At 73.5% G+C, this 56,043-nt stretch carries 53 protein-coding genes and 2 pseudogenes (1 of these 55 only partly in view); 24 read left to right on the top strand and 31 right to left on the bottom strand.

The window, feature by feature from the left end; all coding sequences use genetic code 11:
- On the bottom strand, positions 1-892 hold the 5' portion of the coding sequence (locus tag ACWEJX_RS13305; RefSeq protein ID WP_451607561.1) for an EamA family transporter. Its footprint begins 65 nt before the window's first position; 892 of the gene's 957 nt are visible here — the first part of the coding sequence; it begins with the start codon at positions 890-892; its stop codon lies beyond the left edge, outside the window.
- 122 nt (positions 893-1,014) lie between these two features.
- Between ACWEJX_RS13305 and ACWEJX_RS13300 the strand changes: the two genes are divergently transcribed.
- Positions 1,015-1,920 (top strand): LysR family transcriptional regulator, encoded by a 906-nt coding sequence (locus ACWEJX_RS13300; protein WP_451607590.1) that lies wholly within the window; start codon positions 1,015-1,017, stop codon positions 1,918-1,920.
- A gap of 255 nt (positions 1,921-2,175) precedes the next feature.
- Complete coding sequence (locus ACWEJX_RS13295; RefSeq protein WP_451607560.1) at positions 2,176-2,853, top strand: DUF4232 domain-containing protein; 678 nt, start codon at positions 2,176-2,178, stop codon at positions 2,851-2,853.
- 8 nt (positions 2,854-2,861) lie between these two features.
- Here the strand turns inward: ACWEJX_RS13295 and ACWEJX_RS13290 are convergent, their stop codons facing one another.
- Positions 2,862-5,780 carry an FAD-binding and (Fe-S)-binding domain-containing protein gene (locus ACWEJX_RS13290; protein ID WP_451607589.1) on the bottom strand — a complete coding sequence of 973 codons (2,919 nt, stop codon included), beginning with the start codon at positions 5,778-5,780 and terminating at the stop codon, positions 2,862-2,864.
- A gap of 170 nt (positions 5,781-5,950) precedes the next feature.
- On the opposite strand from ACWEJX_RS13290, the gene serC reads away from it, so the two are divergent.
- On the top strand, positions 5,951-7,069 hold the full coding sequence (gene serC, locus ACWEJX_RS13285; RefSeq protein ID WP_451607559.1) for a phosphoserine transaminase: 1,119 nt from the start codon (positions 5,951-5,953) through the stop codon (positions 7,067-7,069).
- Between the two features lie 65 nt (positions 7,070-7,134).
- Here the strand turns inward: serC and ACWEJX_RS13280 are convergent, their stop codons facing one another.
- Together ACWEJX_RS13280 and ACWEJX_RS13275 are read right to left on the bottom strand one after the other, a co-directional pair.
- Entirely contained in the window at positions 7,135-8,178 is a 1,044-nt protein-coding gene (locus tag ACWEJX_RS13280) for a WD40 repeat domain-containing protein (RefSeq protein WP_451607558.1), read from the bottom strand.
- Positions 8,163-9,290 carry an AraC-like ligand-binding domain-containing protein gene (locus ACWEJX_RS13275; protein WP_451607557.1) on the bottom strand — a complete coding sequence of 376 codons (1,128 nt, stop codon included), beginning with the start codon at positions 9,288-9,290 and terminating at the stop codon, positions 8,163-8,165. Before ACWEJX_RS13275 ends, ACWEJX_RS13280 begins: the two co-directional genes overlap by 16 nt.
- A gap of 179 nt (positions 9,291-9,469) precedes the next feature.
- On the opposite strand from ACWEJX_RS13275, the gene ACWEJX_RS13270 reads away from it, so the two are divergent.
- Positions 9,470-10,150 (top strand): GDSL-type esterase/lipase family protein, encoded by a 681-nt coding sequence (locus tag ACWEJX_RS13270; protein WP_451607556.1) that lies wholly within the window; start codon positions 9,470-9,472, stop codon positions 10,148-10,150.
- Positions 10,151-10,218: 68 nt separating this feature from the next.
- Here the strand turns inward: ACWEJX_RS13270 and ACWEJX_RS13265 are convergent, their stop codons facing one another.
- Together ACWEJX_RS13265 and ACWEJX_RS13260 are read right to left on the bottom strand one after the other, a co-directional pair.
- Positions 10,219-10,584, bottom strand: a complete 366-nt coding sequence (locus tag ACWEJX_RS13265) for a hypothetical protein (RefSeq protein WP_451607555.1) — start codon at positions 10,582-10,584, stop codon at positions 10,219-10,221.
- A 109-nt stretch (positions 10,585-10,693) separates the two neighbouring features.
- A complete protein-coding gene (locus tag ACWEJX_RS13260; RefSeq protein WP_451607554.1) occupies positions 10,694-11,092 on the bottom strand; it encodes a RidA family protein in 399 nt (132 codons plus the stop codon).
- Positions 11,093-11,154: 62 nt separating this feature from the next.
- Here ACWEJX_RS13260 and ACWEJX_RS13255 point away from each other — a divergent pair, with 62 nt between their 5' ends.
- A complete protein-coding gene (locus tag ACWEJX_RS13255; protein ID WP_451607553.1) occupies positions 11,155-11,361 on the top strand; it encodes a hypothetical protein in 207 nt (68 codons plus the stop codon).
- Between the two features lie 38 nt (positions 11,362-11,399).
- Here the strand turns inward: ACWEJX_RS13255 and ACWEJX_RS13250 are convergent, their stop codons facing one another.
- From ACWEJX_RS13250 to thpR, 3 genes are all read right to left on the bottom strand, one after another.
- Positions 11,400-12,389 carry an aldo/keto reductase gene (locus ACWEJX_RS13250; protein ID WP_451607552.1) on the bottom strand — a complete coding sequence of 330 codons (990 nt, stop codon included), beginning with the start codon at positions 12,387-12,389 and terminating at the stop codon, positions 11,400-11,402.
- A 208-nt stretch (positions 12,390-12,597) separates the two neighbouring features.
- Complete coding sequence (locus tag ACWEJX_RS13245) at positions 12,598-13,314, bottom strand: tRNA-dependent cyclodipeptide synthase (protein ID WP_451607551.1); 717 nt, start codon at positions 13,312-13,314, stop codon at positions 12,598-12,600.
- Positions 13,315-13,569: 255 nt separating this feature from the next.
- The gene (gene thpR, locus ACWEJX_RS13240) at positions 13,570-14,142 is read right to left on the bottom strand and encodes an RNA 2',3'-cyclic phosphodiesterase (protein WP_451607550.1); all 573 of its coding nucleotides are present in this window, start codon (positions 14,140-14,142) and stop codon (positions 13,570-13,572) included.
- Positions 14,143-14,184: 42 nt separating this feature from the next.
- On the opposite strand from thpR, the gene ACWEJX_RS13235 reads away from it, so the two are divergent.
- Entirely contained in the window at positions 14,185-14,697 is a 513-nt protein-coding gene (locus tag ACWEJX_RS13235; RefSeq protein WP_451607549.1) for a GNAT family N-acetyltransferase, read from the top strand.
- Positions 14,698-14,754: 57 nt separating this feature from the next.
- Here the strand turns inward: ACWEJX_RS13235 and ACWEJX_RS13230 are convergent, their stop codons facing one another.
- Both ACWEJX_RS13230 and ACWEJX_RS13225 read right to left on the bottom strand, forming a co-directional pair.
- A complete protein-coding gene (locus ACWEJX_RS13230; RefSeq protein ID WP_451607548.1) occupies positions 14,755-16,113 on the bottom strand; it encodes an MFS transporter in 1,359 nt (452 codons plus the stop codon).
- 27 nt (positions 16,114-16,140) lie between these two features.
- Entirely contained in the window at positions 16,141-16,590 is a 450-nt protein-coding gene (locus ACWEJX_RS13225; RefSeq protein ID WP_403799398.1) for a MarR family winged helix-turn-helix transcriptional regulator, read from the bottom strand.
- A 144-nt stretch (positions 16,591-16,734) separates the two neighbouring features.
- Between ACWEJX_RS13225 and ACWEJX_RS13220 the strand changes: the two genes are divergently transcribed.
- Entirely contained in the window at positions 16,735-16,989 is a 255-nt protein-coding gene (locus tag ACWEJX_RS13220) for a hypothetical protein (protein ID WP_451607547.1), read from the top strand.
- Here the strand turns inward: ACWEJX_RS13220 and ACWEJX_RS13215 are convergent.
- Positions 16,959-18,410: an NCS2 family permease gene (locus tag ACWEJX_RS13215; RefSeq protein ID WP_451607546.1), complete on the bottom strand. Its 1,452-nt coding sequence runs from the start codon at positions 18,408-18,410 to the stop codon at positions 16,959-16,961. The two genes, ACWEJX_RS13220 and ACWEJX_RS13215, sit on opposite strands and share 31 nt — an antisense overlap.
- 155 nt (positions 18,411-18,565) lie before the next feature.
- Between ACWEJX_RS13215 and ACWEJX_RS13210 the strand changes: the two genes are divergently transcribed.
- The 3 genes from ACWEJX_RS13210 to ACWEJX_RS13200 are packed head-to-tail and all read left to right on the top strand — an operon-like array spanning position 18,566 to position 22,220.
- Entirely contained in the window at positions 18,566-18,838 is a 273-nt protein-coding gene (locus ACWEJX_RS13210) for a DUF2530 domain-containing protein (protein ID WP_451607545.1), read from the top strand.
- Positions 18,839-18,883: 45 nt separating this feature from the next.
- The gene (locus ACWEJX_RS13205) at positions 18,884-21,274 is read left to right on the top strand and encodes an HAD-IC family P-type ATPase (protein ID WP_451607544.1); all 2,391 of its coding nucleotides are present in this window, start codon (positions 18,884-18,886) and stop codon (positions 21,272-21,274) included.
- A gap of 40 nt (positions 21,275-21,314) precedes the next feature.
- Positions 21,315-22,220 carry an SCO6745 family protein gene (locus ACWEJX_RS13200; protein WP_451607543.1) on the top strand — a complete coding sequence of 302 codons (906 nt, stop codon included), beginning with the start codon at positions 21,315-21,317 and terminating at the stop codon, positions 22,218-22,220.
- Positions 22,221-22,348: 128 nt separating this feature from the next.
- On the opposite strand, the gene ACWEJX_RS13195 is transcribed toward ACWEJX_RS13200, so the two are convergent.
- On the bottom strand, positions 22,349-25,537 hold the full coding sequence (locus ACWEJX_RS13195) for a sacsin N-terminal ATP-binding-like domain-containing protein (protein ID WP_451607542.1): 3,189 nt from the start codon (positions 25,535-25,537) through the stop codon (positions 22,349-22,351).
- Positions 25,538-25,670: 133 nt separating this feature from the next.
- Positions 25,671-26,609, bottom strand: a complete 939-nt coding sequence (locus ACWEJX_RS13190; protein ID WP_451607541.1) for a DUF3027 domain-containing protein — start codon at positions 26,607-26,609, stop codon at positions 25,671-25,673.
- 367 nt (positions 26,610-26,976) lie between these two features.
- Here ACWEJX_RS13190 and ACWEJX_RS13185 point away from each other — a divergent pair, with 367 nt between their 5' ends.
- The 4 genes from ACWEJX_RS13185 (at position 26,977) to ACWEJX_RS13170 (ending at position 30,535) form a co-directional block, all read left to right on the top strand.
- Positions 26,977-28,377, top strand: coding sequence for an MFS transporter (locus ACWEJX_RS13185; RefSeq protein WP_451607540.1), 1,401 nt, complete (start codon positions 26,977-26,979; stop codon positions 28,375-28,377).
- A 120-nt stretch (positions 28,378-28,497) separates the two neighbouring features.
- Entirely contained in the window at positions 28,498-28,977 is a 480-nt protein-coding gene (locus tag ACWEJX_RS13180; protein WP_451607539.1) for a DUF2771 domain-containing protein, read from the top strand.
- A 23-nt stretch (positions 28,978-29,000) separates the two neighbouring features.
- On the top strand, positions 29,001-29,699 hold the full coding sequence (locus ACWEJX_RS13175; RefSeq protein ID WP_451607538.1) for a futalosine hydrolase: 699 nt from the start codon (positions 29,001-29,003) through the stop codon (positions 29,697-29,699).
- Positions 29,687-30,535, top strand: coding sequence for a 1,4-dihydroxy-6-naphthoate synthase (locus ACWEJX_RS13170; RefSeq protein ID WP_451607537.1), 849 nt, complete (start codon positions 29,687-29,689; stop codon positions 30,533-30,535). Before ACWEJX_RS13175 ends, ACWEJX_RS13170 begins: the two co-directional genes overlap by 13 nt.
- A 15-nt stretch (positions 30,536-30,550) precedes the next feature.
- Here the strand turns inward: ACWEJX_RS13170 and ACWEJX_RS13165 are convergent, their stop codons facing one another.
- Entirely contained in the window at positions 30,551-30,934 is a 384-nt protein-coding gene (locus tag ACWEJX_RS13165; protein ID WP_389205031.1) for a cold-shock protein, read from the bottom strand.
- A 176-nt stretch (positions 30,935-31,110) separates the two neighbouring features.
- On the opposite strand from ACWEJX_RS13165, the gene ACWEJX_RS13160 reads away from it, so the two are divergent.
- Positions 31,111-31,401 (top strand): hypothetical protein, encoded by a 291-nt coding sequence (locus tag ACWEJX_RS13160; protein ID WP_451607536.1) that lies wholly within the window; start codon positions 31,111-31,113, stop codon positions 31,399-31,401.
- Here the strand turns inward: ACWEJX_RS13160 and ACWEJX_RS13155 are convergent.
- Together ACWEJX_RS13155 and ACWEJX_RS13150 are read right to left on the bottom strand one after the other, a co-directional pair.
- Positions 31,389-32,021 (bottom strand): HAD family hydrolase, encoded by a 633-nt coding sequence (locus tag ACWEJX_RS13155; protein WP_451607535.1) that lies wholly within the window; start codon positions 32,019-32,021, stop codon positions 31,389-31,391. The two genes, ACWEJX_RS13160 and ACWEJX_RS13155, sit on opposite strands and share 13 nt — an antisense overlap.
- Positions 32,022-32,153: 132 nt before the next feature.
- Positions 32,154-33,146 carry a quinone oxidoreductase family protein gene (locus ACWEJX_RS13150; RefSeq protein WP_451607534.1) on the bottom strand — a complete coding sequence of 331 codons (993 nt, stop codon included), beginning with the start codon at positions 33,144-33,146 and terminating at the stop codon, positions 32,154-32,156.
- A 116-nt stretch (positions 33,147-33,262) separates the two neighbouring features.
- On the opposite strand from ACWEJX_RS13150, the gene ACWEJX_RS13145 reads away from it, so the two are divergent.
- Positions 33,263-33,595, top strand: coding sequence for an ArsR/SmtB family transcription factor (locus ACWEJX_RS13145; protein ID WP_451607533.1), 333 nt, complete (start codon positions 33,263-33,265; stop codon positions 33,593-33,595).
- A gap of 60 nt (positions 33,596-33,655) precedes the next feature.
- Here ACWEJX_RS13145 and ACWEJX_RS13140 read toward each other — a convergent pair whose 3' ends face one another.
- Complete coding sequence (locus ACWEJX_RS13140) at positions 33,656-34,453, bottom strand: hypothetical protein (RefSeq protein WP_451607532.1); 798 nt, start codon at positions 34,451-34,453, stop codon at positions 33,656-33,658.
- A 41-nt stretch (positions 34,454-34,494) separates the two neighbouring features.
- Between ACWEJX_RS13140 and ACWEJX_RS13135 the strand changes: the two genes are divergently transcribed.
- Positions 34,495-37,050 (top strand): helicase-associated domain-containing protein, encoded by a 2,556-nt coding sequence (locus ACWEJX_RS13135; RefSeq protein ID WP_451607531.1) that lies wholly within the window; start codon positions 34,495-34,497, stop codon positions 37,048-37,050.
- Here the strand turns inward: ACWEJX_RS13135 and ACWEJX_RS13130 are convergent.
- From ACWEJX_RS13130 to ACWEJX_RS13100, 7 genes and pseudogenes are all read right to left on the bottom strand, one after another.
- Positions 37,047-37,220: pseudogene (locus ACWEJX_RS13130) on the bottom strand (endonuclease/exonuclease/phosphatase family protein); the annotation flags it as partial. The gene ACWEJX_RS13135 and the pseudogene ACWEJX_RS13130 overlap by 4 nt on opposite strands.
- Before the next feature lie 6 nt (positions 37,221-37,226).
- Positions 37,227-37,805 carry a Uma2 family endonuclease gene (locus tag ACWEJX_RS13125; RefSeq protein ID WP_451607530.1) on the bottom strand — a complete coding sequence of 193 codons (579 nt, stop codon included), beginning with the start codon at positions 37,803-37,805 and terminating at the stop codon, positions 37,227-37,229.
- A 72-nt stretch (positions 37,806-37,877) separates the two neighbouring features.
- Positions 37,878-38,477, bottom strand: a pseudogene (locus ACWEJX_RS13120) (HAD family hydrolase); the annotation flags it as partial.
- Positions 38,478-38,542: 65 nt separating this feature from the next.
- Entirely contained in the window at positions 38,543-39,625 is a 1,083-nt protein-coding gene (locus ACWEJX_RS13115; protein ID WP_451607529.1) for an ABC transporter ATP-binding protein, read from the bottom strand.
- Between the two features lie 2 nt (positions 39,626-39,627).
- A complete protein-coding gene (locus ACWEJX_RS13110; protein WP_451607528.1) occupies positions 39,628-40,458 on the bottom strand; it encodes an ABC transporter permease in 831 nt (276 codons plus the stop codon).
- Positions 40,446-41,363: an ABC transporter permease gene (locus ACWEJX_RS13105; RefSeq protein WP_451607527.1), complete on the bottom strand. Its 918-nt coding sequence runs from the start codon at positions 41,361-41,363 to the stop codon at positions 40,446-40,448. The genes ACWEJX_RS13110 and ACWEJX_RS13105 overlap by 13 nt, the downstream gene beginning before the upstream one ends.
- Positions 41,360-42,523, bottom strand: coding sequence for an ABC transporter substrate-binding protein (locus ACWEJX_RS13100; protein ID WP_451607526.1), 1,164 nt, complete (start codon positions 42,521-42,523; stop codon positions 41,360-41,362). Before ACWEJX_RS13100 ends, ACWEJX_RS13105 begins: the two co-directional genes overlap by 4 nt.
- Before the next feature lie 222 nt (positions 42,524-42,745).
- Between ACWEJX_RS13100 and ACWEJX_RS13095 the strand changes: the two genes are divergently transcribed.
- Positions 42,746-43,486 (top strand): GntR family transcriptional regulator, encoded by a 741-nt coding sequence (locus tag ACWEJX_RS13095; RefSeq protein WP_451607525.1) that lies wholly within the window; start codon positions 42,746-42,748, stop codon positions 43,484-43,486.
- A 29-nt stretch (positions 43,487-43,515) separates the two neighbouring features.
- Here the strand turns inward: ACWEJX_RS13095 and ACWEJX_RS13090 are convergent, their stop codons facing one another.
- Complete coding sequence (locus ACWEJX_RS13090) at positions 43,516-43,857, bottom strand: type II toxin-antitoxin system PemK/MazF family toxin (RefSeq protein WP_451607524.1); 342 nt, start codon at positions 43,855-43,857, stop codon at positions 43,516-43,518.
- Positions 43,858-43,859: 2 nt separating this feature from the next.
- The gene (locus tag ACWEJX_RS13085) at positions 43,860-44,138 is read right to left on the bottom strand and encodes a hypothetical protein (protein ID WP_403799471.1); all 279 of its coding nucleotides are present in this window, start codon (positions 44,136-44,138) and stop codon (positions 43,860-43,862) included.
- Positions 44,139-44,279: 141 nt separating this feature from the next.
- Here ACWEJX_RS13085 and ACWEJX_RS13080 point away from each other — a divergent pair, with 141 nt between their 5' ends.
- Together ACWEJX_RS13080 and ACWEJX_RS13075 are read left to right on the top strand one after the other, a co-directional pair.
- Positions 44,280-45,923 (top strand): DNA repair helicase XPB, encoded by a 1,644-nt coding sequence (locus ACWEJX_RS13080; RefSeq protein ID WP_451607523.1) that lies wholly within the window; start codon positions 44,280-44,282, stop codon positions 45,921-45,923.
- 297 nt (positions 45,924-46,220) lie between these two features.
- Positions 46,221-48,263, top strand: coding sequence for a HelD family protein (locus ACWEJX_RS13075; RefSeq protein ID WP_451607522.1), 2,043 nt, complete (start codon positions 46,221-46,223; stop codon positions 48,261-48,263).
- Positions 48,264-48,307: 44 nt separating this feature from the next.
- Here ACWEJX_RS13075 and ACWEJX_RS13070 read toward each other — a convergent pair whose 3' ends face one another.
- Positions 48,308-49,198 carry an aminoglycoside phosphotransferase family protein gene (locus ACWEJX_RS13070; RefSeq protein WP_451607521.1) on the bottom strand — a complete coding sequence of 297 codons (891 nt, stop codon included), beginning with the start codon at positions 49,196-49,198 and terminating at the stop codon, positions 48,308-48,310.
- A 68-nt stretch (positions 49,199-49,266) separates the two neighbouring features.
- A complete protein-coding gene (locus tag ACWEJX_RS13065; protein ID WP_451607520.1) occupies positions 49,267-49,983 on the bottom strand; it encodes a flavodoxin family protein in 717 nt (238 codons plus the stop codon).
- 134 nt (positions 49,984-50,117) lie between these two features.
- Between ACWEJX_RS13065 and ACWEJX_RS13060 the strand changes: the two genes are divergently transcribed.
- Positions 50,118-51,020 (top strand): LysR substrate-binding domain-containing protein, encoded by a 903-nt coding sequence (locus ACWEJX_RS13060; protein ID WP_451607519.1) that lies wholly within the window; start codon positions 50,118-50,120, stop codon positions 51,018-51,020.
- A gap of 100 nt (positions 51,021-51,120) precedes the next feature.
- On the opposite strand, the gene ACWEJX_RS13055 is transcribed toward ACWEJX_RS13060, so the two are convergent.
- Complete coding sequence (locus tag ACWEJX_RS13055; protein ID WP_451607518.1) at positions 51,121-51,810, bottom strand: copper homeostasis protein CutC; 690 nt, start codon at positions 51,808-51,810, stop codon at positions 51,121-51,123.
- Between the two features lie 75 nt (positions 51,811-51,885).
- Positions 51,886-52,839, bottom strand: a complete 954-nt coding sequence (locus ACWEJX_RS13050; protein ID WP_451607517.1) for a hypothetical protein — start codon at positions 52,837-52,839, stop codon at positions 51,886-51,888.
- A 180-nt stretch (positions 52,840-53,019) separates the two neighbouring features.
- Between ACWEJX_RS13050 and ACWEJX_RS13045 the strand changes: the two genes are divergently transcribed.
- From ACWEJX_RS13045 to ACWEJX_RS13035, 3 genes are all read left to right on the top strand, one after another.
- Entirely contained in the window at positions 53,020-53,310 is a 291-nt protein-coding gene (locus tag ACWEJX_RS13045) for a cation transporter (RefSeq protein WP_451607516.1), read from the top strand.
- 101 nt (positions 53,311-53,411) lie between these two features.
- Complete coding sequence (locus ACWEJX_RS13040; RefSeq protein ID WP_451607515.1) at positions 53,412-55,688, top strand: heavy metal translocating P-type ATPase; 2,277 nt, start codon at positions 53,412-53,414, stop codon at positions 55,686-55,688.
- Positions 55,689-55,737: 49 nt separating this feature from the next.
- Entirely contained in the window at positions 55,738-56,019 is a 282-nt protein-coding gene (locus ACWEJX_RS13035; RefSeq protein ID WP_128981368.1) for a metal-sensitive transcriptional regulator, read from the top strand.
- Positions 56,020-56,043 lie beyond the last annotated feature (24 nt).

The raw sequence follows: 56,043 nt of genomic DNA, 5'->3' as shown, positions 1-56,043 counted from the left end.
TCGCGAGCGCGTCCGTCAGGTCGAGCGCCTGGTGGAGGACGAGGAAGCCGGCGGTGGCGGCGATGGCCGGTTCCAGGCTCATGAGGATGGCGAAGGTGGGGGCGGGGAGGCGGCGCAGGGCGAGCAGTTCGAGGGTGTACGGCAGGACCGAGGACATCAGCGCGACGGCGAGGCCCAGGCCGATCGTCGACGGGACGAGGAGCCGGTCGCCCGCCTCCGTGATGCCGAACGGCAGGCTGATCAGCGCGCCGACCGCCATCGCCAGGGCGAGGCCGTCCGCCTGCGGGAAGCGGCGGCCGGTCCGGGCGCTGAAGACGATGTACGTGGCCCACATGGCGCCCGCGGCGAGCGCGAAGCAGGCGCCGGCCGGGTTCAGCCGGTCGAGGCCGCCGCTGGTGACGCCGCTGAGGAGGGCGACGCCGACGAGGGCGAGGCCCGCCCAGAGGAGGTTGACCAGGCGGCGGGAGGCGACGACGGAGAGCGCGAGCGGGCCGAGCACCTCCAGGGTGACGGCGGCGCCGAGCGGGATCCGGTCGACGGAGAGGTAGAAGAGGATGTTCATGCCGGACATGGCGGCGCCGAAGGCGAGCACCGTGCCCCAGTCGGCGCGGCCGTAGCCGCGGACCTTGGGCCGGCAGGCGATCAGGAGCACGGCGGCGGCGAGGACGAGCCGCAGGGTGACGACGCCGAGGGCGCCGGCGCGGGGCATGAGGAGGACGGCGACGGCGGAGCCGAACTGCACGGAGAGACCGCCCGCGACGACGAGGGCGACGGGCCCGAGACGGCCGGCGCCGGCACGGGCGGTGTGCGCCGCCGCGTGCGCGGTGGAGGCGGTGGGGGCGGTGGGGGCGGTGACTGAGGCCGCGGGTATGTCCTTGACCGGGCTGTCCACCGGCGTGCTCCTTGCCTTGATCACGATCCAGTCCACTGAAGTGGACCATGAAGTCCAGAGTAATGCACTGCTGGTTTCAGGACTCCACCGTTCACGCTAAGAGCCCCCGCGCGGCATGTGAAATGCCGGTTGCGCTGCGCTTATGCTCCGCACGCATGAGCCGCACGAGCATCGAGCTCCGCCACCTCCGCTGCTTTCTGGCCATCGCCGAGGAGGGCAACCTGACCCGGGCCGCCGGCCGGCTGCACCTCACCCAGCCCGCCGTGTCCCGCACCCTCGCGGCGTTGGAGAAGCACATGGGGGCGCGGCTCGTCGACCGCTCCACCCACCACGTGGCGCTCACGCCCGAGGGACGCGACGTCCGCGACCGGGCCGCGGCGGCCGTCGCCGCGTTCGACGCGGCCGTCGACCCCGCACGGCTCCACCACCGCCCGCTCCGCCTCGGCCACGCCTGGTCGGCCTTCGGCCCGTACACCACTCCGCTGCTGCGCCGCTGGCAGCGGGAACACCCCGGCACCCCGCTCGAACTCCTCCGCATCGACGACCGCACGGCCGGCCTGCTCCGCGGCGAGGTCGACGCGGCGCTGCTCCGCGGCCCCGTGGAGATCCCCGGCCTGGCCACCGAGGAACTCCTCACCGAGCGGCGGGTGGCGGCGGTGCCCGCGGACAGCCCGCTCGCCACCCGCGACACCCTGACCCTGGCGGACCTGGCGGCGCAGACCGCGATCCTCAACCCGGTCTCCGGCACCACCACCCTCGACCTCTGGCCCCCGGCCAGCCGCCCCCGCTCCACCCTCACCGTCGCCAACACCGACGACTGGCTCACCGCGATCGCCGCCGGCCGCGGCATCGGCGTCTCCGCCGCGTCCACCGCCGCCCTCCACCCCCACCCGGGCGTCACCTACCGCCCCCTGCCCGACGCGCCGTCCCTCCCGGTCCTGCTCGCCTGGCGGGACGGCGACCGGCACCCGGCGACGGGGGCGCTGGTGGAGCTGGCGCGGCGGATCGTGCGGGAGGGCGACCGGTAGGGGCGCGGGGCGGGGCGCCGGGGAGCGGGAGCCGGGGAGCGGGAGCCGGGGAGCGGGGGCCGGGGGGCGCGGGGCGGGGGGCGGTGGGTTGGGGGGCGGGGCGCCACCGGACCTGACGGGCCGACACTCCGGCGTGCGACGAACCGTGGTGAATTCGGAAAGGCGCCGTCACCAAGTTGTGAAGCTGCCACGGGATCCTGTCCTCACCACAGCGCGAGCACGCCGCACGCGCCTCGTCATCGGGGGAGAACCGCCATGAGCACCGTCCGCAGAGCCGCCGTCGTCCTCGTCGCCGTGTCCGCGCTCGGCCTGACCGCCTGCGGGCCGTCGGAGGACGGCGCGGCCGGCGCGCCGACCACCCCCGCCGCGCCGTCCGCCACGTCCTCCACCGGGCCGGGCGCGCCGACGACGGACGCGCCGACGACGGTGCCGTCGAAGCCGGCCGCGCCCAAGCCCAAGACGCCGAAGCCGACCAGCGCGCCCACCAAGACCGCGAAGCCGTCGACCGACCCCGACTACGACGTCTTCCCGTGCAGCACCTTCGACGTGACGTTCAAGGCGGAGCTCGCCGAGCCCACCACCAGCAGCTACCTGCTGAAGATCACCAACAAGTCCGCCAAGGCGTGCACGGCGATCGGGCACCCGATCGTCACCTTCGGCGACCTCGACGGGGCGGCGCACCAGGTGGGCACCGCGCCCGGCATCGACAACGCGCTGCGGCTGAAGCCGGGTCAGACGGCGTACGCGGGCCTGATGGGCGGCGCGGCCGGGGCGGGCAGCAAGACCGTGTCGTACGTCAAGCTGACCATGGACACCGACTCGGACCTGACGCAGACGCCGCTCAAGGCCTCCACCCCCGGCTTCAACGTCTCGGACAAGTCCTCCGTCACCCCGTGGGTGGACAACGCCGAGGACGCGCTGAGCATCGGCTAGTCACCCGGTCACTCCTCGTCGAGCGCCTCCGCCAGGACCTCCGCCAAGTGGTGCGGGTGGCGGTCCTGGGTCGCGTGCGTGATCTGCGTACGGCACGAGAAGCCGTCCGCCAGGACCACCGCGTCCGCCGGCGCGGCCCGCAGCGCGGGCAGCAGCCGGTCCTCCGCGCAGGCCATCGACAACTCGTAGTGCCCCGGCTCGAAGCCGAAGTTGCCCGCGAGACCGCAGCAGCCGCCCGTCAACTCCCCCGTCAGCCCCGCCTTTCGGCGGAGGCGGCGCTCCGCCGCGTCACCGAGGACCGCGTGCTGGTGGCAGTGGGTCTGACCGGCGACCGGGCGGTCGAGGCGCGGCGGGGTCCAGTCGGGGGCGAGCTCCTCCAGGGCCTCGGCGAAGGTGCGGACGGAGGCGGCGAGCCGGGCCGCGCGCGGGTCGTCGGGCAGCAGCTCGGGGAGGTCGGTGCGCAGGGCCGCCGCGCAGGACGGCTCCAGGACCACCACCGGCAGGTCCAGAGGCGAGACGGCCCCGGGCGCGGCCCCAGCCCCGGCCCGTGCCTCGGCCCCAGCCCGGGCCTCGGGCTCGGCCCCGGCCTCGGACTCTGCACTGCCACCCGCACCCGCACCCGCACCCGCACCCGCACCCGCACCCGCACCCGCACCCACCATGACGTCCAGCGTCCGCCGCATGACCCGGCGTGCCGCGTCGAGCCGGCCCGTCGACACATACGTCAGTCCGCAGCAGACCCGGCCCGGGGGCAGCGCCACCCCGAGGCCCGCCGCCTCCATGACCCGCACCGCCGCGGCGCCGACGTGCGGGGCGAGGTGGTCGGTGAAGGTGTCCGGCCAGAGCGTGAGCGCGGGCGGACGGTCGGAGGCGCGTTCGCCGAACCAGGACACGAAGGACTGCGCGGCCACCCTCGGCATGGCCCGCTCCGGCGTGACACCCGCGATCCTCGCGGCGAACGGCAGCCCCATGGCCACGTTCAGCCGCCGCCCGAACAGGTCGAGCCAGTGCGGCAGTCCGCCCATCGTCCAGTGCGAGCGCGGCCGTTTCAGGGCGCGCCGCCCGGCATAGTGGCCGTGCAGGAACTCCGCCTTGTACGCCGCCATGTCGACGCCCACGGGGCAGTCGCTGCGGCAGCCCTTGCAGGACAGGCACAGGTCGAGGGCGTCCCGGACCTCCTCCGAGCGCAGCCCGTCGGTGATCGTCCCGCCGAGCGCCATCTCGTGGAGCAGGCGGGCCCTGCCGCGTGTGGAGTGCTTCTCCTCGCCGGTGGCCCGGTACGAGGGACACATCACGCCCGACCCCGAACCCGGGCCGTCCGCCCGGCACTTGGCCACGCCCACACACCGGGCCGCCTCCCGCCCGAGGCGTGCCACCGCCCCCGCGCCCCGCCCGGCACCGTACCCCGCGCCCTGCCCCACGACCGGCAGCCCCGCGCCTTGCCCCACGACCGGCAGCCCGGTGAACCTCAGGCCCGAGTCCAGTGGTTCCGGCCGCACCAGCATCCCCGGGTTCAGCCCGCCGTCCGGGTCCCACAGGTCCTTGACCGCGCCGAACAGGGCGACCAGCTCGTCCCCGTACATCTTCGGCAGCAGCTCCGCCCGCGCCTTCCCGTCCCCGTGCTCGCCGGACAGCGAACCGCCGTGCGCCACCACCAGGTCGGCGACCTCCGCCGAGAACTCCCGGAAGCGCGCCACGCCCTCCCGCGTCCACAGGTCGAAGTCGATGCGGACGTGGACGCAGCCGTCGCCGAAGTGCCCGTACGGCACCCCTTGCAGCCCGGACCTCCGCAGCAGCGCACGGAACTCGCGAAGATACGAGCCGAGGCGGGCCGGCGGCACCGCACAGTCCTCCCAGCCCGGCCACGCCTCTCCGCCGTCCGGCGTCCGCGTCGCCGTACCCGCCGCGTCCTCGCGGATCCGCCACAGCGCCCGCTGCCCCGCCGGGTCCCGCACCACCAGGGCGTCCAGGGCGTCCGCCGCCCGCACCAGGTCGGCAGCCGGGCCCGCGCCGTCCGTCTCGACGAACAGCCAGGCCCCGCCGCGCGGCAGCCCGGCCGCCGCCCCGTCCGGCACGAGGTCGGTGGCCATCCCCTCGACGGTCAGCGGCCGGAACGGCAGCAGCCCGGCCGCCGCATCCGCGGCCGCGCTCTCGTCCGCGTACCCGAGGACCACCAGGACGGGTTCGGCCGGCAGCGGCACGAGCCGCACCGTCGCCTCCGTCACCACCCCGAGCGTGCCCTCGCTGCCGCAGAAGAAGCGCGCCACGTCCGCGCCGCGCTCCGGCAGCAGCGCGTCGAGCGCGTAGCCGGAGATGCGGCGCGGCAGGCCCTCCGGGTAGCCGGTGCGCAGCAGCGCGAGCCGACTCTCCACCAGCTCCCGCAGCCCGGCCGGCGCGCCCTGCCACTTCTGCCCGAGGGAGAGCCGCCGGCCGTCGTACGTCACGACGTCGAGGGCCCGCACGTTGTCGGCGGTCGTCCCCCACGCCACCGAGTGCGCGCCGCACGCGTTGTTGCCGATCATGCCGCCGAGGGTGCAGCGGCTGTGCGTGGACGGGTCGGGGCCGAAGGTCAGGCCGTACGGGCGGGCCGCGTCCCGCAGCCGGTCGAGGACGAGCCCGGGCCGGACGACGGCGGTGCGCGCCTCGGGGTCGAGGGACACGACGCCCCGCATGTGGCGGGTGAGATCGAACACGACACCCGTCCCGGTGGCCTGCCCGGCGATGGAGGTGCCGCCGCCGCGGGCGACGACCGGCACCCCGTACACACGGCACACGGCGAGCGCGGCGGCGACGTCGTCGGCGTCGCGCGGGGCGACGACGCCCAGCGGGACGCGCCGGTAGTTGGAGGCGTCCATCGAGGTCAGGGCGCGGGCGGTGGTGGAGAAGTCGACGTCGCCGGAGAGGGCGGCGCGCAGCGCGTGCGCCAGCTCGCCGCCCGGCTCCCCCGCCCGCTCCGGCGCCCGCCCGCCGACCGGCTCGTGCGCCCTCTCCCCCGCCGAATTCTTGTGTGATCCCACGACTACAGAATGTCTCAGTCGTCGTCCCAACGGGCGGACATCCCGCGATCCCGCTCTCCCGACCCGATACGCTCCGCCTCGTGGCCGATATCCAGATTCCCGCTGACATGAAGCCCGCCGATGGCCGTTTCGGCGCGGGCCCCTCCAAGGTGCGTACGGAGGCGCTGGACGCCCTGGCCGCCACCGGCACCTCCTACCTCGGTACCTCCCACCGCCAGGCCCGGGTGAAGAACCTGGTCGGCGAGGTGCGTGCCGGCATCAGTGACCTGTTCTCGCTGCCCGAGGGCTACGAGGTGATCCTGGGCAACGGCGGCTCGACCGCCTTCTGGGACGTCGCGACGCACGGTCTCATCGAGAACAAGTCGCAGCACCTCACCTTCGGCGAGTTCTCGTCGAAGTTCGCGAAGGCCGCGAAGCTGGCCCCGTGGCTGGCCGAGCCGACCGTCGTCTCCTCCGACCCGGGCACCCACCCGGAGCCGGTCGCCGAGGCGGGCGTCGACGTCTACGCCTTCACCCACAACGAGACCTCCACCGGTGTCGCCGCCCCGCTGAAGCGGGTCGCGGGCGCCGACGAGGGCGCGCTCGTCCTGGTCGACGCGACCTCGGGCGCCGGCGGTCTGCCGGTCGACATCACCGAAACGGACGTCTACTACTTCGCGCCGCAGAAGTCCTTCGCCGCCGACGGCGGTCTGTGGCTGGCCGCGTTCTCGCCGGCCGCGCTCGAGCGCGCGAAGAAGATCCACGAGTCGGGCCGGCACATCCCGGAGTTCTTCAGCCTGCCGACCGCGATCGACAACTCGCTGAAGAACCAGACCTACAACACCCCGGCCCTCGCGACCCTCTTCCTGCTCAACGAGCAGCTGAAGTGGATCAACGGCCAGGGCGGTCTGGACTGGGCCGTGGCCCGTACGAAGGAGTCCTCGGACGCGCTGTACGGCTGGGCCGAGGAGTCCAAGTACGCGACGCCGTTCGTCACCGACCCGGCGAAGCGCTCGCAGGTCATCGGCACGATCGACTTCTCCGACGACATCGACGCGGCCGCCGTCGCCAAGGCGCTGCGCGCCAACGGCATCGTGGACACCGAGCCGTACCGCAAGCTGGGCCGCAACCAGCTGCGCATCGCGATGTTCCCGGCGATCGACCCGGCGGACGTGCGGGCGCTCACGGCCTGCATCGACTACGTCATCGGTCAGCTCTGACATCTGGTCGCCGAGGGGCCCGGTCGCGGACGGCACGTCCGCACCCTTCTCGTGCCCGCCGCCCCTCAGCCTCGGCGGAACATCCGCCTGAGGCCGACGACCACGACGGCCGCCAGGCCCAGGACGACGAAGCCCAGCGTGGCGTTGCCCTGGCCCTGGCCGCCCCCGGCACCGCCACCGCCACCGGTGGCGGCCGGACCGGTGCCGGGGGGCTTCGGGTTCCCCGGGCTTCCCGGGCCGGTGCCCGTGGTGCCGGGCGACGGGGTCCCGCCCGCCCGGTCCACGCGGATCACCCTGCTGTTCTTCCCCTCGGAGCCGAACATGAAGGCCGAGCCGTCCGGTGTGTACGTCACGGACTCGGCCTGGCCCTGGAAGGGCGCGGCGACGGCGGTGCCGGCGTCGGCGAGGCGGCCGTTCCTCCAGGCGTACTCCTCGGCCGCGAAGTAGCCGCGCAGGACGAGCCGGTCGCCGTCCGGGGAGAAGGCTCCGTCGGTCACCCAGGGGACCTCGCCGACGCGGCGGAAGACGTTCGTCCGGGAGGCGGAGAGCCGCTCCGGGCCCTCGTAGAGGCCGCCGCCCTTCTGGTTCTTGCTGGCGATGTAGACCCGGCCGGTCTTCGGATGGACCATCAGGGCCTCGGCGTTGCGGGCGCCGTCGGCGTACTTCACGTCGTACTGGGTGGCCCGGACGGTCTGGTCGCGGAGCTCCTTCGGCTCGGGGAAGCGGTAGATCCAGACGTGGTCCCAGGAGCCGTCGAGGTTGTCGCCGATGTCGCCGACGTAGATGTCGCCGTCCGGCCCGACGGAGATGCCCTCCATGTCGCGCGGGGTGCCGACGCCCGCCATGGTCAGGGTCGCGACGGTGCGTCCCGTACGGGAGTCGACGCCGTAGATCAGGGGCGCGTCCTGGTCGTTGTGCGTCCAGTAGACGCCGGGATGCGCGTGGCTGGCGGCGAGGCCGCTCGACTCGGTGATCCGCGGGTCCTCGATGGTGAAGTCGCGGTCGGGGCCCTGGTCGTCCGACACCGCCGCGGCCGCGGCGCCGGCGGCCGGGCCCGCGACCAGCGCGAGGACGGCCGCCGCACCGGCAATGCTCAGGAGTGATCGCATACGGTCCAGCGTGCCATGGTGACACCGGGCGGGCCCGTGCCGCGCGAGCGGCCTGGCGGGCAGGCCGCCCCGGCCTTCCGCGTGGCCGCCGCCCCTCGTGCCGCCGCCCCTCGTGCCGCCACCCCTCGCGTCTCCTCCTTTCGCGTCTCCTCCTTTCGCGCGTCCGCGTCGCACATCGCCTGCCTGCGGTACGCGGTGGGGGTCATCTCGTACCGCTCGCGGAAGCTGCGGCTGAAGACGGTGCCGCTGGTGAACCCCCAGCGGGCCGCGATGGTCTGCACCGGGTGCCCGCGCAGCTCGGGGCGCGCGAGGTCGGCGTGGCAGCGCTCCAGTCTGCGCGCGCGGATCGTCGCCGCGACGCTCGTCTCCTCCCCCCGGAACAGGGCGTACAGACTGCGCAGGGAGACGTGGTGGCGGTCGGCGATCCACCGGGGTGTCAGCTCCGGGTCCCCCAGGTTGTGGTCGATGAAGGCGTCGATCCGCTCCCGGAGGGCCAAGGGGCGTGCCTCGGGCGGCTCCTCGTCGAGGGTGCCGAGTCGCTCGGCGAGGCAGCAGGCCGCCAGTTCGAGGGCGAGCGGCCCGAGCCGTTCCCGGCCGCCGGGCCGGCACTCCGAACCGTGCGTGTGCAACGCGTCCAGGAAACGCGTCAGGACGGCCGCCATGCCCGAGCCCGCCGGGAAGCCCCGGGCGAGGATCCCGTCCACGCGGTCCGCCCGTAAGGGCAGTATCGCTCTCGGCACCTGGAGGACCAGTGTCTCGGCCCTGCCGCCGTCCGTGGTGGCGACGGCGCGCTGCGGACGCGAGGTGTCCATCACCACCATGTCCCCGGCGGCGAGCCGGGACTCGTGGCCGGCGTGGGCGACCTCCATGCGGCCTGCCGTCATCCATCCCACGTGGTACTGCTCGGGGTCGCCCCGTCTGATGAGCGCCGGGGTGCGGCGCGCCGTCATCGGCGAGTACGCGAACCTCGACAGTTGCACCGGACCGAGATCCAGCAACGCGACTTCGGCCTCGAAGCCGGCCGCGCGCTCGCTGCTGATCGCCGTCGGCGCCAGCGAGGCCGACAGCATGTCGGCGAACCACTCGAACCTGTGCTCCGCCGGCACACTCACGGCGGAAACCTCCTGCCACACCATGACCATTCCCCCGTCCATCTGGTCCGGACGGCATCCTGCACCGCGCCGCGCCGGGGACCGAGACGGCTCGCCCGGAAACCGAACCTGCGCCAGGTGTCGTGGATCACTGCTCCACCCCGCTCCGGTACCGAGCGGCGTCGGTGATGATGTCGACCATGCGTTTTCTGTTCGTCGGCGACAGCATGACCATCGGACGCGCCGGCGACTTCACCTGGCGGTACCGGATGTGGCGGCATCTGGAGTCGGTCCTTCCGGGCGGCTACGAGATCGTCGGCCCGCGCACCATGCTGTACGAGGCCGCCGACGACGCCGCGACCTCGGACGCGTACGCCGACCCCGGCTTCCCGGCCGCCGCCCGCCGCCACCTGGCCGGCTGGGGCGAAGGCTGGCTGCACATGGCGCCGCTCGTCGGTGAGGTGGTGGCGGCGACCCGCGCGGACACGCTGCTGGTCTCGCTGGGCCTGATCGACCTGGGCTTCTACACCAACAGCGGCCAGACCGTGGAGAACGTCCGTGCCTTCCTGGCCGCGGCCCGTGCCGCGAACCCGGCCGTCCGGGCGGTGCTGCTGCCCGTCATCCCGAACGTCCGCGCCGAGTACGACGCCCCGTTCGCGGCCGAGTGCGAGCGCTTCAACGAGCTGCTCGCGAAGACGGTCGCCGACCTGGACACGGCCGCGTCGCCGCTGCTGCTCGCGACGGTCCCGGAGTCGTACGACATCCACGCGGACACGTACGACGGCACGCACCCGGGCCCGTCGGGCGAGCACAAGCTGGCGGCGGCCTTCGCGGACGCCATGCACCAGGCGTGGAGCCTCGGCGGCCCGTACCGGGCGTAGCACCTGTACGGCTGAACGGCGGACGCCCGCCGGCCAGAAGCCGGCGGGCGTCGGTGGTGCGTCGGGGATCAGTTCCAGGCCTCGCCGTAGAAGTAGGAGCCCGTGCCGTGCAGGCGGTAGTGCGACCCGTACAGGCCGCCGACACAGGTCGTGTTCCACCCCCACTGGTTGGTCGGGATGGACCCGACCATCACGCCGGTGTCGGCGTCCCACAGTTCGGCACGCCCCCAGTAGGCGAGCGCGGTGTGATGCCCGCCGAAACAGACCTGGTGGTTGCCGTTGGCGGGAAGGGTGCCGCTCCAGCACTCCGTCGAGCCCGTGCTCGCGCACGACACGCTGTCCGAGGCGCTCGCCGGGACGGCGGTGACACCGATCGCAACGGCCGCCAGGGTCGACGCCATCAAGCCCAGACGGGCGAATCGCTTCTTCTGCACGTTCCGTTCTCCGTTCACGTCCTGTGGGGTTCTTACGGGACGTCACAGTAGGAACAGAGGTGGTCGGCCGGGTGTGCGATGCACGCAGACCAGTTCGACGATGCGCGCATCACTCCGTGACGGCGTCGACCTCGATCTCCACCAGCCAGTCGGGGTCGATGAAGCGGGACACCTCCACGAAGGTGGTCACCGGGCGGATGTCGGCGAACCGCTCGCCGTGGGCCTTGGCCGCCTCCTTCCAGGTGGTGATGTCGGTGAGCATGATCCGGGTGCGTACGACGTCGTCGAGCGAGGCGCCGGCGGCCTTCAGCGCGGTCTCGGCGATGTCGATGCAGCGGACCGTCTGGGCGTGCACGTCGCCGACGCCGGCGGTGGTCCCGTCGTCCGCGATGGGCGCGGTGCCGGCCACGGCGACGTGGGAGCCCTTGCGGACGGCGCGCGAGAAGCCGATCTCCGGCTCCAGCGGCGATCCCGAACCGATGTTCTTCCTGGTGCTGTTGATGTTCACGCGTTCATGATCGCCCGTCACGGCGGATGGCGAGTCGCCGCCGACGGCGTGCCGGCTCGGCCGTGCGTATCGTTGGCGACGCCTATGCCACCGCCGGCGTCCCCGTCTACGTCATCGCGGACCCCTACACGGGCCGGTGCATCGCCTACACGAAGCCCGAGGACGGCGAGTACACGGAGGAGGTCCGGGTTCCCTTCGGCACCGACCTCGACCTGACCAAGACCCCTCTGGATCTCGTCCTCAAGACCGACGGGTTCCCCCGCCACTGAACCGGAGGAACCCGTCGGCCCGGACACTCACTCCGCCGTCACCAGGCGAACGCCTCCGGGGACGGTCCCGGGCCCGGGAAGATCTCGTCGAGGGAGGCGAGCAGCTCCTCGCCCAGTTCGACGTCGAGCGCGCGCAGGGCGCCCTGGAGCTGCTCCGGGGTGCGCGGGCCGACGATCGGGCCCGTGACGCCGGGGCGGGTGAGCAGCCAGGCGAGGGCCGTCTCGGCCGGGTCCAGGCCGTGCTTGTCGAGCAGGTCCTCGTACGCCTGGATACGGGCGCGCTGCGCCGGATCGGCGAGCAGGTCCGCGGCCCGGCCGGACGCGCGGCGGCCGCCCTGGACCTCCTTGCGGATGACGCCGCCGAGGACGCCGCCGTGCAGCGGCGACCAGGGGATGACGCCGAGGCCGTACTCCTGGGCGGCCGGGATGACCTCCATCTCGGCGCGCCGCTCGTAGAGGTTGTAGAGGCACTGCTCGCTGACCAGGCCGACCATCCCGCGGCGGGCTGCGGCCTCGTTGGCCTGGGCGATCTTGTAGCCGGGGAAGTTGGAGGAGCCGGCGTAGAGGATCTTGCCCTGCTGGATCAGGACGTCAATGGCCTGCCAGATCTCCTCGAACGGGGTCGAGCGGTCGACGTGGTGGAACTGGTAGACGTCGATGTAGTCCGTGCCGAGGCGCTTGAGGCTGGCCTCGACGGCCCGGCGGATGTTCACCGCGGAGAGCTTGTCGTGGTTGGGCCACGCGGGCCCGTCCGGGCCCATGTTCCCGTACACCTTGGTGGCCAGGACCACCTTGTCGCGGTGGGCCGGGTCCTTGGCGAACCAAGAGCCGATGATCTCCTCGGTGCGGCCCTTCTCCTCGCCCCAGCCGTAGACGTTGGCCGTGTCGAAGTAGGTGAGGCCCGCGTCGAGGGCGGCGTCCATGATGGCGTGACTGGTCGATTCGTCCGTCTGCGGGCCGAAGTTCATCGTGCCGAGGACGAGTCGGCTGACCTTGAGTCCCGTGCGTCCGAGCTGCGTGTACTCCATGCGCACCAAGCCAACTCCTTCGAGTGGGCTCGAAGCAAGCGCCTGTTCCGGCGAGGCTCGGGCGCGGGCCGGCGGCGCGGCTCCACGCACACCCGCACCAACTCGCCGTACCGGACGAGCACTTCGCCGATCAGGACGTCTCCCGGGCGATCCTCATCACGGCCGCCCCGAAGAGCGAGGTGACGGTGGCCACGCGGGGCGGCGCGGGTCAGGCGCGGCAGGCGACGATCGCGTACCCCTGGTTCTCGGCGGGGCGCAGCCCGGTCCGACGCGTGCCGAACAGCAGCCGGCCCAGGGCCAGGACCGTGTGGTAGCAGTGCACGGAGGAGGCCACGCCGAGGATCCGGGGGCTGTCGACGAAGAACGGCAGCTCGGCGTCGACGTAGTCGAACGCTGCCTGCACCTGCGCGGGGACGGGCAGGACGTCCGCGCCGAGGCGGCTGGTGAGAAACTCGTACGCCATCCGGTCGCGGACGGCGCGCAGCTCGACGTCGGTGCGCAGCGCCCTTCGCACGCGGGCCCGCACCTCCTGGTAGCCGGGCTGGTCCAGGAACACGGACAGCGGTCTCGCCCGCACCCGCCCGGCCGCCGCCGGTCCGATGTCCTCCAGCGCGCCCTCGATGCGGCGGCGCACGCCGCGGAGCTGCTTGGCGGTGCTTCTGCGGGCGTCGGCCGGCTCGTACCCGAGGGACACGAGCATGGCCTCCAGGGCGACATCGGTGTGCACGACGTCGACGAGGTCGAAGCGCTCCGTCGCCCAGCGCAGGGCCTCGGCGAGGCGGTGCCGGCTGAAGTAGCTGTTGCCCGTGCTCACGCCGAAGAGGGCGTGGTCGCCGTGTTCGAGAAGGGGTGCGCTACGGGTGCCGAAGGCTAAGACGTCGAGTCGGCGGTCGGTCAGGGTCTGCTGGTCTTCGTAAGGGGACATGTCGATCTCATGCCCACCCTGGGTGACCGCAATGCCGATAGGCCCTCGAAAGTGTGACGCTGAGTAATCAACGAGAGGGCTTACGCGCCGTCGTGCGCCCCCCGCGCGTCGGAGGCACGCAGCGACGGCCGGGCCTCCCGGCCCGGCCCTCGAGGGCTACTGCCCGACCACCGACGCCACCGCGACGATCGCGAACATCAGCACGAGCACACCGGCCATGATCCGGTTACGGGTTTTCGGGTCCACCCAACGAGGTTAACCCGGCGCGCCGAGCGGCCACGCGGCGACCGTCTCGTAGCGCGGCTGGGCGCCCGGGGTGCCGCCGCCCGGGAGGTTGCTGCGGACCAGGGCCAGCTCGCCGACCTCCCAACGGGTGCCCTCGAAGTCGGCCAGGGCGGCGACGAAGGGGCGCAGGTCGACGTCGGTGGCGCGGCTGCGGGCGACGGTGAGGTGGGCCTGGTAGCGGCGGTGCTCGTCCATCGGGACGCCGGCCCGGCGGGCGGCGGCGTCGGCGCGCTCGGCGAGGAGGCGCATCTCGTCCAGGTCGCCCGCCGCGCCCGTCCACAGCACCGCCCGCCCGAAGTGCCCTCCGCCGTGCAGCCGCAGCGGGAACGGCGCCGTGCGGTGCGCGGCCCGGCCGAGCCGGGCCCGCAGGTCCGGCAGCAGCTCCTCGTCGACCTCGCCCATGAACGCGAGCGTGAAGTGCCAGCCGGGGCGCGAGGTCCAGCGCAGGCGGTCCGCGTGGGGCAGGTGGGCGAGGCGGTCGACCTCGCGGGCCAGCTCGGCGAGCTGCGCGGGCGGCGGGACGACGGCGGCGAAAAGCCTCATGAGGCGAGTGTGGCAGGCGCCGACCGCACTAGCCTCTGCCGAATGGAGAACGGGATCATGATCAGGCGGGGCGCGGCGGACGACGTTCCCGCGATGCTCGGGATATTCGACAGCGCGGTGGTGTGGCTGAACGAGCACGGCATCACGGCGCAGTGGGGAACGGAGCCGTTCAGCGCCCGCCCGAAGACGGTGGAGCTGATCGAGCAGCTGGTCGCCGAGGGCGAGCCGTGGATCGCCGAGATCGACGGCGTCCCGATGGGGACTCTGACGCTCACCCCGCGGCCGGGCGTGTACGTGCCGCCGGCGGAGGAGCCCGAGCGGTACGTGCGCTTCCTCGCGACCGACGGGCGGTGCCACGGCCGGGGCGTGGGCGCGGCGCTGCTCGCGCACGCGGCGGAGGAGACGCGGCGGGCGGGCGTGTCGCTGCTGCGGGTGGACTGCTTCGCGGGGAGCGAGGGACGGCTCGTGGAGTACTACGAGCGGCAGGGGTTCACCCGGACGGAGGCGTTCGCGGTGGGCGAGTGGCCGGGGCAGGTTCTGGAGCGGCGGGTCTGACGAGCCCTGGGGTACGGGTACGGGGGCGGCGCCCCCGTACCCGTACCCGAGCGGGGACTACGCCGCCGACGCCAGGGCGGGCTCGCGCTCCTGCGGGACGAAGCGGACCGTCGGGTGGCCGTGCTGCCAGCCCATCGCCACCTTCAGGCCGCCCACCCGGGCCAGCACCAGGCCGATGGCGGCCGCCGCGAGCAGGGAGACCAGACCGCCCGTCGCGAAGCCGACGCGCGCGCCGTAGGTGTCGGTCACCCAGCCGAGGAGCGGCGCGCCGATCGGGGTGCCGCCGGCGAAGACCATCATGTAGAGGCTCATCACGCGGCCGCGCATGACCGGGTCCGTCGCCATCTGGACGGCGGAGTTGGCGCTGATGTTGACCGTGAGGCCGATCATGCCGATCGGGACGAGCAGCAGCGCGAACAGCCAGAACGCGGGCGACAGGGCCGCCGCGATCTCCAGGGCTCCGAAGACGCCCGCCGCGACCACCAGCATGCGCAGCCGGGTCGAGCCGCGGCGCGCCGCGAGGAGGGCGCCGGCGAGGGAGCCGGCGGCCATGAGCGTGTTGAGGAAGCCGTACGTCCCGGCGCCGACGTGGAAGACCTCGCCGGAGAAGGCGGTCAGCCAGATCGGGAAGTTGAACCCGAAGGTGCCGACGAAGCCGACGAGGACGATCGGCCAGATCAGGTCCGGGCGCCCGGCCACGTACTTCAGTCCCTCGCGCAGCTGGCCCTTGCCGCGCGGGGCGCGCTCCACCTTGTGGAGTTCGCTCGTCCGCATCAGCAGCAGGCCGGCGATCGGCGCGAGGAAGGACAGCGCGTTGATGAGGAACGCCCAGCCGCTGCCCACCGTGGAGATCAGCACACCGGCGACGGCGGGGCCGACGAGCCGGGCGGACTGGAAGTTCGCCGAGTTCAGCGAGACCGCGTTGCGCAGCTGCGCCGGGCCGACCATCTCGGAGACGAAGGACTGCCGGGTCGGGTTGTCGACCACGGTGACCATGCCGAGCAGGAAGGCGATCAGGTACACGTGCCAGACCTGGACCTGGCCGGTCAGGGTCAGCAGGGCCAGGGTCAGTCCGCACAGTCCGAGCGCGGTCTGGCTGGCGAGGAGGATGCGGCGCTTCGGGTAGCGGTCGGCGATGACGCCGCCGTACAGGCCGAACAGCAGCATCGGCAGGAACTGGAGCGCCGTCGTGATGCCGACGGCGGCGGCGGAGCCGGTGAGGCTCAGGACCAGCCAGTCCTGGGTGATCCGGGCCATCCACGTACCGGTGTTGGAGACGATCGCTCCACTGAAGAACAGCCGGTAGTTCCGGATCCCGAGCGAGGAGAAGGTTCCCTTGCGGGCCCCTCCGCTCGCACGCGAATAGTGTGCGGGTTTATGGACGGGTGCGGAGTCTGCTCCGGGTCCCGTACTCAAAGTGCGTCGCCTCCTCGGCCATCGGTGCTAGAGGTGTGCGAGCTTCTCCAGGACCGGGGCAGCCGCGCGAAGCTTGGCCCACTCGTCCTCGTCCAGACCTTCGGCGAGGGTGGCGAGCCAGGCGTTCCGTTTGCGGCGGGACTCTTCCAGCATGGACTCCGCCTGCTCGGTCTGCCTGACCACCTTCTGCCGCCGGTCGTCGGGATGCGGCTCCAGCCTGACCAGGCCCTTGGCTTCGAGCAGCGCGACGATGCGGGTCATCGACGGCGGCTGGACGTGCTCCTTGCGGGCCAGCTCACCGGGGGTGGCCGAGCCGCAGAGCGACAGGGTGCCGAGCACCGACATCTCGGTCGGGCTCAGCGACTCGTCGACGCGCTGGTGCTTCAGGCGCCGGCTCAGCCGCATCACGGCGCTGCGGATCGCGTTCACGGCCGCGGCGTCGTCGGCGGTGACGTCGCCATGGGACAGGTCAGGCATGTCCTTAGCGTAACTCATTACTCTTCCTAAAGACCAATCGGGACCCCGGGCCGAAAACACCGTGTCGCAATCTGTCACCCAAATGAGTGAGAGCGATCCGGAAAGTGACGCAGAGGGCCCTTGCCCGGCGCGAACCTGACGGGCATGGATTCGACCGTGCTCAGCCTGCGCATCGACGGAGAGCTGCTCGAACGGCTCCGCGGACACGCCGCCAGACGCGGAATGAGCGTCCAGGACTATGTCGCCCGGACGCTCATTCGCGAGGATTTCGACGAGCGGTTCAAGACCGCGGTCGAGGAGACGGAGAAGTTCTACGGGGCCTCCGACGCACCCCGGGACCGCACGGACGCGGGCCGGATGGACCCCGATCAGGTCAGGCCGAGCGCCGGCATCGCGTAGTAGAAGACGAAGACCGCCGACACGACGTACATCGCCACCGGGACCTCACGGCCCCGCCCGGCCGCGAGCCGCAGCAGGGTGAAGGCGATGAAGCCGATGCCGATGCCGTTGGTGATCGAGTACGTGAACGGCATCATCACCATGGCCAGGAAGGCCGGCATGGCGATGGTGTGGTCGCTCCAGTCGATCTCCTTGACCGAACCGGCCAGGATCAGGAAGCCCACCGCGAGCAGCGCGGGCGTGGCCGCCTGCGACGGCACCATCGTGGCGAGCGGCGTGAGGAACAGCGCGACCGAGAACAGCGCGCCGGTCACCACCGAGGCGAGGCCCGTGCGGGCGCCCTCGCCGACACCGGCCGTGGACTCCACGAAGCAGGTGGTGGCGGAGGAGGAGGTGGCACCGCCGGTGGCGACGGCGAAGCCGTCGACGAGCAGGACCTTGTTGATGCCCGGGAAGTTGCCGTCCTTGTCCATCAGCTCGGCCTCGTCGCCGACGCCGAGGATCGTGCCCATGGCGTCGAAGAAGCAGGACAGCAGGACGGTGAAGACGAAGAGGACGCCCGTCAGGACGCCGACCTTGTGGAAACCGCCGAACAGGCTGAACGAGCCGAACAGGCCGAAGTCGGGGCTGGCGACCGGGTTGCCGGGCCACTCCGGGGTGGTGAGGCCCCAGGACGGGACGTCGACGACGGCGTTGACCACCATCGCGACGATCGTCATCGCGACGATGGAGATCAGGATCGCGCCCGGCACCTTGCGGACGATCAGCGCGAGCGTGAGCAGCGTGCCCAGGATGAAGATCAGCACGGGCCAGCCGCTGAGGTGGCCGGTGCCGCCGAGCTGGAGCGGGACCGTGGTGTGCGCGGCGTCGGGGATGCGGGAGACGAAGCCCGAGTCGACGAGGCCGATCAGCATGATGAACAGGCCGATGCCGATCGCGATGCCCTTGCGCAGGCCGGCCGGGACCGCGTTCATGACGCGCTCGCGCAGACCGGTCGCGACGAGGAGCATCACGACGAGGCCGGCGAGGACGACCATGCCCATGGCGTCCGGCCAGGACATCTTCGGCGCGAGCTGGAGCGCGACGACCGTGTTGACGCCGAGGCCGGCGGCGAGCGCGATCGGCACGTTGCCGATGACGCCCATGAGCAGCGTGGTGAGGGCCGCGCTCAGGACGGTCGCGGTGACGAGCTGACCACCGTCGAGCTGGTGCCCGTACATGTCCTTGGCGCTGCCGAGGATGATCGGGTTCAGCACGATGATGTAGGCCATCGCGAAGAAGGTGGCGAAGCCGCCCCGGACCTCACGCGCTACAGTGGAGCCGCGCTCCGTGATCTTGAAGAAACGGTCGAGGCCGGAGACGGGACCCGTGGGGAGCTGATCCTCGGGGGCCGTGGCCTTGGCGGTGGCCGTCGTACTCATGGGGGTGGGTTCCTCTTCGAGAGAAAAATGCGTCCCTTTGGCGGTTCATACGAAGGGAACCTGCCGGAGGCAAACCGTTTCAGTATGAACACATGAACGAACGTGAGTCCATCTCCGCGCGTAGACAGCGAAACCGGCGGCCTAGACTGAGCCGCATGGCGAAGTGGACACCGAAGCACGAGGCACCCGAGCCCCTTGAGGGGCCCGTCGTCGCCACCATCACCGGCGGCACGATCCTCTGGTTCGTCCTGTTCCTCGTCCAGGTCCCCTTCTACGGCTGGTTCGCCGACCACAACGCGACGTCGTGGGTGTGGACCTGCCTGGCCGGCGCGGGCCTCGGGCTCATCGGCATCTGGTACGTACGGAAGCGGGACGCGGCGATCAAGCGCCACCGGGCGGCCGAGGGCGCACAGGCCGCGCAGGAGTGACTTCTCGGCAGGTGACCGGACGCATCCGGTCGTACCGTCGAGAACATGACTGAGCGGACGCAGACCGACAGCCGCGCCACGCCCCCCGTGGTGCACCGCCCCGCCGGCCTCACCTCCGCCGAGGTCGCCGAGCGCGTCGCGCGCGGCGAGGTCAACGACGTACCCGTCCGCAGCTCCCGCTCCACCGCCGACATCGTCCGCGCCAACGTCTTCACCCGCTTCAACGCGATCATCGGCGTGCTGTGGCTGGTCATGCTGTTCGTCGCGCCGATCCAGGACAGCCTCTTCGGCTTCGTGATCATCGCCAACACCGGCATCGGCATCGTCCAGGAGCTCCGCGCCAAGAAGACCCTCGACGGGCTCGCCGTCATCGGCGAGGCCAGGCCCACCGTCCGGCGCGACGGCGTCGCCGCCGGGATCTCCACCTCCGAGATCGTCCTCGGCGACCTGATCGAGCTCGGGCCGGGCGACAAGGTCGTCGTCGACGGCGTGGTCGCCGAGGCCGACGGCATGGAGATCGACGAGTCGCTGCTGACCGGCGAGGCCGATCCCGTCCTGAAGCGGCCCGGCGACCCGGTGATGTCCGGGTCGTTCGTCGTCGCGGGCGGCGGCGGCTTCACCGCCACCAAGGTCGGGCGGGAGGCGTACGCGGCGCAGCTCGCCGAGGAGGCGTCCCGCTTCACGCTCGTCCACTCCGAGCTGCGCACCGGCATCTCCACGATCCTCAAGTACGTGACGTGGATGATGGTCCCGACCGCGCTCGGGCTCGTCATCAGCCAGCTCGTCGTCAAGAACAACGACTTCAAGGAGTCCGTCGCCCGGACCGTCGGCGGCATCGTCCCGATGATCCCCGAAGGGCTCGTCCTGCTCACCTCCGTGGCCTTCGCGATCGGCGTGATCCGGCTCGGGCGCAGGCAGTGCCTCGTGCAGGAGCTGCCCGCGATCGAGGGCCTCGCCCGCGTCGACGTCGTCTGCCTCGACAAGACGGGCACGCTGACCGAGGGCGGCATGGACGTCACCGAGCTGCGCATGCTGAACGGCGCCGACGAGTCGTACGTACGGAAGGTGCTCGGCGCCCTCGGCGAGTCCGACCCGCGGCCGAACGCCTCGCTCCAGGCCGTCATCGACGCGTACCCGGACGCGGTGGACTGGCGGTGCACCGAGTCGCTGCCGTTCTCGTCGGCGCGCAAGTACAGCGGCGCCGCGTTCAGCGAGGGCGACGGCGAGGACTCCACCTGGCTGCTCGGCGCGCCCGACGTGCTGCTGCCGGACGGCGACCCGGCGCTCGGCGAGGTCGACCGGCTCAACGAGCAGGGCCTGCGGGTGCTGCTGCTCGCCCGGGCCGCGACCGACCTCGACTCCCCCGACGTGGCCGCCGGCGCCCGGGCCACCGCGCTCGTCGTCCTGGAGCAGCGGCTGCGGCCCGACGCCGCCGACACCCTCGCGTACTTCGCCGACCAGAACGTCACCGCCAAGGTCATCTCCGGCGACAACGCGGTCTCCGTCGGCGCCGTCGCCGGCAAGCTCGGCCTGCCCGGCGCCGCCGACACCGTCGACGCCCGCACCCTGCCCACCGAGCGCGACGCGATGGCGACGGCCCTCGACGCGAACGCGGTCTTCGGCCGGGTCACCCCGCAGCAGAAGCGCGCCATGGTCGCCGCGCTGCAGTCCCGCGGACACACCGTCGCCATGACGGGCGACGGCGTCAACGACGTGCTGGCCCTGAAGGACGCCGACATCGGCGTCTCCATGGGCTCCGGCTCCGAGGCCACCCGGGCCGTCGCCCAGATCGTCCTCCTCGACAACTCCTTCTCGACCCTCCCGTCGGTCGTCGCCGAGGGCCGCCGGGTCATCGGGAACATCACGCGCGTCGCGACCCTCTTCCTGACGAAGACGGTCTACTCCGTGCTGCTCGCGATCCTGGTCGTGGTCAGCCAGGTCGAGTACCCGTTCCTGCCCCGCCACCTCACCCTGCTGTCCACCCTCACCATCGGCGTCCCCGCCTTCTTCCTGGCCCTCGCCCCCAACAAGGAGCGCGCCAGGCCCCACTTCGTCCGACGGGTCATGCGGTACGCGATCCCCGCCGGCGTCATCGCGGGCGCGGCCACCTTCGCCACGTACCTCCTGGCCCGCCACCACTACACCGGCCCCGGCGCTCTCGACGCCGAGACCAGCGCCGCCACCCTCACCCTCTTCCTCGTCTCCATGTGGGTCCTCGCGATCATCGCCCGCCCCTACACCTGGTGGCGGATCACCCTGGTCGCGGCGATGGGCGCGGCCTTCCTCCTCGTCCTCGTCGTGCCGTCGCTCCAGCGCTTCTTCGCACTGAAGCTGGTGGGCGTGACGATGCCGTGGACGGCGGTGGCGATCGCCGTGGTGGCGTCGGCGGTCCTGGAGGTCGCCTGGCGGTGGGTGGGGCGGCGGTTCCCGGCCTGAACCCCCCTCCCGCGCGACGTCCGGTGGCACGATGACGGGCGTGGACAAGGCATACGAGGCAGACACCGCACCCGGCGCCGGATTCGCCCGTACGTTCGCCCGTACGGTCTGGCAGGTCATGGAGCCCGTGCACGCCGTCACCTACTTCGCGCCCGAGAGCCGCGCGGCCCACCGCGCGGTCGGGCTGCGCGGCTTCTGGATGGGGTACTTCGCGGCGCGGGCCGCGCCGCTGGGGGCGGTGGCGGCCGGGGTGGTGGAGGCCGCGTTCTACAACTTCCACCCGGCGATGGTGCGGCGGGCGATCCCCGACGCGTGGGGCTTCGCGGCGCCCGAGGCGGTGCTGAAGGCGCGTACGGAGGCGGCGGCGGCGGCGCTGCGGCGGGTCGCGCCGTCGGTGGCGGAGGCGGCCGCGGAGCTGCTGCCGCTGCTCGGGCGGGTGGTCGGGGCGGCGGACGGTGCCGGGCGGCCGCTGTTCGCGGCGAACCGGGGCGTGACCGCGCCCGAGGACCCGGTGGGCGCGCTCTGGCAGGCCACCACGGCCCTGCGCGAGCACCGCGGCGACGGCCACGTCGCCCTCCTCGCCGCCGAGGGCCTGGACGGCTGCGAGGTCCACGTCCTCTTCGCCGCGTCGGAGGGCGGCGCGCCGACGGCGACGCTCCGCGAGAACCGCGGCTGGACGGAGGACGACTGGCGGGCGGCCACGGACCGGCTCGCCGGGCGCGGGCTGCTCGACGCCGACAGGGCCGTCACGGCGGAGGGCCGCGCCCTTCGCGCCCACATCGAGGACCGGACGGACGCCCTGGCCGTACGGCCGTACCGCGACGCCCTCTCGGCGGCGGAGGCGGACCGGGTGGTGGCCGTCCTCGGGCCGCTGGCCGGCGAGGTCCTGGACTCGGGGACGATCCCGTTCCCGAACCCGATGGGGCTGCCGGCGCGGCGGCCCTGAAGACGCCCCCCTTCTGCCACGGGGCCGGCACCCGTGGCGCGGCGGCCCTGAAGACGACCCCGCTGTTTGCCACGGGGGCCCCGGGTGCCGGCCCCTCGCGCGCGCCTCGCGTCGACGCGCGGGACCGGCTAGTCGAACCAGCGGTCCCGGGCCAGCTCCGCCGTCCGCGACGGGTCCTCCAGGAGCGCCGCCACCTCGAAGCGGCGCGGCCACTGGCCGGCCGCCCACGCCAGGCCCGCCGCCACGCCCTCCAGGGTGGCCGCGTGGATGACGCCGTCCGGGGTGCGGCGCCAGTCCAGCTCGACGCCGGCCGCGCGCAGCTCGTCGTGCTCGATGTACGTGGCCGGGGTGGCCGGCCCGAGCAGGGCGTGGACCGACAGCGGGACCTCGTGCTCCTCGCCGACCGTCGTCACCTCCGCCTCGACCGCCTCGCTCAGCCGCCGCACCTGGAACAGCTCCGCCAGGTCGGCGGCGCGGGCCGGGGCGACCGGGAGGAGCGGCAGGCCGCCGGTGAGCGGCAGCAGGTCGGGCGCGTCGGCGACGAGGGCGTCGGCGGCGTCGACGACGACCAGGGCGCCGTCCACGACGGCGCGCAGCTCGTCGGGGAGGGTGACCTGCTCGGGGTCGAGGTCGGCCAGCGCGGTGTAGAGGGCGTGGAGCTGGGCGCCGGACACCTCGCGGGCCGGGTCGGCGAGCCGGGCCAGGAGTTCGGCGGCGCCGCCCGGCTCGTCCAGCAGGGCCCGCACCGAGGTGCGGACGCCGAGCGCCCGCAGCACCTGCTCGTCCTCGAAGCCGGTCGCGTCGGCGGCGTCGTACAGGCCGATGAGCAGCGGGTCCGTGCCGGCCGCGCGCAGTCCGGCGGGACGCCGGCCGTCGAGGACGGGGTGGTCGCGCAGCCACCAGGCGGTGTACGACCGCACGGTCTCGGTCGTGCCGTCCGGCAGCAGCACCCGCACCGGCTGGGTCAGCGCGTCCCGCAGCGGCGGCTGCGCGAGCAGGGCCAGCGCCTGCGGCCAGGCGTCGTCGTCGACCAGGTCCAGGTCCCGTACGGCGACGATCTCGGTCGCCACCGGCGGCACCGGGGTCTCGGGCAGCCGGTCCAGGACGTCCTCGCACCAGACGTCGACGGCGTCGAGCAGCCCGGCGTCGTCCGGCTCGGCGAAGTCGCCCTCGCGCGGCTCCAGTTCGTCGGGGTCGAGGACCAGGTCGGCGGCGCGGACCAGCTGGAACCCGGCGAGCACGCCGACGGCGGCGAGCGGCTGCTCGCCCCAGCGCGCCGCCAGGTCGGCGTCGACGAGCGCCAGTTCGCCCTCGCGCATCACGGCGGCGAACGGCGAGCCGGGCAGCACGAGTTCGCCCGCCGGGGCCAGTTCGCCGTCCTCGTCGGGCAGCGCGAGCGCGCCGAGCCACGGCTCGTCGCCGGGCGCCAGGTCCGCGTCCCGCACGAGCGCGAGGACGGTCTCGGCGAGCTCCTCGGCGTCCAGGGCGTCGCCGTCCTCGTCCCAGATCTCCCCCGCGTCGAGGGAGCCGGCCACCGCGGCCCGCACCTGGGGCGTGGTCAGCACCGCGCGCGGGGTGGCCGGCACGGCGCCGAGCTTCTCCAGGATGGGGTGGGCGGCGTCCGGGTGGGCCACCTTCAGGCCGAGCCGGCCCAGGTCGGCGGGGGTGTGGTCCTGCGGCAGGAGGACCTGGCGCGGGCCGATGGTGGTGCGGACGCGGGGCCCCGCCGGCGCCTCCTCCTCGCCCTCGTACGGCTCCGCGTCGGACTCCGTGCCCAGCAGGGGGACGGGCAGCCCGGTCAGCCGGTCCGGGTCGACGCCCGCCAGCGAGTCGTACAGGCGCCACCACCACCCCGGCGTCCGGTGCACGCCCGCGAGCCGGTCGATCGCCTCCGTCAGCGGCAGCCGGCCCACGCCGAGCGTGCGCAGCTCCACCCGGCGCTCCAGGCCCGCCGGCAGCAGCGTCGGGAACACCTCCGCGAGCACCGCGACGGTCTCCGCGCCCGCGCCCTCGACGACCTCCGCCTCGATCGGCCGCAGCGCCGGCAGCTCCTCCGAGGCGGCCGCCGGGGCGAGGAACGCCACGCGCGGCAGCCGCTCCAGGATCGCCGCCCGCAGCGCCCCGTCGAGCGCGCCCTTGCCCAGCGGGCCCGGTACGAGGTCGAGCGTGCCGGTCGACACCGGCTGCCAGTCGGCGAGCAGCTCGGCGTACGCCTCCCCCGCCCTGTCGATGAGGAAGTCCGTCAGCGGCCCCGGCGCCGGGTGGCGGCGCGCGGTGTCCAGCGGGAAGGACGCGATGAGCAGGGCCGGGATGCCGAGGGGCTCGTCGGTGGGGGTCGGGGCGTGGACCACGGCGTCGGTACGCGGGTACTGCGGCGCGCCGTCGACGTCCACGGGCACGGCCCAGGTCACCGCCCAGTGCGGGCGCAGGCGCTCCTCGGTCGGGCGGTCCTTGAGCAGGTCGGCGGCGAGCGGGCCGGTGTGGCTGACGGTCCGCCAGCGGCGGGTGCCGGTCGCGGAGTCGGTGACGTGGACGTAGCCGTCGTGCTCCGCGCGGGTGAGGGTGCGGGCCGTGCCGCCGGCCGTCTCGACGACGACCTCCGTCAGGCCCGGGAGGGTCAGCAGCAGGGCGTCGTCGACGGAGTCGAGCAGCCGCTCGGCCAGGTCGACGGCGGCGGCGTCGCGCAGCGGCAGGACCACGACCGTGTCGTAGCCGTCGGGCGCGGTGCCCTCGGCGGGCAGCGGGAGGCGCAGGAGCGGTACGTGGCCGTCGCGGCGGCGCAGCTCGTCCCCCAGGCCCGGGCTGTGCCGGGCCACGTCCGCGGCGAGCTCGCGGGCCTCCGCGAGGGACCAGCGGACGCCGCCGTGACGGCCGAGGACGGCCGGCTCGTCGGAGACGGCGAGCACGGCGGCGAAACCGACGCCGAAGCGGCCGACGGCGCCGGTGTCGCGCTCCGTGCGCTTGGCGGAGGCGCGGAGGGTGGACAGCGACTCGACGCCGGCGGCGTCGAGCGGGGCGCCGGTGTTCGCGGCGGCGAGCACCGCCGGGCCGTCGGCGTCCGCCGGGTGCAGCGTCAGGCGCAGCCGGCCGGTGACGCCGGCGCGGCGGGCGGCGTCGGCGGCGTTCTGCGCGAGCTCCACGACGAGCCGGTCCCGGTAGCCGCCGAGGACCAGGTCCTCCTCGGCGTTCGCGTCCTCCCGGAACCTGGCCGGCCCCGCCGCCCACGCGTCGAGCACGCCCCTCCGGAGCCGTGCGGTACCGAAGGGGTCGGTTCCGTCGGTCGACGTCCTGACGCTGACGCTCACGTCTGACTCCACTCTGAGGTGCGGTACGGGTATCGGGCCGGTGCCCGAAGGTACCGCGCCCGCCCCCACCCCGACGGCGGGGGCACGTCACCCCCGAGGGGGCGCGCGGGGGCGCGAACGCGCCGACGCCCGTACCGGTCGCCTCCTACGAGTGGCCCAGGTCCTCCGACGCGCCGTCCGGTTCCGTCACGGAGCCCGAGTCCGGCGCCGGGCGGAGCGGGAACTCGTCCGCCGAGACCGAGTCGAGGACGGGCGCCGCCGGGCGCGGGGGCTTCGGCATGACGGCCGCTTCGGAGTGCCCGCCGCAGCCGTACGACAGCGACACCACGCGGCCGTCGGCCGGCGAGAACTGGTTGGCGCAGACGCCGAAGCCCTGCTTCAGGGAACCGGCGAGCGGCACCAGGAAGGCGCAGGACACGCAGGTCGCGGGCGCGGCCTGGGCCATCGGCGTGTTGGCGCCGAACGCCTCGTCCCAGCGGTCGGCGGCCTGGTGGAGCCCGTAGCGGGAGAGGACCCGCGCGCGCCGCATGCCGAGTTCCTCGGCGACGGCCGCGATCGCGCCGCGCGAGGTGCCGCGCTGGGTGATCTCCGCGTCCTCGGCGTCGAGGTGGTCGGCCATCTCCTCCGAGACCACGGAGTTCGGCGGCGGCGCGTCCTCGCCCGAGTAGCCCGGCTCCAGGCGCAGGTCGTCCTGCTCGGTGGGCAGCAGGTCGCCGGGGCCCAGGTCGCCGGGGCGCAGCCGCTCGCTCCACGGCACCCACTCGGGGGCGAGGAGGGCGTCGGGGCCCGGCAGCAGGACGGTTTCGTCGAGCGTGACGTTCTTCGCGCGGGAGGCGCGGGTGAGGGTCACGGCCCAGCGCCAGCCGCGGTACCCGGGCTCCTTGCACTCGAAGAAGTGGGTGACCACGCGGTCGCCCTCGGCGACGAGCTCCACGTGCTCGCCGACGACGCCGGGCGCGGCCGCCTCCTCGGCGGCCTCCCTCGCGAGGTCTACCGCCTCGGCGCAGAGACGGTCTGGGGTACGCGTGGCTCGCGGGGTACGCGTGGCTCGCGGGGTACGGCTTCGCGTCGTCGCAGCACTCACAGGTCTCGCTCTTCTCCTACGCCGTCTCACGGGTGCGCCGGCCGAGGAGCGGGAGGTTCCGGGCCGTGAGCGGAGCGGACCAGAGGGCCGCATCGACGTCCACGCCCGACGATGTCTCGCATGTCTCGGGCACACCTATCGTCATCCATTCTGCGGGATGCCGAAGAGGCGCGCGGCCGAGAACATCCGCCGGTGGCGCGCTACGCACGCTACCCCGTTCGCCGCGCTCAGCCCACCTGCGCGCACCAAGTGGCCCGTATCGCGGACGCCGAAAAGGGACGCGGAACGGGTTTCGTCACTCCTCCGAGCGGGTCCGCCGGGCCCCGTCAGCCGTTCCCGCGGCCCGCGTGTGGGGCACTATGACGGAGTGGCAGCCGCACGGTCTCCCGTACGATCCCACGATCATCGTCATCGTGGGGACCGGGCCGGGCCGCTCCGCCGAGCGGGCCGGAAGGTCGGCCGCGCCCTGCACCTTCCCCTCACCGGGACCGCGAAGGGCATCCGCAAGGCCACCCACGCGCACGGCGCAGGAGAGTCCGGGCTCGGCAGGCTGATCGAGCTGCACGCCGTGAACGGCGCCGGCGACGTCATGATCACCGTCGCCCTCGCCTCCACCATCTTCTTCTCCGTCCCGACCGACGAGGCGCGCGGCCGGGTCGCGCTCTACCTGGCCGTCACGATGGCCCCGTTCACCCTTCTGGCGCCCGTCATCGGCCCGCTCCTCGACCGCCTCCCGCACGGCCGCCGCGCGGCCATGGCGGGCGCGATGCTCACGCGCGCCGTGCTCGCCATCCTCATGTCCGGCGCGGTCGCCACCGGCGGCCTCCAGCTCTATCCGGCGGCGCTCGGCGTGCTGGTCGCCTCCAAGGCGTACGGGGTGGTGCGCAGCGCCGTCGTGCCGCGCCTGCTCCCGCCGAACTTCTCGCTCGTCAAGGCGAACTCGCGCGTCACCCTCGCGGGGCTGCTCGCCACGGGCATCGCCGCGCCCGTCGGCGCCGGTCTGCAGCGGATCGACTCGGCCGGGTCGCTGTACGGGGCGTGCGCGCTCTTCCTCCTCGGTACGTACTGGGCGCTGCGGCTGCCGCACAAGGTGGACTCCGCGAAGGGCGAGCGGCGGGCCCATCTGCTCACCCACGGCGAGAAGAAACCGAGCCTGCGGACGGTCGGCCCGGCCGTCCTGCACGGCCTGGAGGCGAACGCGTCGCAGCGCATGCTGTCCGGTTTCCTGATCTTCTTCCTGGCCTTCCTGCTGCGCGTGCACCCGCTGCCCGGCCAGAGCGCGGCCGTCTCGCTCGGCATGGTGGCGGTGGCGGCGGGCGTCGGCAACGCGTGCGGCACGGCGGTCGGCTCGCTCCTGAAGGACCGGGGCCACGGCCCCGAGGTGATCATCGCCACGATGCTGTCCCTCGTCCTCGCGGCCGCGGTGTGCACGGCGGTCTTCTTCGGCGGCCTGATGGTGGCCGTCCTCACCGCCGTCGCGGGCCTGACCCAGGCCCTGTCCAAGCTGTCCCTCGACGCCCTGATCCAGCGCGACGTCCCGGAGCTGGTGCGCACCTCCGCCTTCGCCCGGTCCGAGACGGCCCTGCAGATGGCGTGGGTCGTGGGCGGCGCGATCGGCATCGTCCTGCCCCTGAACGGCACGGTCGGCATGTCGGTGGCGGCGGGCATCCTCGGCGTGGGCTGGCTGCTCTCGGTACGCGGCCTGATCGGCGCCGCGAGAAGACGCGGCCAGCGCAAGGGCCCGTCCACGAAGGCGCGAGCGGCGTAGCCGGGCGGGGCGGGCCGGCGCGGGTCCGCGCCCCGGCCGGAACCGGGCGAATGGCCGCAACGCGGCGGCACGCCGTACCCCCGCGTGGCATGAGCGCGGCGGACCGATAGCCTTCGGGCCATGACCGTTGCGTTCCTCACCTCCAAGCGCCGCCGGGCCGCCGTGGCCCTCGGGGCTGTCTCCGCGGGGCTCCTCGTCCTCTCCGCCTGCGAAAAGCCGACCCCGCTCGCGACCGTGACGGTCGGGTCCTCGTCGGTGAACTCCCAGGCCGCCTGCTACAACGACGGCAAGGCCATCGAGGAGAAGCAGATCCCCGCCTGCCTCAACAAGAAGGCCGAGAAGTCGATCTCCGTCGACCCGTCGGACAAGATCCGCTTCGGCGTCGACCCGGACATCGCCGACAAGGGCTGGACGATCTTCCTGAACGGCCAGAACGCCGAGCCGGAGCCGTTCAAGAAGACCTACCGGACCATCCCGGCCAGCGCGTTCTTCTCCAGCCAGATGGGCGCCGCGCCGGACCAGACCCAGGTCACCATCGTCGAGAGCGGCGGCAAGTCCGTGACCGGCATCTGGCACTTCAACCTCAAGAAGAAGTCCTGACCCCGTCCCCTCGCATCCTGGTCGTGACGGCCGTGGCGGCGGAGGCCGACTCCGTCGCCGCGGGTCTCGGCCGCGCTGAGGCCGGGCAGACCGAGGTCCCCCTGCCCGGCGGCTTCGTGCTGCGCCGGCACGGGGACGTGGACGTCCTCGCCGCCGGGGTGGGACCGGCCGCGGCCGCCGTCGCCGCCGCCACGGCCCTGACGGCCTCCGACTCCGCGTACGGCCTGGTCGTCTCCGCCGGAATCGCCGGCGGGTTCCAGCCCCTCGCGCCGCTCGGGAGCGTCGTGGTCTCCGACGCCGTCGTCGCGGCGGACCTCGGGGCCCAGACGCCCGACGGCTACCTGGCCGTCGAGGAGCTCGGCTTCGGGCGGTCCGTGCACCGCGTGGCCAAGCCCCTCACCGACCGCATCGCCGCCGCGCTGCCGGACGCCGTCGTCGGACCCGTCCTCACCGTCTCCACCGTCACCGGCACCGCCGAACGCGCCGCCGAGCTGGCGGAGCGTCATCCGGGCGCCGTCGCCGAGGCGATGGAGGGCTTCGGGGTGGCGGAGGCCGCCGCCGCGCACGGCGTGCCCGTCGTCGAGATCCGGGCCGTGTCCAACGCCGTCGGCCCGCGCGACCGCGCCGCCTGGCGGATCGGCGAGGCCCTGGCCGCCCTGCAGAGCGCCTTCCAGCAGCTCAGCCGCACCGCATTCGTGGAGCTCCCGTCATGCCCAAGCTGAAGATCGCCTACTCGCCCTGCCCGAACGACACCTTCGTCTTCGACGCCTGGGCCCACGGCCGCGTCCCCGGCGCCCCGCGCCTCGACGTGACCTTCGCCGACATCGACCTGACCAACGGCTGGGCGGCCGACGGCGGCGCCCCGTACGACGTCCTGAAGGTCTCGTACGCCGTGCTGCCGTGGATCCTCGACGAGTACGCCCTGCTGCCCTGCGGCGGCGCCCTGGGGCGCGGCTGCGGGCCGCTCGTGCTGACCCGCGAGGCCGGGCTCGACCTGACGGGCAGGACGGTCGCCGTGCCGAGCGAGCGTTCGACGGCGTACCTGCTGTTCCGGCTGTGGGCGGCGGACACCGTTCCGGGAGGTGTCGGCGAGATCGTCGTCCTGCCGTTCCACGAGATCATGCCGGCCGTGCGGGACGGCAAGGTGGACGCCGGGCTCGTCATCCACGAGGCCCGCTTCACGTACATGAACTACGGCCTGCACGCGCTCGCCGACATGGGCGAGCACTGGGAGCACACCACCGGGCTGCCGATCCCGCTCGGCGCGATCGTCGCGAAGCGCTCGCTCGGCGAGGACATGCTGCGTCTGCTCGCCGAGTCGGCGCGGGCATCGGTCCGGATGGGCTGGGACGACCCGTCCGTCTCGCGCCCGTACGTACTCGAACACGCGCAGGAGATGGACCCGAAGGTCGTCGACCAGCACATCGGTCTCTACGTCAACGAGTTCACCGCCGACCTCGGCGAGACCGGTTACGCGGCCGTGCGCGGGCTCCTCACGCGCGCGGCGGCCGAGGGGCTGGTACCGCCCCTCGGCCCGGACGCGCTGCGGTTCCCCTGACGGGATCCGTACGGCTCATACGTCGAGCTGGTCGGCGACCGCGCGCAGCAGGCCCGCGATCTTCTTGCCGTGGACCTTCTCGGGGTAGCGGCCGCGCTCCAGCATCGGCGTGATGTTCTCCAGGAGCGTGGTCAGGTCCTGGACGATGGACGCCAGTTCGTCGGGCTTGCGGCGCTGCGCCGCGGCGACGGACGGGGTCGGGTCGAGGACGACCACGGAGAGCGCCTGGTCGCCGCGCTGACCGGCGACGACGCCGAACTCCACGCGCTGCCCCGGCTTGAGGGCGTCGACTCCGGCGGGGAGCACCGACGAGTGCACGAAGACGTCGCCGCCGTCGTCACGGGAGAGAAAGCCGAAGCCCTTCTCGCTGTTGAACCATTTGACCTTGCCGGTAGGCACGTCCGTCCTCGTCCTCGTACTCGATGGGTGCGCCGGGGCTGCACCGAAGACAACCCGTGGCTCTGAAAGAGATACAGCGGGTCACCTGCCCGCGGTGCACCAAGGCTAATGGGCCCCGGCCCGGTGACAAGCCGTCTCCTGTCCGTTCCTCCCGGCCAGGGAACTACCCTGGCCGAATGCGTAGCGAAACCACTTCGGCTCCGACTTCGGCCTCGACGGACGAACCCGCTCCGGGTGACGGTCTGGTCCGGGCCGGTGCGGTCCTCTTCATCATCGGCGCGGTCGCGACCCTGGTCACGGTGGCTCCGCTGTTCCTCGGGAGCACGCCGTTCCCGACGGTCGCGTACCTGGTCTCGATGCTGATGGGCGTCGGATTCCTCGTCGCCGCGGCCGGTGTACTGCGGTCGATCGCCGCGCAGCGCCGCCGGGCAAGGGTCGTCCGGGCGGCGGCCGGTCAGCCGCGGTAGCCGGCCAGGTACCCCTGCCACCAGGCCCGGAAGTCCGTCAGGTCGGTGAGGACGACGTCCGCGCCGGCCGCGCGCAGCTCCTCGGGGGCGCACGGGCCGGTGGCGACGGCGACCGAGAACGCGCCGGCGGTACGGGCCCCGCGCACGTCGCCGACGTGGTCCCCCACGTACACCTTCGCGCCGTGGGCGCGCAGCGCCTCCGCCTTGCCCTCGGCCCACAGGTCGCCGGCGAGGGCGTCCGGCTCCATGCCGAGGTGGGTGAGGTGGCGCTTGGCGTGCGGCGCGTTCTTCGCGGTCACGACGATCGTCCGGCCGCCCGCCTCGGAGACGGCCTGAATCGCATCCCGCGCGCCGGGCATCGGGACGGTCGGCTCGATGGCGTACCGCCCGTAGAACTCGCGGTAGCGCACCACCATCTCCGGAACCCGCTCCTGCGGGAACCAGTGCGCGAGCTCCTGCGCCAGCGGCGGCCCGAGCCGGGTGACGACCAGGTCGGCGTCGATCGGTACGCCGACGTCGGCGGAGAAGGCCTCGAAGGCGGCCTTGATGCCGGGGCGGGTGTCGAGGAGTGTCAGGTCGAGGTCGAAGCCGACCGTGGGGGCGCCGCTACGAGAATCCATGCGGCCATTCTGCCCAGGTGTTCGAATCGCGCCTTCGCCGCCCGGAGGAGGGCCGGGCGGCACGGCAGGCGGCGGGCGACAGCAGACAGGCGGCAGGCGGCAGGCGGCAGGCGGCAGGCGGCAGGCGACGGGTCACGCGACCTTGAGCAGGAGCTTTCCGGTGCTCGTACGGGAGCCCATCAGGCGGTGTGCCTCGGCCGCGTCCGCGAGCGCGAACTCGGCCGTGACCGGGAGGGTGACCGCGCCGTCGGCGACCTTGGCGAAGGCCCGGTCGGCGAGGTCGCGCAGGGCGTCGGGGCCGGTCTTCGCGAGCGTGAGGATGGAGAAGCCCGAGACGCTGAGCCCGGTGGGGTAGAGCTCGGGCTGGCCGACCCGCCACGGCTCGGCGGAGCCGGCGTTGCCGAAGGAGACGAGCCGGCCGAAGACGGCGAGGGAGGCGAGCGTGGCCTTGAAGGTCTCGCCGCCGACCGGGTCGAGGGCGAGGTCGACGCCGCGCTCGCCGGTGGCCGCGCGTACCGCCTTCTCCAGCGCGCGCGGATCGCGCTCGAAGTCGCTGACGAACAGCTCGTCGTAGCCGAAGCCGCGGGCGACCTCCGCCTTGGCGGCCGACGACACCGTGCCGTACACCGCGCCCGCGCCGGCCGCCTTCGCGAGCTGGCCGACGGCGGTGCCGATGCCGCCTGCGGCGCCGTGCACGAGGACGGTCTCGCCCGGCTGGAGCCGGCCGACCGCGTGGACCAGGGCCTCCGCGGTGGGCAGCACGGTGGGGAGGGTGGCGGCGGTCCGCAGGTCGACGCCGGCCGGAACCGGGAAGACGGTCGCCGCGTCGGCCACCGCCACCTCGGCGTAGCCGCCGCTCTCGGTCAGGGCGGCCACCTCCTGGCCGACGGCGAGGCCGGTGACGCCCGCGCCGAGCGCCCGGACCCGGCCCGAGACCTCCAGGCCGGGGCGGAAGGGCAGGGCCTCGACGCGGTAGCCCTCGGAGCGCGCCTTGAGGTCGGCGAAGTTCACGCCCGCGTACGCCACGTCGATGCTCACCTGTCCGGGACCGGGCGCGGGGACGTCGGCGTCCACCGTCTTCAAGACCTCGGGACCGCCGTACTCACCAAACTCGATCGCGCGCATGCCGCACCTCCGGCTCGACTGTTCTCGACTGTTCAATGAAAAGCGAACAGTGGCGACTGTATGATCCGGATCGAACACTCCGCAAGGGCGGAGCCCACGATCCGGGAGGACGACACGTGACCACGCCCCGTCACCGGGCCGCGCCTGAGCACACCCACCCCGACGACGTCCCCGTCCTCACCGCCCTCGCCGCCCTCGCCGACCCCGTGCGCCTCGCCCTCGTGCGCGAGCTCGCCGGGTCGGAGGAGTGGAGCCGTGCCTGCGGCGGCTTCGACGTGCCCGTCGGCAAGGCGGCCCTCAGCCACCACTTCGCCGTCCTGCGCGCGGCCGGCCTCGTGGAGCAGCGCGACCAGGGCCCCAAGCGGGTCAACCGGCTGCGCCGCGCCGAGTTCGACGCCCGTTTCCCGGGCCTGCTCGACCTCGTCCTGCGCGACGAACAGCAGGGCTGACGGCCGGCAGGGATCACGGCGAGCAGGGCCGACGGCCGGCAGGGCCGACGAACAGCAGGGCTAGGGAGTCCGGCGCCGCGCTCGCCAGAGCAGGAACAGCGCCGAGGCGACGGCCGCGGCCCGCAGGGTCCAGGGCCAGGTGTCGCCGATCGCCGCGCCCATCCCCGTACTGCCCACCGGGACCGGCGGGCCCCAGCGGCCCTCCACCCGGCCCCACAGCCAGCCGACCCCGCACGCCACCGCGAGGCCGGGGGCGACGAAGACCGCGCCCCGGCGCTCGCGGGAGAAGTACGCGATGAGCCAGCCGACCGCGAGCGGGACGAGCGAGCCGAGGGCGGCGCCCGCGAGCAGCAGCGCCGCGGCGATCAGGAGCAGCGGGCTGCCGAAGCGCGGGAGCGCGCGGAGCCGGGCGGGACGACGCGGCTCCGCTTCCGGGGCCTCGGCCTCCTCGCCCTCCGGCTCCGCTTCCGACTCCTCATCGGCGGGCGGCGGCTTCAGTATCTCGGGGATCTCCACGCCGCCGACGAAACCCGGGACCTGCCCGGTGGCCGTGGCGGCGTCGCCGAAGGCGGGGACCACGGCGTCAACCCCCCACCAGTCCCCCGGACGCGGTTCCGGCACGGCCAGCGGCGTCGCCCGGCTCGCCGCCCCGTCCGACGCCGCCGGGCTCGCCGCCCCGCCCGGCGTCACGCGCCCCGCCGCCCCGTCCGACTCCTCCCCGCCCGTCACCCGCCCCGTCGCCTCGTCCGGCGTACCCGGCTCGCCCGGGATGCCCGGTGGCATCGCCGGACCCGCCTCGCCCCTGACGTCCGGGCGGCGCCCGCTCTCCCGGTCGTTCTCGATCCCCTCGGTCCCCACGGCACGACGTTAGCGCCTGGACAGGGGCTAACGTGGTCCGGATGGGGATCGGTGAGCTCGACCGGGAGGCGCACGTGCCCGAAGGATCAGGCGGCGGGACGGGTGGCGGGACCGGCGTCGGCGCGGCCGCGCCACGCACCCTCGCGGAGGCGCTGCGCTCCGGCGGCGACGAGACACTCACCGCACTGCTGCGGGCCCGCCCGGACCTGCTCTCGCCGGTCCCGAACGACCTGACGCAGCTGGCCACCCGGGCCGGCACGCGCGCCTCGGTCGTCCGGGCGCTCGAACGGCTCGACCGCTTCGCGCTGCAGACCGCCGAGGCCCTCGCCGTGGCGCCGGACCCCGCCCCGTACCCCGTGCTCCTCGGACTGATGGCCGGCGACGGCGGCGACGCGGAGATCGAGGCGGCGCTGCCGCGCGCCGTCGCGCTGCTGCGCGAGCAGGCGCTCGTGTGGGGCGACGACGAGCGGCTGCGGCTGGTGCGGACCGCGCGCGAGCTGCTCGCGCCGTCGGCGCAGCACCCCTCGCCGACCGGGCTCGGGCCGACGGTCGCGGAGGCGACGGCCGGGATGTCGCCGGGCCGGCTCCAGGAGATCATCGCGGCGGCCGGACTGCCGACGACGCACGACCCGGTGTCGGCGGTGGCGGCGCTCACGGAGCTCTTCACGGACCGTACGAGGATGGCGGCGCTGCTCGACACGGCGCCGCCGGACGCGCTGGCGGTCCTCGACCGGCTGGTGTGGGGCCCGCCGTACGGCGAGGTCACGCCCGACCCGGCGGCGCCGGTGCGCTGGCTGCGCGACCGGGGCCTGCTGCTGCCCGTCTCGGCCCGCACCGTCGTCCTGCCGCGCGAGGCGGCGCTGCACCTGCGCGGCGGGCGCGCGCACGAGGCGCCGGAGCCGGTGGCGCCGGAGGTCGCGGTGAGCCGCGAGTACCGTCCACAGGTGGTGGACAACGCGGCCGCCGGGCAGGCGTACGCGGCGCTGGCGACGGTCGAGGAGCTGCTGAAGTCCTGGAACCAGGGCGGCCCGCCGGTGCTGCGCGCCGGCGGCCTCGCCGTACGCGACCTCAAGCGCACCGCCGCCACGCTCGACGTGCCGGAGCAGACCGCCGCCTTCTGGCTGGAGCTGGCGTACGGGGCCGGGCTGCTCGCCTCCGACGGCGAGGCGGACGAGAAGTACGCCCCCACCCCGGCGTACGACGACTGGCTCGACCTCCCGCCCGCCGAGCGCTGGTCCCGGCTCGCCGCCACCTGGCTCGCCGCCACCCGCACCCCCGGCCTCGTCGGCGCCCAGGACGCCAAGGGCCGCACCCTGGCCGCCTTCGGCCCCGGCCTGGACCGCGGCGCGGCGCCGGAGGTGCGCCACCGGGTGCTGGCCCTGCTCGCGACGCTGCCGCCGGGAGCGGCGGCGGACCGGGAGTCGGTGCTCGCGCGGCTGCGCTGGGACCGCCCGCTGCGCGGCGCGGCGGGTACGGGTACGGGCGCGGGCGACCTGCGCGAGCGCCTCGCCGCCTGGACCCTGGAGGAGGCCGAGCAGCTCGGCGTCACCGGGCGCGGCGCGCTCGCCACGCCCGCCCGCGCGCTGCTCAACCTGCCGCTCGCGGAGGCCGCGCCCACGACCGGCCGTCCCGGCGACTGCGAGCCGACCGTCGCCGCCTCGCGCGCCGCGACGCTCCTCGCGCCGCTGCTCCCCGAGGCCGTGGACCACGTGCTGCTCCAGGCGGACCTGACGGCCGTCGCGCCCGGACCGCTGCGGCGGCCGCTCGCCGAGACGCTGTCCGTGCTCGCCGACGTGGAGTCGAAGGGCGGCGCGACCGTGTACCGCTTCACGCCCGGCTCCGTGCGCCGGGCGCTCGACGCCGGGCGCAGCGCGTCCGACCTGCACGACTTCCTGACGGCGCACTCGCGCACGCCCGTCCCGCAGCCGCTCGCCTATCTCATCGACGACGTGGCCCGCAGGCACGGCCATCTGCGGGTCGGTGCGGCGTCCTCGTACGTGCGCTGCGACGACGACGCGATGCTCGGCGAGATCCTCGCGGACAAGCGGTCTGCCGGGCTCGGCCTGCGCCGCCTCGCGCCGACGGTGCTCGCGGCGCAGTCGGATCCGGCGGCGCTCCTGGAGGGGCTGCGGGCGATGGGGTACGCGCCGGCGGCCGAGTCGGCGCAGGGCGACGTGCTGATCACCCGCGCCGACGCCTACCGGACGCCGGACCGGATCCCGCCCGCGCCGGTGCCGGACGGGCCGCCGGTGCCGGACGCGACGATGCTGACGGCCGCGGTGAAGGCGATCCGGGCGGGCGACCGGGCGGCGACGGTGGTGCGCAAGGAGCCGGCCGCCACCCCCGTCGCGGCCGGTTCCCTGCCCCGCACCTCCGCCGCCGAGACCCTCGCCACCGTGCAGGCCGCGGCGCTCACCGGCTCGGCGGTGTGGATCGGCTACGTCAACGCCGACGGCGCGGCGAGCCAGCGGGTCATCGCGCCCGTGCGGGTCGAGGGCGGCTTCGTGACCGGCTACGACCACACGGCCGACGAGGTCCGCACGTATCCGCTGCACCGGATCACGGGCGTGGCGGAGCTCGCCGACGAGGAGATCTAGAGCGCGAAGGTGGTGATCACCGCCGCGTGGTCGGAAGGCCACTCGTTGGCGGCGACGTCCGGCCAGGGGCGGGGCGTGCCGGTGACCAGGGTGCGCGAGTCGAGGACGCGCAGGCCGCGCCCGTTGTGCAGGACGTAGTCGATGCGGTCCTGCGGCTCGGGGCGGCCGGCGTACGGTCAGGCGCGGGGGTTCACGAGCCGCCCCGGGTCGACCTTCAGCGGGAACGGCGCGTCGATCGACGTCTCTTGGCCCGCCTCTGCCACGGTCCGCTCCACGTATCGCCCGTCGACCAGTTCCGAGACGACCAGCGCCGGCACCGGCTCCAGCTCAAGGCGCCACAGGTGCTCGATGTTCGCCTCCGCGTAGTACGGCGGCTTGAGCAGCCGGTCGGTGCGGCGGCCCGACGACGAGGGCGAGACGATCTCGACGACGAGCAGGACCGCCTCGGCGTCGACCGTGACCGGGTCCTCGGCCGCGGCGGCGGCCTCGACCACGACGATGTCGGGAATGAAGAGCCCGTCGGGCAGGACGACGTTCACCGCTTCGAGTACTTCGGCCGGCACACCAGCGGCCTGGACCGCAGCATCCAGCAGGGACCACAGGCGCGACGACGCACGCTGGTGCTTGAATCCCGGAGCCGGAGACATCAAGAGAGCTTCCCCCATCAATTCACGCCGTTCACCGCGGTCCTCCCCCAGAGCCATGACCTGCTCTATCGTCCAGGGCCCGTAGTGCGGATCGTGCGCGACGCTCATCTCGCCACCTCCCTCTCAGCGGTCTGCCGTCTTCAGTCTGGCAGACCCCTCCGACAGCGGGGCTGTGATGAACCGCAGCCACTCCGGCGTGACGCCCGCCAGGCTGTCCCGCACCGTCCGCCCCGGCCCCGCCTCGATCGCCACGAGCGACGGCACAGCGAGCACCGCGCAGCCCGCGGCCTCCGCCGAGGCGACACCGGTCGGGGTGTCCTCGACGGCCACACAGCGCGCGGGCTCGACGCCGAGGGCGCGGCAGGCGGCGAGGTACGGCTCGGGCTCGGGCTTGGTCGTCTCGGTGTCGTCCGCGGTGACCGAGACCGCGAACCCGGGCGCCCCGAGGGCGGTGAGCGCGGCGATGACGGTGTCGGCGACGGCCCGGGGCGAGGCCGTGACGAGGGCGGTGGGGACGCCCGCGTCGGCGAGCGCGGCCAGCAGGTCGAGTGCGCCGGGCCGGGGCACGACGCCGGCGTGGACCCGGTCGGCGAACTCCCGGTGCAGCTCGGCCGCCAGCGCGTGCGCGTCGCGGCCGTTCTCGGCGGCGAGCCAGTCGGCCGTGTGCTCGACGGGCCGGCCGAGGACATCGGGCCGGTCGGCGTCGGTCAGCGGCCGGCCCGCGACCAGTTCCACTGCCTCCCACCACAGGCCCTCGGTGTCGACGAGCGTTCCGTCCATGTCGAACAGGACGGCGTGGAGGGAGAGTTCGGGGTTCACGTGCGTCAGCGTCACTTTCTCTTCTTCTACTTGCGTGCGGCGACGAGGACCGGGCGCTCGCGGAGGGTCACCGTCACAGCATCCCCCGCCGCGTACGCCGCCGCCTCGTGCGTGGGCAGGTCGGCCTTGATCTCGGTGGCGTCGGCGAGCCGCACGGTGAGCCGGGTGGTCGCGCCGAGGAAGGCCGTCGCGACGACCCGGGCCGAGCAGGCACCGTCCGTCGTGACCCGCACGTCCTCCGGCCGCGCGAGGACGTCGACGTCCCGCGTCCCCGCCGGAGCCTCGCCGTCGACGGGCAGCCGCTGCCCGAGCACCTCGACGGTGCTGCCGTCGAGGTGTCCGGGGACGCGGCTCATGGTGCCGACGAACTCGGCGACGAAGGCGGTCGCGGGCCGCCCGTACAGCTCGGCGGGAGGGGCGCACTGCTCCAGGCGGCCGGCCCGCATGACGGCGACCCGGTCGGCCATGGACAGCGCCTCCTCCTGATCGTGCGTCACGAAGAGCGTGGTGATGCCGAGTTCCTGCTGGATGCGGCGGATCTCGTCGCGGAGCGTGAGCCGCACCTTGGCGTCGAGCGCGGAGAGCGGCTCGTCGAGGAGCAGCACGCGCGGCCGCAGCGCGAGGGCGCGGGCGAGCGCGATGCGCTGCTGCTGGCCGCCGGACAGCTGGTGGGGGAAGCGGTCGCCCTTGTCGCCGAGACCGACGAGTTCCAGCAGCTCGGCCGCCGTGGCGCGCCGTTCGGTCTTGCCGATCTTGCGCATCCGCAGCCCGAAGGCGATGTTGTCGAGGACGCTGAGGTGCGGGAAGAGACTGTACGACTGGAAGACCATGCCGGCGTCGCGACGGTGCGCGGGCACCTCGGTGATGTCCTTGCCGTCGACGAGCACGGCGCCGGAGTCGGGGTGCTCGAAGCCGGCCAGCATGCGCAGGGCGGTGGTCTTGCCGCAGCCGGACGGGCCGAGCAGCGCGAGGAGTTCGCCGGGTGCGACGGTCAGGTCGAGCCCGTCGAGGGCGGTGGTGGCGCCGAACCGGCGGCGCAGCCCGCGGAACTCGACGGTGGCGGCCCCGGTGACGGCGCCCGAGGTGGCCTCGGCGGTGAGGACGGTCATGGTTATCCCTTGGTGGTACGGGTCCGCGGGGAGCGTCCGCCGGCCCCGGAGAGGGCCAGGAGCAGCACCCAGGTGACCAGGAGGCTGAGGACGGAGACGGCCACGGACATCTGGGCCTGGGAGCCGCTGATGTTCACGATCCACACGGCGAACGGCCGGAAGCCGAGCAGCTGGGCGACCGTGTACTCGCCGAGGACCAGGGCCAGGGTGAGGAAGCAGGCGTTCATCAGCGCGCCGCGCAGGTTGGGCAGGACGGCCCTGACGAGCGCCTGGGACCGGTTCGCGCCGCAGCTGCGGGCGGCCTCGACGAGGGTGCGGACGTCGACGGCCTGGAGGCCCGCGTCGAGCGAGCGGTAGACGAAGGGCAGCGCCATCACCACGTACGCGAGGACGAGCACGACGGGGAAGTCGGGGTTCTGCAGCGCCACGAAGGTCTGGAAGAGCGGCGTGCGGGAGAGGTGCTCCGGGCCCCACTTCAGGACCGTGCCGATCGCGGCGACGAACGCGATGGGCGGCACCACCAGCGGCAGCGAGCAGACCGCCTCGACGACGGGCTTCAGCCGGGGCGCGCCGAGCCGCAGGGCGACCATGGCGGGGACCATCAGCAGCAGCACCACGACGATGGTCACCGCGGCGAGTCCGAGCGAGAGCAGCAGGCTGGTGGTGAAGCCCTCGGTGGTGACGATCTTCGTGTACGCGTCGAAGGTCACGCCCTGGCCGGGCACGTCGACGGTGAAGATCACGGACGCGGCGAGCGGCACCAGGAAGTAGAGACCGGCGAGCCCGAGGACCAGCGGCCGCCACGCGTTGTTCGTACGGTTCAGGCGAGCCATCGGGTGCTCCGGCGTTGCAGGGGCAGATAGACCGCCATGACGAGGCCGGCGATGACCACCATGTCGACGCTGAGGGCGAGCGCCACGTTCTCCTGGCCGACGAGGACGTTGCCGGAGATGGCGTCGGAGATCTGCAGGGTGACCAGCGGGACGGCGCTGCCGACCATCGCGGCGGCGGTGGCGTACGCGGCGAAGGCGCTGCCGAAGAGCAGCACGAGCCCGCCGAGCAGGCTCGGCAGGAGCACCGGCAGGGCCACGTGGCGCCAGTACTGGAAGGCGGTGGCGCCGTTGTTGCGGGCGGCCTCGCGCCACTGGGTGCGCAGGCCGTCGAGCGCCGGGGTGATGGTGAGCACCATGAGCGGGATCAGGAAGTAGAGGTAGACGAGGACCAGGCCCCAGAAGCTGTAGAGGCTCCAGCCCTTGTCGGCGAGGCCCAGGTGCACGGTGAGGACGCCGGAGTTGCCGAGGGTGGCGACGAACGCGAAGGCGAGCGGGACGCCGCCGAAGTTCGCGAGCACACCCGAGGCGGTCAGCACGGCCTCGCGCAGGGCGCGGGAGCCGGACGACACGATGGCCTGGGCGAGCGGCAGGCCGAGCAGGGCGGCGAGCCCGGCGGCGGTCGCGGAGAGCTTGACGCTGCCGAGCAGGGCGGTGAGGTACGCGCCCTGGAGGGAGGCGGTCAGGTTGCCCGTGCCGTACGAGCTCGCTCCGGTGGCCGGGTCGTCGACGGTGAGGGCGCCGCCGAGCATCGCCACGGCGGGGATGCCGAAGGCGATCGCGACGAAGGCGAGCAGCGGGACGGCGGCGAGCCAGGCGGGGGCCCGGCGGCCCCGCCGCGGCCGAGCCCGGGCGGGCTCGGCGGCGGCGGACACCGCGAGGGTGTTCAGGGTGTCCGGGGTGGTCATCCGGAGACGGCCTTGCCCCAGCCCTGCGCGAGGGTCGTCTTGGCCTTGGCCTGCTGGGCCTCGGTCGGGAAGGACGGGACGCCGGAGACGGCGGGCAGCTTGAGGGCGGCGTCCTTGTCGAGGGTGCCTGCCTTGTCCATGGCGGGCATCAGGGCCGGGCGGGCGAAGCCCTTGAGCCACAGGTTCTGACCCTCGGCGCTGTAGACGTACTCCTGCCACAGGCGGGCGGCCGCCGGGTGCGGGGCGTCCTTGTTGATCGCCTGCGAGTAGTACATGGCGTAGCGGCCGTCGGTGGGGACGGCGACCTTCCAGTCGAGGCCCTTGGTCTTGAACTCCTGGGCGTAACCGGCGTTGAGGTAGTCCCAGTCGATGGAGATGGGCGTCTCGCCCTTCTCGACGGTGGCCGGGGTGGACTCGACGGGCGTGTAGTTGCCGTTCTTCTTCAGCTGGGCGAAGAAGTCGAGGCCGGGCTGGATGTCGTCGAAGGAGCCGCCCTGGGCCAGGGAGGCCGCGTAGACGCCGGCGAAGGCGGAGCCGGACTTGGTCGGGTTGCCGTTGAGGGCGACCTGGCCCTTGTACTCCGGCTTGAGGAGGTCCTTGAAGGTGGTCGGGCAGTTCTTGACGCGTCCGGCGTCGCAGCCGATGGAGACGTAGCCGCCGTAGTCGTTGTACCAGCGGGCCTGCGCGTCCTTCTGGCCCTCGGGGATGTCCGCGTAGTTCGCGACCTTGTACGGGGCGAACAGGCCCTGCTGGGCGCCGCTCAGCGCGAAGGAGCTGCCGAGGTCGAGGACGTCGGGGGCGCGGTCCTGGCCCTTGCGGGAGGTGACGGCGTTGATCTCGTCCTGGCTGGAGGCGTCGGGGTTCTCGACCTCCACCTTGATGCCGTACTTCTTCTGGAACCCGTCGATGATCGCGCCGTAGTTGGCCCAGTCACGGGGCAGCGCGATGGCGTGCAGCGTGCCCTCCTTCTTGGCCGCCGTGACGAGCGCGTCCATGCCGCCGAGGTCGGCGGCGGAGGTGGCGGTGGCGGCGTTCTTGCCGTCGGGGGTGGTGGTGCCGTTCTCGGGGGCGGCGCCGCAGGCGGTGAGGGCGAGCGCGGCGACGAGGGCGAGGGAGCCGCCGAGGGCGGCCTTCCTCGGGAGGGTCGCGGGGACGGACACGAGCTTCTCCAGGGAGGTCGGGGGATCAACTTGTCTGAACAAGTTGGCTTCAGTACGCCCGGAGTCGGTGTCGCGGAAGTGAACGGGGACGGAACGGCGGCCCGCGATTCCCTGCACATTGGCGGCGCTTTTCGGCCATTGGAGTGCGGGCGAAACCCTCGATTACGCTGCTGTCCCTGCACACAGCCTGCAGACAACCTGCGGACAGCAGAAGGAGGGGTCATGACGGCGCGTCACGAACAGATCGCCGCCGAGCTGCGGCGTGCGATCCAGCGCGAGGAGTACGCGGTCGGCTCCCGGCTGCCCTCCGAGGCGGACCTCGCCGCCCAGTACGGCGTCTCCCGCGGCACCGTCCGCCAGGCCGTCGCCGCCCTCACCACCGAGGGCCTGATCGGCTCCCGCCAGGGCGCCCGCCGCGTCGTCCTGGCCGGCCGCCGCAGCCAGAGCTTCGCCGAACTGCGCAGCTTCGCCCAGTGGGCCCAGGCGATGGGCCGCACCGCGACCGGCCACGTCATCAGCCAGGAGTACCGCCCGGCCACCACCGAGGACGCGACCCGCCTCCAACTCCCCGTGGGCACACCGGTGTTGGGCGTCCTGCGCGTGCGCGGCCTGGACGGCGAACCCGTCCTCGTCGAACGCAGCGTCTACGCCGACTGGATCTCCCCCGCCGTCGCGGCCATCGACCCCGACTGCGCCTCGGTCACCCAGCGCCTCTACGACGACACGGGCCTCGTCTTCGCCCACGGCGAGCACGTCATCGATGCGATCGCCGCCGGCGCCCAGGACGCCACCCTCCTCGCCGTCCGCCGCACCAGCCCCCTCCTCCGTGTCCGCCGCGTGACCACGACCCACGACGGCCGCCCGGTGGAGTGGTCGGACGACCGCTACCGCCCGGACGCGGTGAGCTTCACGGTGCACAACGCGATCGGCCACAACGCGCTGGTGCGGACGACGGCGGGGTGAGCTCCGGCCGGGCTTCCGAGCGTTGAACCTCAGTCCAGTTCGAGCACGACCCGCACCCGCGCCTCGACCGCGGCGAGCTCGGAGGGCGCGAGCAGGCCGAGCATGCGGCGCAGGCGCGGTTTGCCGACCGTGTGCAGCTCGGTGCAGTCGACGTATGACTCCACGTACTTCTTCAGCCCGCTCTCCGGGCCGACTGCGACATGGGTCTCGGCGGGCCCCGACGCGCCCGTGACCAGAGCGACGGTGATCCCCGACAGACGGCGGGAGATCCGGTTGGCCGTCAGCACGACGACGGGATGGGGGCCGATCGGCTGCGGAAAGGCGCAGACCCACACCTGCCCCCGCAGCGGGGGCATCGGCGCTGTCACCACGGCTAGAACTCCGCCGCGTCGGCCGCCGCGAGGTCCGCCTCGGTGACCAGCTCGTCGAGGAGGGGGCGCGGGGCTCCGCCCTCGCCGTAGAAGCGCGCGATGTTCCGGGCCGCCTCGATCTGTCGCGCCTCCCGGTGCAGCAGACGGATGGCCTCCCGCAAGGCGTCCGACGTGGATTCCAGGCGCAGTATGGCCATGGTCTCCCGAAGGTCCGCCCAGTCCTGCCGGGACAGCCTGACCTGGGCAGGGGTGCCTGCCGACTCGGCCGAACGTCCGGCCATGGCTCACCTCGCACTCGTACCACGCGTACGCGAAGCCGCACACGTATGACAGCTGTCTTACGAGCATCCCATGCCCCGCCCCGTTCCGGCGCCGATGCGGCAGACTGGATGTTTGGCCGCACGAAAGGGGACGCACGACACGTGAACGGTCCACTCATCGTCCAGAGCGACAAGACGCTCCTCCTGGAGGTCGACCACCCGCAGGCCGACGCCTGCCGGCGGGCGATCGCGGCGTTCGCCGAGCTGGAGCGGGCGCCCGAGCACATCCACACGTACCGGGTGACGCCGCTCGGGCTGTGGAACGCGCGGGCGGCCGGGCACGACGCCGAGCAGGTCGTGGACGCACTGGTGGAGTACTCCCGCTACCCCGTCCCGCACGCGCTGCTCGTCGACGTCGCCGAGACCATGGCGCGCTACGGCCGCCTCACGCTCAGCAAGCACCCCACCCACGGGCTCGTCCTCACCACCACCGACCGCCCGGTCCTCGAGGAGATCCTGCGGTCGAAGAAGGTCCAGCCGCTGGTCGGCGAGCGGATCGACCCCGACACCGTCGCCGTGCACCCCTCCGAGCGCGGCCAGATCAAGCAGACGCTGCTCAAGCTGGGCTGGCCGGCCGAGGACCTCGCCGGTTACGTGGACGGCGAGGCGCACCGGATCGACCTCGCCGAGGACGGCTGGGCCCTGCGCCCCTACCAGCAGCAGGCCGTCGAGGGCTTCTGGCACGGCGGCTCCGGCGTCGTCGTGCTGCCCTGTGGCGCGGGCAAGACGCTGGTCGGCGCCGGTGCGATGGCCCAGGCCAAGGCGACCACGCTGATCCTCGTCACGAACACCGTCTCCGCCCGCCAGTGGAAGCACGAGCTGGTGAAGCGGACCTCGCTGACCGAGGACGAGATCGGCGAGTACAGCGGCGCGAAGAAGGAGATCCGCCCGGTCACCATCGCCACGTACCAGGTCCTCACCACCAAGCGGAAGGGCATCTACCCCCACCTGGAGCTCTTCGACTCCCGCGACTGGGGCCTGATCGTCTACGACGAGGTGCACCTGCTGCCGGCGCCCGTCTTCAAGTTCACCGCCGACCTCCAGGCCCGCCGCCGCCTCGGCCTCACGGCCACGCTCGTCCGCGAGGACGGCCGCGAGTCCGACGTCTTCTCCCTCATCGGCCCGAAGCGCTTCGACGCGCCGTGGAAGGAGATCGAGGCACAGGGCTACATCGCGCCCGCCGACTGCGTCGAGGTACGGGTCGACCTGACCGACTCGGAGCGGCTGGCGTACGCGACGGCCGAGGCGGAGGAGAAGTACCGCTTCTGCGCCACGACGGCGACCAAGCGCAAGGTCACCGAGGCACTGGTGAAGAAGTTCGCCGGGCAGCAGATCCTGGTCATCGGCCAGTACATCGACCAGCTCGACGAGCTCGGCGCCCACCTCGACGCCCCGGTGATCAAGGGCGAGACCTCGAACGCGCAGCGCGAGAAGCTCTTCGACGCCTTCCGCAACGGCGAGCTCAACGTCCTCGTCGTGTCCAAGGTCGCCAACTTCTCCATCGACCTGCCCGAGGCCACCGTCGCCATCCAGGTCTCCGGCACCTTCGGCTCCCGCCAGGAGGAGGCCCAGCGCCTCGGCCGCGTCCTGCGCCCGAAGGCCGACGGCCACCAGGCGCACTTCTACTCGGTCGTCGCCCGCGACACCATCGACCAGGACTTCGCGGCCCACCGCCAGCGGTTCCTGGCGGAGCAGGGGTACGCGTACCGGATCGTGGACGCGAGCGAGCTGCTCACGAGCGAGTGAGGTGGGCGGGGCGGGGGCGCCGGGGCCAGGCCCTCGCCCCCGCCGCGCCCGGAACCCGCGCGGGGCCAAGGGCCAGGAACCCGCGCGAGGCCGGGACCAAGCCCCCACCCCGCCCGCGCCCGGAACCCGCGCGGGTGAAAACCGTTCGCCCCCGGCCCCCGCCCGGCGTTACACTCGCCAGCTTCCCCGCCTCCCGTACCACCCGTCGTGCCCGACGGCGTGCGTGGAGCGCCGCCGTCCGGTCGGAAACCGGCGGCCACCTTGACGTGTCCGCGTACCCGACCCGGAGGCTTCACCGTGTCCGCACAGTCCGCCCTGTCCGCAGACGACCCGTCGGCGCCGCTCGCCCGCGAGCGCGCGCACCTCAGCGCCTCCCGCGCCGCCCTGCGCGCGATGCGCGAGGACGTGGAGTCGCTCGACATCAAGGACGTCACCGCGAACTGGGTGAACGCGGTCATCCTCACCCGCCAGATCGAGGACCGCATCAAGGCGCTCGCCGACCTCGCCGACACGCCGCTCTTCTTCGGCCGGCTCGACTACCTGCACACCACCCAGGAAGGCCAGCGGTTCTACATCGGCCGCCGGCACGTCCACGACGCCGACGGCGACCCGATGGTGATCGACTGGCGCGCGCCGGTCTCGCAGCCGTTCTACCGGGCGTCGAGGAAGGACCCGCAGGACGTCGGCCTGCGTCGGCGCTTCGGGTACACGGGCGGCGACCTCACCGCGTACGAGGACGAGCACCTCTCCGACCCCGCCGAGCTGGAACAGACCAGCCGCCTGCTCCAGGCGGAGATCGAGCGGCCGCGCGTCGGCCCCATGCGCGACATCGTGGCGACGATCCAGCCCGAGCAGGACGAGATCGTCCGCTCCGACCTGTCCGGCACGGTGTGCGTGCAGGGCGGCCCCGGCACCGGAAAGACCGCCGTCGGCCTGCACCGAGTGGCGTACCTCCTCTACGCGCACCGCGAGCGGCTCGCCCGCACCGGCACCCTCGTCATCGGGCCGAACCGCTCCTTCCTCCACTACATCGAGCAGGTGCTGCCCGCGCTCGGCGAGCTGGAGGTGCAGCAGGCGACGGTCGACGACCTCGTCGCCCACGTCGAGGTGCGCGGTACGGACGAGGCGGCGACCGCCGTCGTCAAGGGCGACGCCCGGATGGCGGAGGTGCTGCGGCGCGCGGTGTGGGCGCACGTGAAGCTGCCGACGGAGCCGCTGATGGTGGTGCGCGGCTCGCGGCGCTGGCGCGTCCCGGCGTACGAGATCGAGGGGATCGTCCGGGAGCTCACGGACCGCGACATCCGCTACGGCGCGGCCCGCGAGGCCCTGCCGCAGCGCATCGCGCACGCCGTGCTCGTACGGATGGAGCAGGCGGGCGAGGCCCCGGACGACCGGGTGCAGAACGCGGTCGCGCGCAACGCGGCCGTGAAGGCCGTCGTGAAGGAGTGCTGGCCGGCCGTCGACCCGGCCAAGCTGGTGCTGCGGCTGCTCGGCGACGCGGAGTTCCTGGCCGAGCACGCCGCCGGGATCCTCGACGAGGACGAGCAGAAGGCGCTGCTGTGGGCCAAGCCCTACCGCAGCGTGAAGTCGGCGAAGTGGTCGGCGGCGGACGCGGTCCTCGTCGACGAGGCCCGCGACCTGATCGAGCGCACGCACTCGCTCGGCCACGTCGTCGTCGACGAGGCCCAGGACCTGTCCCCGATGCAGTACCGCGCGGTGGGCCGGCGCTGCTCGACCGGGTCGGCGACCGTCCTCGGCGACCTCGCGCAGGGCACCACCCCGTGGGCCACGGAGAACTGGGCGCAGGCCCTCGCGCACCTGGGCAAGCCGGAGGCGCACGTCGAGGAGCTGACGGCCGGCTTCCGCGTGCCTCGCGAGGTGATCGCGTACGCGTCGCGGCTGCTGCCGCACATGTCGCCGGGGCTCGCGGAGGTCAAGTCGGTGCGTGAGAACCCGGGTTCGCTGGTCATCCGGCGCAGTGACGACCTCGACGGCGACGTGGTGGCGGCCTGCGTGGAATCCCTCCGCCACGAGGGCTCCATCGGCCTGATCGCCGCCGACGCCCGCATCGCCCCGCTGGCGGCGGCCTTGGACGCGGCGGGCCTCGCGTACCTCTCCCCGGGCGAGGAGACCACGGCCGAGTCGCGCCTCACGCTCGTACCGGCGTCGCTCGCGAAGGGCCTGGAGTACGACTACGTGGTCCTGGACGAGCCGGCTGCGGTGGTGGACGGCGAGCCGGACGAACGGACGGGGCTGCGACGGCTGTACGTGGCGCTGACGCGTGCGGTGTCTGGTCTGACGGTCATCCACATGGCTGATCTGCCGGAGCAGCTGGGCTGACGATCCTTCACGTGGCCGAACTAACACAGCAGTTGGGCCGACGATCACGCCGTCGCAGGACCGCACGGGCCGTACTCGGGAAGCGCCTGCGACCAGGCCCGCCGGGCCACGGCGGCGAGCACCGGGTTCTTCTCCCGGTGGTAGTGCTCGGTCACGATCCCCCAGCACAGCGCCCAGCCCCGGCCGCGCGCCCAGGTCGCGTCGTCGACCTGGGCCGCCTCGCGGAAGAGCGGGCGGGTCTCGGGGGTGAGGAGGGTCCAGCCGGCCATCATGTCGCAGGCGGGGTCGCCGGTGCCGAGGCCGCCGAAGTCGATGACGGCGCTGAGCCGGCCGTCGCGGGTGAGCAGGTTGCCGGGCAGCAGGTCCCCGTGGACCCACACCGGCTGGCCCTCCCACTGCGGCAGGGCCAGCACCTCTTCCCAGGCTGCGGCCGCGGCGGAAGCGTGCGCGGAGTCCAGGTCCCGCAGCGCCGCGGCCATCGCCCCGTCCTCCCACGCGGTCACCGGCCCGCCCCGGAACGACATCGGCGCCCCTGCCGCGTCCGCCGCCCGCAGCGCCACCCCGAACCGCCCGAGCGCGACGGCCGCGTGCGCCAGATCCCGTACGGGCGCCTCGTACGCGTCGGCCCCGTCCAGCCACTCGTACACGCCCCACGCCTGCCCGAACCCCTCCCCGGCCACCCCAACCCCCAGGGGCACCGGCACCTCCAACGGCAACCCGGCGGCCAGCCCCGGCAGCCACCGCCCCTCCTTCTCCACCTGCCCGGCGGCCCACTCCGCCTTCGGCAGCCGCACGACGAGCCCGTCCCCGAGCCGGAACATGGCGTTGTCGGTCCCGGCGGAAGCGACCTCCCGCACGGGCAGGTGCGCCCACTGCGGGAACTGGGCGGCGACGAGACGGCGGACGAGCGCGGCGTCGATGAGGGTGTTCTGCATGCGCGGGAGGCTAACGAGGGCGGTGGAGGGGCCGCCACGGAGTTTGCGACGGCCCGTGTCAGGCGTCGTCAGGCGTCGGCCGGCTCCCTGAGAGACGCCGACAGGGCGCGGGCCTCGTGTTCGGTCATGCGCGGGGTGTCGTACGGGACGGCGTTGACCCAGCGCTGGGTGAGGCGGGCGATGCGCTCGCCGTAGCGCTCCGCGGTGATCAGGTCGCCGCGGGAGCCGGCGTGTTCCGGGCCCTGGTCGGCGTGGCTCTGGCTCATCAGGCCAAGCCAGGAGCCCAGCCGGTTGACGTCGTCGCGGGAGCCGCCGCTCCAGTTGTTGCCCGGCATGTCGCCGACGCCGATCCACTGCATACCCAACTGGGCGGCGAAGACGCTGAGTTGTTCCAGTACGGCCAGCTTGTCGCCGCTCTGCGAGGCGGACATGGTGAAGCCGCCGGCCAGCTTGTCCTTCCATGCCTGGGTGACGAACGGAGTGAAGGCCGCCTCCATGAACGCCTTGAACACCGCCGACACGCTGCCCATCAGGGTCGGGCAGCCGAGCACGATCGCGTCGGAGCGGTCGAGGAGCGCCAGCGCCTCCGCGTCGTGCCAGCGGCCGGCGGTGACGTCCTCGGCCCGGATCTCGACGAGGTGCGCCCGGACGCCCGGCACCCGGCGCGCCCCGTCGGCGAGGTGCTCGGCGAGGACCCGGGTGTGGCCGTGGACCGAGTGGTAGACCACCGTCACCGTGGCCGTCGGGGCGTCGTGCCCGTGACGCTCAACCTCAATGGCTGTCATGTCTCTTCGCTGCTTCCGGTCGTGGGGACATCACTGCGTGCCCGTCCATCTCAGCCCGGGCACGACAGGGCATCAACGCCGAACTCCGGCCCGCAGCGATCGGTCCCACCGATCGATCGCGTTAGCCTGGCCCCGTGGACAGGATCGAACTGATGGAGCTCGAAGCCTTCGTGGCGGTCGCGGAGGAGCTCCACTTCGGCCGCGCCGCCGCGCGTCTGCATCGTGGGCAGCCCACCGTCAGTGATGCCGTGAGACGGCTCGAAAGCAGCCTGGGCGGGCGGTTGTTCCACCGCACCAGCCGCCGCGTGTCGCTGACCGGGCTCGGCACGGCGCTGCTGCCCGACGCGCACGCCGCCCTGGCCCAGCTGCGCCGCTTCCAGCAGCGCGGACGGGCGCTTGCCGCCGGTGACCGCACCGGCGCCACCCTCGTCGTCGCCCACGCCGAATACACCGACCAGCAGCTGCTGTTGCGCTGCCTGCCGCGCCTGCGCGACCGTTTTCCCGGCGTGACGATCGTGCCGGAGGCGATGCCGACCACGGCCCAGCTCACCGCCCTGCGCGCGGAGACGGTCGGTCTCGGCATCGGCTGGGCGACCGGCGACGTCACCGGCGTACGGGCGCGGGTGCTGTCGACCGAGCGATTCATGGCGCTCGTCCCCGCGACCCACCCGCTGGCCGGTCACGCCGAGCTGAGCGCCGCCGAGCTGTCCACCGCCGATCTGCTGACCTGGCCGCACCAGATCAACAGCGGCCTGTGCGACCGGCTCCTGTCCGCCTTCCGGATCGGCGGCGCCGACCTGCGCATCATCAGGACCGCCGACAGCGTCCACGCCATCGCCGCGCATGTCGCCGCGGGTACGGGCATCGGCATCACGGTGGAGTCCGCTCTCGACCACCGGCCGCCGGGCCTGCGCGTCATCCCGCTGACCGGCCCCTCGACCACCGCCGACCAGGTCGTCCTCACCCCTGCCGAACCCTCGGAGACCGCGACGGCCCTGCGCGAGCTGCTGGTCGACGCCGCCGGTCCAGGCGACTGACGGCGGACGACGACGCCTGCCACTGCGCTCGCGCCTGCGCCTGGGCCTGCATCTGCGCTGGGGCCTGCACCTGCACCTGCGCTTGGGCCTGCGCTCGCGCCTACGCGTCGATCGCCTCGCGCCACGTCCGTACGGCGTCCGCCGACACCGGCGCCGTCCAGCCCTGGGGGCGGGCCGCGCCGCCGATGTGGAAGGCGGTGAGGCCGGCGGCGCGCAGGGTCGGGAGGTGGTCGAGGCGGAGGCCGCCGCCGACCAGGATCCGGGGCTCGTAGCCGGGCTCGCCCGCACGGGCTGCCTCCGCGGCCAGGACGGGGAGGCCGTCGTCGACGCCGGTGGCGGCGCCTGCGGTGAGGTAGGTGTCGAGGCCCGGGAGGTCGGCGAGCTGCTTGCGGAGGGCGTCGCGGTCGGCGGCGCGGTCGATGGCGCGGTGGAAGGTCCAGCGGCAGCCGTTCAGGACGGCCATCAGGTGCTCGACCGCCACCAGGTCCGCGTCGCCGTCGGGCGTCAGGAAGCCCAGGACGAACTCGTCCGCGCCCGCCGCCCGCAGCTCCGACGCCCGCGCCACCAGTGCCTCGACGTCGCCGGCCGCGAAACCGTCCGTCAGCCTCAGCATCACGCGCAGCGGGATGTCCACCGCGGCGCGGATCGCGGAGAAGCCGGCCGTGGACGGGGTGAGCCCGTCCGCCGCCATGTCGGTGACCAGCTCCAGGCGGTCCGCCCCACCGGCCTGGGCGGCGACCGCGTCCGCCTCGTCGAGGGCGATCACCTCCAGCACTGCACGGTTGCTCATCGAGCCCATTCCTCCACGGATCGCACGGCCGGCCCCCAGAGGCCGAAAGGTCTAGTCCACTGACTGTGGCCAAGACTAGCCGTGTGCGTGGCCGCCCGCATCGTGTCCTGCCTCAGTCGCCGCACCCGTCACGCCCGCCCCGCCCGTCCGCACCGTGAACGCCGCCGTCCGCACCTTCCCCTCGTGCTGGAAGTCGAGGAACAGGCGGTACGTGCCGGTGCTCGGCGCCGTCGCCGTGAACGAGACGTCCGGGCCCGGGCCGCCCTCGTTCGGGTGCACGTGCAGGTACGCCAGGTCGCCCTCGCGCAGCGCGACGAGGTGTCCGTACGCGCCCAGGTACGGCTGGAGGTCCGTCACCGGTCGGCCCGCCTTGGTGACCGTGAGCCGCAGCTCGCCCGCCTTGCCCGGGTCGAGCGTGCCGCCGAGGCGGACCTGGTAGCCGTCGACGTCGGCGACCGGCACGACCGGCGGCAGCGGCTTCGGCGCGTACGCCCCCGGCACCGACAGGTCCGCGCCGAGCGTGACGCCCTTCGCGCCCGGCGCGGCCGGCTTGAAGTCGGCGAACGCCTTGTACGCGCCCGCCGCCGGCAGGTCCGCGTCGACCGACCAGGTGCCGTCGGCGGCCCGCACCGGGTGCAGGTGGCGGAAGACGGTGAGGTCGCGCGAGGCGACGATGAAGTGGAGCTCCTTGCCGTGCTCCGTGGTGAACGCGGTGACCTTCCGGCCGTTCGCGTCCTTGATGGAGAACTTCAGCGTGCTCCTGCCGACCTTGGGGGTCGGGGTGTCGAGCGCGAGGGTGTAGCCGTTCTCGGAGATCTGCAGGCCGCCGGCCGCGGGCGCGTTCGCCGCCTCCACGTGGCCCTCGTGGCCGCCGTGGCCGCCCCCCTCGGGCGTGGCCGCCGCGTGGTCGCCGTGCTCCGACTTCGCCGGTTCCCCGATCGGGCCGACGCCCTTGCCGACCCCGTACGCGGTCCCGAAGGTCGCGGCGAGCGCGGCGGCAAAGGCAGTGATCTTCACTCCGGTGTTCATGGCTGCTCTCCCGTACATGGGTCGTCTTCGGACTCACTCAACTGCACTTCACCATACCCCTGGGGGGTATCAAGTCAAGTCGGGTCGACACTTGCGTGAGATACCACCGGGGGGTATACATGTCTCGTAACCGATACCCCCCGAGGGTATCCGAAGCCCCGCCGCACGATGGAGGACGACATGGGTTCCTGCTGCACCCCCGACAACAGCTGCTCCACCAACACCGTCGAGATCTCGACGACCACCGCCGTCGCCGACGCCACCACCACGGTGTACGCCGTCTCCGGCATGACCTGCGGCCACTGCAAGACCGCGATCACCAACTCCGTCAGCGCCCTCGACGGCGTCATCTCCGTCGACGTCGACGTCGCCGCCGGCAAGGTCACCGTCGTCACCGGCGGCGAGCCCGACGAGGCCGCCATCGCCGCGGCGGTCGACGACGCGGGCTACGAGCTGACCGGCCGCGCCTGACCGACCCGGCCGCTTCAGGCGGCCGCGTCAACCGGCCGCCGGGGCTCGCCCACCACGCCCGGGCCCCGGCCCCCGAACTCAGCGAAACCGAGGAGCAGGAAATGACCACGACCACTCCGGGCACCGCCCAGGTCGAGCTCGCCATCGGCGGCATGACCTGCGCCTCGTGCGCGGCCCGCATCGAGAAGAAGCTCAACCGCATGGACGGGGTCGAGGCCACCGTCAACTACGCGACCGAGAAGGCGAAGGTCACCTTCGACGCCGACATCGACGTCGCCGACCTCATCGCCACCGTCGAGGCCACCGGCTACACCGCCAAGGAGCCCGAGCCCGAGCGCCCGGCCGCCGTCGGAGCCCCCGAAGGGCCCTCCGACGAGGAGAAGGCCGACGAGGAGCTGCGCCCGCTGCGCCAGCGCCTGATCACCGCCGTCTCGCTCGCCGTGCCCGTCATCGCGATGGCGATGGTCCCGGCCTTCCAGTTCAACTTCTGGCAGTGGGCGAGCCTCACGCTCACCGCGCCGGTCGTCACCTACGCCGCCTGGCCCTTCCACAAGGCCGCCTGGACCAACGCCAAGCACGGCGCCGCCACGATGGACACGCTGATCTCGGTCGGCACCATCGCCGCGTTCCTGTGGTCGCTGTGGGCGCTGTTCTTCGGCACCGCCGGCACGCCCGGCATGACGCACGCCTTCGAGTTCACCATCGCCCGCACCGACGGCGCCGGGAACATCTACCTGGAGGCCGCCGCCGGCGTCACCGCCTTCATCCTGGCCGGCCGCTACTTCGAGGCCCGCTCCAAGCGCAAGGCGGGCGCCGCGCTCAAGGCGCTGATGCAGCTCGGCGCCAAGGAGGTCACGGTCCTGCGCGACGGGCGCGAGGTCACCGTACCGACCGCCGAACTCCAGGTCGGCGACCGTTTCCTGGTCCGCCCGGGCGAGAAGATCGCGACCGACGGCATCGTCGTCGAGGGCTCCTCGGCCGTCGACGCCTCCATGCTCACCGGCGAGTCCGTGCCCGTCGAGGTCTCCGTCGGCGACGCCGTCACCGGCGCCACCCTGAACGCCGGCGGCCGCCTGGTCGTCGAGGCCACCCGCGTCGGCGCCGACACCCAGCTCGCCCGCATGGCCAAGCTCGTCGAGGACGCCCAGAACGGCAAGGCGGCCGCACAGCGCCTCGCCGACAAGATCTCCGCGGTCTTCGTACCCGTGGTCATCGCGCTCTCGCTCGGCACCCTCGGCTTCTGGCTGGGTACGGGACAGGAGCTGACCTCCGCCTTCACCGCGGCCGTCGCCGTCCTGATCATCGCCTGCCCGTGCGCCCTCGGCCTCGCCACCCCGACCGCCCTCATGGTCGGCACCGGCCGCGGCGCCCAGCTCGGCATCCTGATCAAGGGCCCCGAGGTCCTGGAGACCACCCGCAAGGTCGACACCATCGTCCTGGACAAGACCGGCACCGTCACCACCGGCCGGATGACCCTGATCAAGGTCCACACCGCCGCCGGTACGGACGAGACCGACGTGCTGCGCCTCGCCGGGGCCCTGGAGCACTCCTCCGAGCACCCGATCGCCCAGGCCGTCGCCACGGGCGCCGCCGCCAAGGTCGGCACCCTGCCCACCCCCGAGGACTTCGCCAACATTCCCGGACTCGGCGTCCAGGGCGTCGTCGACGGCCACGCCGTCCTCGTCGGCCGCGAGAAGCTGCTGCAGGAGTGGGCGATGGAGCTCACCCCGTCCCTCAAGGCCGCCAAGGAAGCGGCCGAGAAGGCCGGCAAGACCGCCATCGCGGTCGCCTGGGACGGCCAGGCCCGCGCGGTCCTGGAGGTCGCCGACGCGATCAAGGAGACCAGCCCCGAGGCCATCCGGCGGCTCCGCGCCCTCGGCCTCACCCCGATCCTGCTCACCGGTGACAACAAGGCGGTCGCCGAGGCCGTCGCCGCCGAGGTCGGCATCGACGAGGTCATCGCCGAGGTCATGCCGCAGGACAAGGTGGACGTGGTCAAGCGGCTGCAGGGCGAGGGCCGTTCGGTCGCCATGGTCGGCGACGGCGTCAACGACGCCGCCGCGCTCGCCCAGGCGGACCTGGGCCTGGCGATGGGCACCGGTACGGACGCGGCCATCGAGGCCGGCGACCTGACCCTCGTACGGGGTGACCTGCGGGCCGCGGCCGACGCCATCCGGCTCTCCCGCAAGACCCTCGGCACCATCCGCTCGAACCTCTTCTGGGCCTTCGCCTACAACGTGGCCGCCCTGCCGCTCGCCGCGGCCGGACTGCTCAACCCGATGATCGCCGGCGCCGCGATGGCCTTCTCCTCGGTCTTCGTGGTCGGCAACAGCCTGCGCCTGCGCGGCTTCCAGGCCGCCGACAGCCGAGACAAGTAACCCGCCCGTCACCACCGCCTGCTGTAACTGTCCGAACAAGGAGGCCGACGTGGCCGGTTACGTACAGCACAAGGAAGACATCATCAGACGCCTGCGCCGGATCGAGGGCCAGGTCCGGGGGGTGCAGCGGATGGTCGACGAGGACGTCTACTGCATCGACGTCCTGACCCAGGTCTCCGCCATCAACGCGGCGCTCCAGTCCTGCGCGGTGGCCCTCCTGGACGAGCACCTCAGCTGCTGCGTCACGGAGGCCATCGAGGCCGGCGGAGACCAGGCCAAGGTCAAGGTCGGTGAGGCGTCCAAGGCGATCGCCCGCCTGATCCGCACCTGACGAAAGTTTTTCGGGGCCCGGGCC

Source organism: Streptomyces sp. NPDC004788 (genome assembly GCF_053601115.1).
The sequence above is the reverse complement of the archived record's forward strand: the minus strand, read 5'-3'. Positions and strand labels throughout refer to the sequence as shown.

Bases quoted from the DNA above. Each gene is read 5' to 3' on its own strand.
- ACWEJX_RS13300 (WP_451607590.1), top strand. From the start codon at position 1,015: ATGCCGGTTGCGCTGCGCTTATGCTCCGCACGCATGAGCCGCACGAGC.
- ACWEJX_RS13295 (WP_451607560.1), top strand. From the start codon at position 2,176: ATGAGCACCGTCCGCAGAGCCGCCGTCGTCCTCGTCGCCGTGTCCGCG.
- ACWEJX_RS13280 (WP_451607558.1), bottom strand. From the start codon at position 8,178: ATGCGATCACTCCTGAGCATTGCCGGTGCGGCGGCCGTCCTCGCGCTG.
- ACWEJX_RS13270 (WP_451607556.1), top strand. From the start codon at position 9,470: ATGCGTTTTCTGTTCGTCGGCGACAGCATGACCATCGGACGCGCCGGC.
- ACWEJX_RS13250 (WP_451607552.1), bottom strand. From the start codon at position 12,389: ATGGAGTACACGCAGCTCGGACGCACGGGACTCAAGGTCAGCCGACTC.
- ACWEJX_RS13245 (WP_451607551.1), bottom strand. From the start codon at position 13,314: ATGTCCCCTTACGAAGACCAGCAGACCCTGACCGACCGCCGACTCGAC.
- thpR (WP_451607550.1), bottom strand. From the start codon at position 14,142: ATGAGGCTTTTCGCCGCCGTCGTCCCGCCGCCCGCGCAGCTCGCCGAG.
- ACWEJX_RS13235 (WP_451607549.1), top strand. From the start codon at position 14,185: ATGGAGAACGGGATCATGATCAGGCGGGGCGCGGCGGACGACGTTCCC.
- ACWEJX_RS13225 (WP_403799398.1), bottom strand. From the start codon at position 16,590: ATGCCTGACCTGTCCCATGGCGACGTCACCGCCGACGACGCCGCGGCC.
- ACWEJX_RS13220 (WP_451607547.1), top strand. From the start codon at position 16,735: ATGGATTCGACCGTGCTCAGCCTGCGCATCGACGGAGAGCTGCTCGAA.
- ACWEJX_RS13215 (WP_451607546.1), bottom strand. From the start codon at position 18,410: ATGAGTACGACGGCCACCGCCAAGGCCACGGCCCCCGAGGATCAGCTC.
- ACWEJX_RS13210 (WP_451607545.1), top strand. From the start codon at position 18,566: ATGGCGAAGTGGACACCGAAGCACGAGGCACCCGAGCCCCTTGAGGGG.
- ACWEJX_RS13205 (WP_451607544.1), top strand. From the start codon at position 18,884: ATGACTGAGCGGACGCAGACCGACAGCCGCGCCACGCCCCCCGTGGTG.
- ACWEJX_RS13180 (WP_451607539.1), top strand. From the start codon at position 28,498: ATGACCGTTGCGTTCCTCACCTCCAAGCGCCGCCGGGCCGCCGTGGCC.
- ACWEJX_RS13170 (WP_451607537.1), top strand. From the start codon at position 29,687: ATGCCCAAGCTGAAGATCGCCTACTCGCCCTGCCCGAACGACACCTTC.
- ACWEJX_RS13160 (WP_451607536.1), top strand. From the start codon at position 31,111: ATGCGTAGCGAAACCACTTCGGCTCCGACTTCGGCCTCGACGGACGAA.
- ACWEJX_RS13155 (WP_451607535.1), bottom strand. From the start codon at position 32,021: ATGGATTCTCGTAGCGGCGCCCCCACGGTCGGCTTCGACCTCGACCTG.
- ACWEJX_RS13150 (WP_451607534.1), bottom strand. From the start codon at position 33,146: ATGCGCGCGATCGAGTTTGGTGAGTACGGCGGTCCCGAGGTCTTGAAG.
- ACWEJX_RS13135 (WP_451607531.1), top strand. From the start codon at position 34,495: ATGGGGATCGGTGAGCTCGACCGGGAGGCGCACGTGCCCGAAGGATCA.
- ACWEJX_RS13125 (WP_451607530.1), bottom strand. From the start codon at position 37,805: ATGAGCGTCGCGCACGATCCGCACTACGGGCCCTGGACGATAGAGCAG.
- ACWEJX_RS13115 (WP_451607529.1), bottom strand. From the start codon at position 39,625: ATGACCGTCCTCACCGCCGAGGCCACCTCGGGCGCCGTCACCGGGGCC.
- ACWEJX_RS13110 (WP_451607528.1), bottom strand. From the start codon at position 40,458: ATGGCTCGCCTGAACCGTACGAACAACGCGTGGCGGCCGCTGGTCCTC.
- ACWEJX_RS13105 (WP_451607527.1), bottom strand. From the start codon at position 41,363: ATGACCACCCCGGACACCCTGAACACCCTCGCGGTGTCCGCCGCCGCC.
- ACWEJX_RS13095 (WP_451607525.1), top strand. From the start codon at position 42,746: ATGACGGCGCGTCACGAACAGATCGCCGCCGAGCTGCGGCGTGCGATC.
- ACWEJX_RS13085 (WP_403799471.1), bottom strand. From the start codon at position 44,138: ATGGCCGGACGTTCGGCCGAGTCGGCAGGCACCCCTGCCCAGGTCAGG.
- ACWEJX_RS13070 (WP_451607521.1), bottom strand. From the start codon at position 49,198: ATGCAGAACACCCTCATCGACGCCGCGCTCGTCCGCCGTCTCGTCGCC.
- ACWEJX_RS13065 (WP_451607520.1), bottom strand. From the start codon at position 49,983: ATGACAGCCATTGAGGTTGAGCGTCACGGGCACGACGCCCCGACGGCC.
- ACWEJX_RS13055 (WP_451607518.1), bottom strand. From the start codon at position 51,810: ATGAGCAACCGTGCAGTGCTGGAGGTGATCGCCCTCGACGAGGCGGAC.
- ACWEJX_RS13050 (WP_451607517.1), bottom strand. From the start codon at position 52,839: ATGAACACCGGAGTGAAGATCACTGCCTTTGCCGCCGCGCTCGCCGCG.
- ACWEJX_RS13045 (WP_451607516.1), top strand. From the start codon at position 53,020: ATGGGTTCCTGCTGCACCCCCGACAACAGCTGCTCCACCAACACCGTC.
- ACWEJX_RS13040 (WP_451607515.1), top strand. From the start codon at position 53,412: ATGACCACGACCACTCCGGGCACCGCCCAGGTCGAGCTCGCCATCGGC.